The organism is Nocardia sp. NPDC051321, from assembly GCF_044455225.1.
In the GTDB taxonomy this organism is placed as follows: Bacteria; Actinomycetota; Actinomycetes; order Mycobacteriales; family Mycobacteriaceae; genus Nocardia.
Genome location: NZ_JBITEM010000013.1, coordinates 258,538 through 301,874, shown reverse-complemented (window position 1 = coordinate 301,874; position 43,337 = coordinate 258,538). Strand labels below are relative to the sequence as shown.

Genomic DNA, 43,337 nt, shown 5'->3' with positions numbered 1-43,337 from the left:
ACATCCCAGCCCGCCTTGCCGATCCACCCGAGGTGGGTCTCCAAGATCTGGCCGATGTTCATCCGACGCGGCACACCGTGGGTGTTCAGGATGATGTCGACCGGGGTGCCGTCCGGCATGAACGGCATGTCCTCGGTCGGCAGGATCTTGCCGATAACACCCTTGTTGCCGTGGCGACCGGCGAGCTTGTCGCCGTCCTGGATCTTGCGCTTCTGCGCCACGTACACGCGCACCAGCTCATTGACACCGGGCGGCAGATCGTCGTCGTCCTCACGCGAGAACACGCGGATGCCGATGACCTTGCCGGACTCACCGTGCGGCACCTTCAGCGAGGTGTCGCGCACTTCGCGCGCCTTCTCACCGAAGATGGCGCGGAGCAACCGCTCCTCCGGGGTCAGCTCGGTCTCACCCTTCGGGGTGACCTTGCCGACCAGGATGTCGCCGTCGCGGACCTCGGCACCGATGCGAACGATGCCGCGCTCGTCGAGGTCGGCGAGGACCTCGTCGGAGACGTTCGGGATGTCCCGAGTGATCTCTTCGGCACCGAGCTTGGTGTCGCGAGCGTCGATCTCGTGCTCTTCGATGTGGATCGAGGTGAGTACGTCCTCTTCCACGAGGCGCTGCGACAGGATGATCGCGTCCTCGTAGTTGTGGCCTTCCCACGGCATGATCGCGACGAGCAGGTTCTTGCCGAGCGCCATCTCACCGTTCTCGGTGCACGGGCCATCGGCAAGCACCTGGCCGACCTCGACCCGCTGGCTCTCGTCAACGATCGGCCGCTGGTTCGCGCAGGTGCCCTGGTTGGAGCGGGCGAACTTGCGCATCCGGTAGCTCTTGCGAGTCCCGTCGTCGGCCATCACGGTGACGTAGTCGGCGGAGACCTCCTCGACCACACCCGCCTTCTCGTTCACCACGACATCGCCGGCGTCGACGGCAGCACGCAGCTCCATGCCGGTGCCGACAACGGGCGCCTCGGAACGGATCAGCGGGACGGCCTGACGCTGCATGTTCGCACCCATCAGGGCGCGGTTGGCGTCGTCGTGCTCGAGGAACGGGATCATGGCCGTCGCGACCGACACCATCTGGCGCGGCGAGACATCCATGTAGTCGACCTCGTCGGCGGCGACGAGCTCGTTCTCCTCGTTGCCGCGGCGGCAGAGCACCCGGTCTTCGAGGAAGCGACCGTCGGCGTCGACCGGCGAGTTGGCCTGGGCACGAACGTGCCTGTCCTCCTCGTCGGCGGTGAGGTACTTGACCTCGTCGGTCACTCGACCGTCGACCACCTTGCGGTACGGCGTCTCGATGAAGCCGAACGGGTTGACCCGCGCGTACACCGACAGCGAACCGATCAGGCCGATGTTCGGGCCTTCCGGGGTCTCGATCGGGCACATGCGGCCGTAGTGCGAGGTGTGCACGTCGCGGACTTCCAGGCCGGCGCGCTCACGGGACAGACCACCCGGGCCAAGAGCCGAAAGGCGGCGCTTGTGGGTGAGACCCGACAGCGGGTTGTTCTGGTCCATGAACTGCGACAGCTGCGAAGTTCCGAAGAACTCCTTGATCGCCGCGACGACCGGGCGGATGTTGATCAGGGTCTGCGGCGTGATCGCCTCGACGTCCTGAGTCGTCATCCGCTCGCGGACCACGCGCTCCATGCGCGAAAGGCCGACCCGGATCTGGTTCTGGATCAGCTCGCCGACGGTGCGCAGGCGACGGTTACCGAAGTGGTCGATGTCGTCGACGTCGACCGGTACCTCTTCGCCGCCGGGGGCGGTCATCACGCGATCACCCGCGTGCAAACGCACCAGGTACTCGATCGTGCTGACGATGTCTTCCTTGGTGAGCACCGATCCGGTGACCTGCTCGCCGAGGTGGATACCGAGCTTCTTGTTGATCTTGTAGCGACCGACGCGCGCCAGGTCGTAGCGCTTCTCCTTGAAGAACAAGTTCTCCAGCAGGGTCTGCGCGGACTCCTTGGTCGGCGGCTCGCCCGGACGCAGCTTGCGGTAGATGTCCAGCAGCGCCTCGTCCTGACCGGCGGTGTTGTCCTTCTCCAGCGTCGACATCATGATCTCGGAGAAGCCGAAACGCTCGACGATCTCCTCGTTCGTCCAACCGAGCGCCTTCAGCAGCACGGTGACCGGCTGGCGACGCTTGCGGTCGATGCGGACACCAACGGTGTCGCGCTTATCGATGTCGAACTCCAGCCACGCGCCACGCGACGGAATGACGCGCACGCTGTGCAGGTCCTTCTCGGTGGTCTTGTCGACGGAGTGGTCGAAGTAGACACCCGGCGAGCGAACCAGCTGCGAGACGACGACGCGCTCGGTGCCGTTGATGATGAACGTGCCCTTGTCGGTCATCATCGGGAAATCTCCCATGAAGACCGTCTGGCTCTTGATCTCACCGGTGTTGTTGTTGATGAACTCCGCGGTGACGAACAACGGCGCCGCGTAGGTCATGTCCTTGTCTTTGCACTCGTCGATGGAGGCCTTGACCTCTTCGAACCGAGGGTCAGAGAAAGACAGGGACATCGAGCCGGAGAAGTCCTCGATCGGCGAAAGCTCCTCGAGCACCTCCTCGAGTCCCCCGACTAGCCCGACATCGCCGCGAAGGGCGACCTTTTCACGCCATGACGGCGAACCGATCAACCATGCAAATGAGTCCGTCTGTAGATCGAGAAGTCCGGGCACCTCCAAGGGTTCACGGATCTTCGCGAAAGACACCCGCAATGGGGCTCCGGGGATTCCGGCAACTGCCTTGGTCTGGGTGGAGACTGCCAAGATGCGTCCTTCCAGCACCTCACGCGCGCCGCGTGGTGGTCCGCGACCGTCGCTTGTCTGCTACGAATTCCGCTGATTACAACCCGAACGAAACCCGAACAGGCAACAACAGAAGTAACACCGGAAGGTGGAACTTACGTGTGCAAATCGAGGTATGGACAGGAGGCAGCCAGCGCAACGTCCAACCGTACACCAACCGTCACGGGGGTGTCAACCTACCACCCGTGCGCACATTCACGTGGCTGGCGCGCCGTGTCCGAATCGCTGGCTGCGTCGAGGACGACGGGGCGTAATGGAGCCACTGTGACAGCTGCCGCTGTTGTGAATAGCGTGACGGCTCCGGCGAAACTCGTCAAGTAGGCGGCCTCGCGCATTCGCGCTCGCAAGCGCTCCCTGCGGCCTCGCGCATTCGCGGCTCGCAAGCGCTCCCTGCGGCACCGACCAGGGCGGACTGAGATCCCCTGGGCCGCTGGAAGATCACTGGTCGACGATGTCGCTGGCCAGCCAGCGATCGCCCACCTTCTGCATGTGCAGCACGATCGGACCCGCGACACTCTGCTGCGCGGCACCGTTCTTGGTGGCACTGACGACCAGGTTGACGAGCAGCTCGGCCCGATCATCGGTGAGCAAAGTCACAGCGATCGGATCCGCCTTGGCATCGGCGCTGGTCTGAGCCTGTTTTACCGCGGAGATGGTGGTGTCGGCGTACTTGTCCAGATCGGCCAGCATCTTGCCGGTGAGCACCTGTTTGGCGGTGTCGCGATAGCCGTCGATGTTCTTCACGTCGTAGGCGTAGACGGTCTTCAGCGCGTGATCGGCGGCCGCCCGCACCTCCTCGGTGGCCTTGTTGTCGACGAACGCCTTGTTCGACTCGTCGACGCCGGGGCGCGACGCGGCGACGGCCGCGAATCCGCCGAGCAGCAACGCGGCGATCAGCAGGGCGGCGACGAGGGACCAGAACGAGCGACCCGACTTCGAGCTACCGGAACCGCGCAAGAGCTTCTTCCGGCCGCCAACCGGCTTCTGCTGTTCGGGACGCTTGTCGTCCGGTTTCGGACGCGACGCGGCGGGCCGGGTGGTGCCCGTCACCCGCGGCTTGCGAGCCGGCGTGGTGCGCGTCGCGGCGGCACGGGACTGCTGTTCACCGGCCGGGCGGCGCTTGGAGGTGACCCGGTTGATCGGCTTACGAGAGGTCATGGCTGGTTCTCCTACGATCCCGGCTTGGGCGCGGCGGGCGGCTGGTCGGCGGGCGGCGCCTGCGGGTTTTGCGCCTGGCCACCACTCAGCAGCACCGGCTGGCTGAGCGAGGAGATCTGCTCGGCCTTCCAGACGTCGCCGGTCTTGGTCACGTCGACGTTCCAGGTGTAGCGGTAGTCGGCGGGCGGCTTGTCCTTGGGCAGCTCGGTCACCTGCAGCACGACCAGGGCGGAGGCCTTGTCGTTCTCGCTGTTCAGCGTGGTGAGCGCGGAGCCGAGCACCTTGGACTTCATGCCGACGCCGGACTGCTTGGCCAGCGTCTCGGCCTGGTCCTTGTTCTTGTCGGCCGACTCGAGCAGCGAACCGGTCATCGAGGAACGGGCCAGCGCCAGCGAGCCCGGCACGTCGTCGAGGTTCATCGAGGTCATGTTGAGCGCGGCCTGGCGGGCGGCGTCGAGCGCGGTGTCGCGGGCGTCGCCGCGCGGGGCGTCGCTGACGGCCGAGCGCACCCAGCCCGCGCCGAACCACACGGCGGCGACGAGGGCGACGACCAGCGCGACCGAGGACGCGACCAGGGCGACCGTGCGGATGACCCCGGCGCCACCGGGTGCCTCAGCCGCACGATCGGACTGAGCGTCAGCAACCACCTCGGTGGGCACCACGCCGTCAGCGGGGTCCGGTGATTCCCGCGGCTCGGTCGAGTCGAGCTGCTTCGTTAAATCTGCGGTCACGCCAGTCACCCTAACGTCGTCGTTCCTGGTCACCGCTTCGGCGTAACCCCCATCAGGGTTGCCATCTGCACGGCGATCGGATTCAGGTTCAGCCGGTCCGGGTCGGTCTTGGGGGTCGAATCCCAAGGCTGCACCACGTTCGGATCGGCGAGGCCGGCCCGCTCGCCGCCGCGCACCGCGGTCGGATTACCTTGCGGCGCAAGGCACTTCGCGTCCTTGTTGAACGGGAACTCGTCGCGGGTGTCGTCGAAGTCGGGGTTCTGCGCCTTCATCTGCTCGAGCGTCCGCTGCGTTCCCTCGTAGCCGACGGTACAGGCAGGCGGGTTGTTGGCCTCGAGCACGAGACCGAAGTGCGTGGTGCCGTCGCCAGGGGCGGTGGACGAGCCACCGATCGACAGTTGCGGCAGGAACTGCAGCAGCGGGCGGATCGCGTAGAACTTGGGCGAGATGGCCAGCAGCAGTTGGCGCAGGTTGCCGAAGTCCTGAGTGAGCGCGCCGCCGCTCTCCCGCAGCAGCGCGTCGATCTGCTGGCCCGCGTCGGTGCCGGTGCCGATCAGCCGGCGAATGTCCGGGTCGCTGGAGCGCAGCTGGGCGGTGAGCTTATCCAGGCCGTCGCTGAACTCGCGGATGGCGCCGGACTGCTCGGCCTGGGTGCCGAGCACCACCTTGCTGTCGCGGATCAGTTGAATGGTCTGCGGCAGCGTCTCGTTGAACGTGGTGGTGAACTTGTTCAGCGAATCGACGAAGACCTGCAGGTCGTCACCCTTGCCGTCGAACGCCTTGCCGAGCTCGCGCACGGTGGTGTTCAACGCGGCCAGGTCGACCGAGCGGGTGAAGGTGTCCACGCTGGCGACCAGCTGCTCCACCGGCACCGGCGTGGTCGCCGAGGTAATCAGCGAACCGTCGTGCAGATAGGGCCCGGTATCGGTGTCCGGCTGCAGGTCGACGAATTGCTCGCCGATCGCGGAACGGTTGGCCACCAGGGCTTTCGCGGTCGCGGGGATCTTCGGCGAGCCCGAATCGATGACGAGGTGCAGCAGCACGCCGTCGCCGGTGAGTTCCAGCTCGCCGACCCGGCCGACCGGCACGCCGCGGTAGGTCACCTCGGCGCCCTTGTAGATGCCGCCGGTCTGCGCCGCCTGCACCTTCACCTCGTATTGGTCGAGGCCGAGCATGTGGTCGAGCCGAATGTACTTGGCACCGACGAAGACAACGCCCACCACCGCGATGATGACGAACATGATCAGCTGCCAGCGGACCAGCTTGCTCATCGGGTACCACCCACTCCGAGTTGCTCCAGAATCGCCCCCACCGGGTTCGGTGGCACGCCTGGCGCGGGCGGCTGCGCCATGTTCGGCGGCAGCGGCAGGATCGACACCGTCGGCCACCCGGGCCGCGGACCGTTGCCGTTGTAGTACGGGTTGGTCGGATTCACCGGCACCCCGGGACCGAGCGGCGGGGTGTACACCGGATCCGGTTTGCCGACACCGAGATTGCTCAGCGTGACACCGATCTGCTGGTCCACCGAAAGCCAGGTGTTCACCGACCCACCGAAGGTCGACTCCAGCGTGGAGTCGGGGAACGGATAGGTCGGGATCAGCGGCAACGCGGTGATCAGATCCGGCGCGGACTTGCCGAGCTCCTGCAGCGTCGGGCGCAGCGAGGTCAGATCGCGGATGAGGTCGTCCTTCGAGTGATCGAGCACATCGAAACCGGCCTGCCCGACCCGATCCAGCTGGCTGAGCAGCCCGATCAGCTGCGGGCGCTGCTCTTCCAGGATCTTCACGCCCTGCGGCAGTTCGTCGAGGATCTTGCCGATCTGCTCGGTCTGCTGGCTCACCCGGCTGCTCAGCACGTCGAGACCGTCGAGGGCCCTTGTGATGTCGTCGACCTGATCGTCGAGGCCCTTGATCAGGATGTTGGCCTGATCGAGCAGCGAACGCACCCGGTCCTCGCGACCGCCGATGGTCTTGTTGAGCTCGGTGACGATGGGCTGCAGCTGCGCGACGCCACCGCCGTTGAGCAGCAACGACATCGCGCCGAGCACCTGCTCGATCTCGGTGGCGTGCCTGGTGTGGTCGACCGGGATGACCGCACCATCGGTCAGTTTCTTCGGGTCCGGATCGGTGGCGGGCTTGGACAGCTCGATGAACTTCTCGCCGAGCAGATTCGACTGGCGCACCTCGGCGCGCGCGTTCGTCGGCAGGTCGACCGAGGAGTTGACCACGGCCCGCACGGTCGCGGTCCACTGGTCCTTGCCGATCTTGATCTCCTCGACCCGGCCCACCGGCAGACCCTCGACCTTCACCGCGGACTGCGGCACCAGGTCGAGCACGTCGTCGAACTGGATGTCGATGTGTATCGGGTGGTCGCCGACATCGGCGCCGCCGGGCAGCGGCACGCTGTAGATGCCGTCGGACGCGCACGAGGTGACCAGGGCCGCGGCCAGGCCGACGGCCATGGCGGCGCCGAGACCGCGTGTGACGGAACGGATTCGGCTACTCACCGCGCACCTCCCTGGGACGGCGGAGTCCGGTCCGACGGCACCCCTGGCACCGTGCCCGGCACCGGAGCCCGCTGCTCGTTCTCCCCGCTGAGCACGCCGAACGGCAGGATCAGCGTCGGCGTCTTCACCCCGGCGGTGATCTGGTCGGAGATCTCCTTGCAGTGATCGAGAATCGGGCGCATCTGCCTGCCGAGCGCGTCGAACTGCGGATCACCCGGCCGCAGCTTGGACACGTCGATCAGCTTGCACATCACCCCGAACGGGTCCTGCAGGTCGGTGAAGTTGGCGCGCATGTCCAGGGTGCCGGATTCGGCGTTGTGGATATTGATCAGGTTGCTCAGTGCCAGCGGCAGCACCGGAAGCGCGGCGGCCAGATCGTCACGCTGATCGGACAGCGTCTTGGTGAGCGTGACCAGGCCCTCGGCATTGCTGGCGATCAGGTCGCGGTTGTTGTCGATGAACCGGGCGACGTCGCCGAGCGCGACCGACAGCAGATTCAGCGCCGCACCGAGGTCGCTGCGTTCGCTGGCCAGGAAGCCGGAGAGGTCGGCGAGCTGGGTGTTGAACTGGCGCACCTGCGCGTCGTTCTTGGCCAGCATGGCGACGAAGCTCTGCAGGTTCTTGACGGTGTCGAAGATGTCGCCGCGCGCGTCGGACAGGTACTTGGCGGCCTTGGACAGCTGGGTGAGGCTGTTGGCCAGCGCCTCGCCGTTGCCGTCCAGGTTGGCCGCGCCGGTGCGCACGAGCTCGTTGACCGCGCCCTCTTTGTTGGCGCCGTTGGGGCCCAACGCATCCGAGAGCTCGGTGATGCTCTTGTACAGCTGGTCCACCTCGACCGGGGTCACCGTGTGGTCGCGTGGAATGGTCGCGGTGCGCGGCATTTTCGGGCCGCCGGTGTAGACCGGGGTGAGCTGGATGTAGCGGTCGGACACGATCGAGGGCGTGATCTGCGCGGCCCGTGCGTCCGCGGGCACGTCGAACGAGCGATCGACGCTCATCACGATCTTGACCTGATCGCCTTGCGGCTCCACCGAATCCACCCTGCCGACCGGAACACCGAGCACCCGCACGTCCGAGCCCTCGTAGATGCCGACCGAACGATCGAAGTAGGCGGTGATCTTGGTGGTGGTCAGTCGATCGAAGGTCCACCACAGCACCCCGGCGGCGACCAGCGCCACCACCGCGACGAGCGCGATGGTGATCTTGGTGCCGCGCCCGGAATTCCGTAGCCCCTGCAGCCGGCCCGCCATGTCAGTTACCTCCCATGTTGCGGATCGGCGGACGAGCACCGGGGATATCCGGCAGCGCGGGCGGGATCAGGTTGACGATCACCGCGTCGAACCAGCGACCGGTGCCGAGCACGCTGGCGTAGATCCCGTAGAACGGGGCCGCCAGCTCCAAGGTCTTGGAGATGTTCTGCTGGTTGGCATTCAGCAGATCGATCGAGCCGCGCAGGTTCTTCAACGCGGGCCCGATCTGCGCCTCGTTGTCGTGCACCAGCGCGGTGAGCTCCGCGGCCACCGTCTTGGCGCCGGAAAGCAGCTGCGCGATCGACTGCTGGCGGATGTTGAGCTCGGCGAGCAGCTGGCCGCCGTTGGCGAGCAACCGCTCGAACTCGGCGTTGCGGTCGGCGAGCACCTTAGTGGTCTGCCTGGTCGCGGCGAACAGCTTCTTCAGCTCCTCGTCGCGCTTGGCCAGCGTCTCCGACAGGCGGGCGACGCCGTCGATCGAGCCGCGCAGCTCCGGCGGCGTGGTCGAGAACGCGTCGGAGAGCACCCGCATGCTGGTGGCCAGCTGCGCGGTGTCGATCTGGTCGATGTTCTTGGCCGCGTCGGTGAACGCGTCCACCACGTCATACGGAGCGACGGTGCGCGACAACGGAATCCGGGTCGACGGGTCGGCCGCGCGGGAGCCCTTCGGGTCCAGCGCGAGGTACTTCTGGCCGAGCACGGTCTTGATCTGGATCGAGGCGGTGGTCTCGCTGCCGATCCAGGCGTCCTGGGTGCGGAAGTCGACGAGCACCTTGGGGCCGTCGAGACGCACGTCGGAGACCGAACCGACCTTCACGCCCGCGATGCGGACCTCGTTGCCCTTCTTCAGGCCCGCGGCCTCGGAGAATTCGGCGGTGTACTTGGTGCCCGCGCCGATGATCGGCAGCCGGTCCAGGAAGAACGCCGACACCGTCACCAGCAGCACCATCACCAGGCCGAGCACACCCATGAAGACGGGGCTGCGGCGTCCGAGCAGAATCCGGTCGTCCATCAGCGGGCCTTCCCGGAGCAGCGCGGCGCGGCATTGGTGTATATCGGCTGGTTGATCGTCGGTAGCCCGGCGGGCAGGTTCAGGTTCGGCGCATCGGCCGTGCCCGGCCCGACGACGATGTCGATACCGCACAGATAGAACTGGAACCAGGAGCCGTAACTGCCCACCCGGCCGAGCTTTTCCATCTTGAGCGGCAGGTTGCGCAGGACGTCGTTCACATCGTCCTTGCGGTCGTTGATGGTGCCTGCGAGCTGGCTCAGCCCGGCGATCGAACCCTGCAGCGTCGGGCGCACCGGAACGAGCAGGTCGGCGGTGGCCGAGGCCAGGTTGCCGAGCGAGGTCACCGAGCGGCCGATCGTGTCGCGTTCCGCGGAAAGCCCGCTGACCAGCGCCTCGGTATTGACGATGAGCTGGTTGAACTGGTCGTCACGCTGGTTGACCGTGTCGAGCACGGCGGTCAGGTTGCGGACCAGCTCACCGATCACCGCGTCCTTGTCCGCGATCTTGTTGGTCAGGCTCGCGGTGGTGGCCACCAGATCGTGGATGGTGCCCTGCTCGCCCTGGAACACCTGGATGATCTCGAAGGAAAGCTTGTTCACGTCGTCGGCGGTCAGCGTGCGGAACAGCGGACGGAAGCCGTTGAACAGGGTGGTCAGGTTGAGCGCGGGGTTGGTGCGCTCCAGCGGGATGGTGCCGCCCTCGTTGAGCTTGCGGCCCTGCTCACCGGTGCCCTGCTCGAGCGCGATGTAGCGCTGGCCGACCAGGTTGCGGTAGCGGATGCTCGCGGTGGTCGAGGCGGGCAGCCAATTCCGGTCGGTGAGTTCGAAACTCACCTCGGCGAGGCGCTTGTCCACGATCGCGATATTGGTGACCTTGCCGATCCGGACACCCGCGACGCGCACCTCGTCGCCCTTGTTCAGCGAGGTGACGTCGGCGAAGCGAGCCTTGAACTTGGTGCCGTCGCCGCTGTAGTTGGCGATCGACAGCGCAAGCACCGTTGTCGCGAAAATCGTCACGACGACGAAGATGACGAGCTTGGTGAGCGGGCCGCCGAGGCCACGGAGCTTCTGCTTCATCGGACGCTCACCTCGCTACCACGGAACGCGGGCGCACCGGCCCTGGTCACCCAGCCCGGCACCTGATCGGGCGAAACACCCTGGGCGGCACCGTAGATCGCGCCGAGCGACTGCTGCTCCATCGGCGAGCCCGCGATCGTCGCGACATTGCTCGCCGGATATACGCCGAACTGCGGCGGCGACAGCTTGCCCGTCTCCAGATCACCGGGATTGCGGCTCGGTACGGCGTAGGAGCCGTCGTTGTTCGCGCCGCCGGTGTACTGACCGGGGTCGACGCCGAGCGGCTTCTCCGGAATACACCACGGCCCACGATCGTCGAGCCAGCGCGGCTCGTCCTGATTCGGCAGGTACTTGCCGCGCGGGTTGGTCAGCTCGATAGTCACCCTGGTGCCCGGATTCTTGGTGCCCTTGCCGAGGATCTGGTCGATGCGCGGCTTGAGCTGAGCGAAGTTGGCCATCACGCACGGGAAGGTGGGCGAGTAGGTGGCCAGCTGCTCGAGCAGCGGGCGCGAGTCGGCGGACAGGTCGATGATGTTGTCCCGGTTGGCAACCAGGAAATCGGCGGTATTCGACGACGCCGGTGTCAGCACGGCGTACAGCGAATCGATGTCGAAGCGTCGTTGCACGATGGTCGCGTTGGTGGTTCGCAGGTTGTCCAGCGCGTTCACCAGCTGCGGCGCGGCGTCGGCGTAGGTGGCGGCCACCTCGGCGAAGCTGCGCAGGTCCTGCTGCAGGTCCGGCAGCACGCCGTTGACCTGACGGAAGATGTTGTCCAGCTTGTCCACGCTCTCGCCGAGCGCGAGGCCCTGACCGGACAGCGCCTGGGACAGCGCGCCGAGGGTGGACGCGAGGTCCTGCGGCGGAATCGCCTGCAGCAGCGGCATCAGGTCGTCGAGCAGCTTGCTCAGCTCGATCGCGTTGCCGCTCTGATCCTGCCGCAGCGTCACGCCGTTGGTCAGGTGCGTCGCGCTGCGGTCGGCGGGGATCACCAGGTCCACGTACCGCTCGCCGAACAGTGTCTTGGGCAGCAGCCGCGCCGTCGCGTTGGACGGAATCTGATCGGCCTTGTCCGGATGGATGGCGAGATGCAGGGTCACCTTGCCGTTCTCGGAGTTGCTGGACCGCACATCGCCGACGGTGATGCCGCGCACCTTCACGTCCGCGTTCTTGGTGAGCGCGTTGCCGACGCTGTCGGTGACCAGGTCGACATCGACCGTCTTCACGAACTGCTTGTTGTAGATCGCGATGGTCGTCGCGAGAAACAGCGCGACCACCACGAAGAACGCGATGCCGAGAACGCGGATGCGCAGCTTCTCGGTAGAGCGCCAGGCCTGCACGCCCCGAGTCATCCTGCCACCCGCACCGTCGTGGTGGTTCCCCAAATAGCCAGGCTGAGGAAGAAATCGAGCACGTTCACCAGCACGATCGCGGCACGCACCGCGCGCCCGACGGCGACGCCGACACCGGCCGGTCCGCCGGTGGCGTGGAAGCCGTAGTAGCAGTGCACCATGATGATCACGAACGCGAACACCAGCACCTTGACAAACGAATACAGCACGTCTTCAGGTGGTAGGAACAGGCTGAAGTAGTGGTCGTAGGACCCGCTGGATTGCCCGTTGAACCAGATGCTGATCATCCGCGACGCCAGGAACGTGCCGAGCAGGCCGACGATGTAGAGCGGGATCACCGCGAGGAAGCCGGCGATCACCCGGGTGGTTACCAGGAACGGCACGCCGGGCACCGCCATCACCTCGAGCGCGTCGATCTCCTCGGAGATCCGCATGGCGCCGAGCTGCGCGGTGAAACCACAGCCCACCGTCGCCGACAGCGCCAAAGCGGCCACCAGCGGCGCGATTTCGCGGGTGTTGATGTAGGCGGTGAGGAAGCCGGTGAGCACGGAGCTGCCCAGCGCGTCCAGCGCCTTGAAGCCCTGCAGGCCGACGACAACGCCGACCGAGCCGGACATGAACACGATGACACCGATGGTGCCGCCGATCACCGCGAGCGCACCGCTGCCGAAGGTCACCTCGGCGAGCAGCCGCATGACCTCCTTGCGGTAATGCACGGCGGTACGCGGGATCCAGGCGATCGCGCGCGAGTAGAACGACATCTGCTCGCCGGCCCGATCGATCACCTTCAGCGGTGAGCGCACGATATTTCCCGCCCGGCGAAGCGATTTGGCGAGAGCGGGGTTGCGGTACTGAGTGGCCACCGGTCAGGCGCCCTTGGCCGGGACGACCTGCAGGTACACCAGGGTGAGGATGAGGTTCACGAAGAACAGCACCAAGAACGTGATCACCACGGACTGGTTCACCGCTTCACCAACTCCCTTCGGGCCACCCTTGGGGTGCAAACCCTTGTATGCGGCGATCACACCGGCTATCAGACCGAACACCAGCGCCTTGAACTCACCGATCCACAGGTCCGGCAGCTGCGCCAGGGCGGAGAACGACGCGAGATACGCGCCGGGCGTGCCGCCCTGCAGCAGCACGTTGAAAAAGTAGCCGCCCGCGATACCGACCACCGAGACCAGGCCGTTCAGCAGCAGCGCGACCACCGTCATGCCGAGCACGCGCGGCACAACCAGCTTGTGCACCGGATCGACGCCGAGCACCTCCAGCGCGTCGATCTCCTCACGGATGGTGCGCGAGCCGAGGTCGGCGGCGACCGCCGAACCGGCCGCACCCGCGATGATCAGCGCCGTGACGATCGGCGCCGCCTGCTGCACGGTGGCGAGCACACTTGTTGCGCCGGTGAAGGATTCGGCACCGAGCTGTTTGATCAACGAACCGGTCTGCAGCGCGACGACCGCGCCGAAGGGAATAGCGACGAGTGCGCTGGGCAGGATCGAGACACTCGCGATGAACCACGACTGCTCGATGAACTCCCGCCACTCGAACGGCCGGCGAAACGTCTTGCGCAGCACGTCTACGAACAGCGCAAAGATGTTGCCGGCCTGGCCAAACCCCGACTCCAGTGGAGTACGCAATCGCGCCAGGGAGGAATTCACGATCGCAGATGTTACCCGTTAGTTGTGTTGTGTCGAGTGGTGGTCTCGTACGTGGCGCCCTGGTAACCACCCTGGTCGCTGTTGTTGTACGCGAGCACCTGCGTCTCGTCGTTCTGATCAAGTGATTCGCGAATCGCGGTCTGAGCCGCGTGCGGCAGGGTGTGCATGATCTCGCGGACCCGTTCCTTGCGACGGTTCACGGCCTGACGCACCGGCATGCCGGGGGTCGCCTGCATCTGCGGAATGATGCCCTCGACCTCTTCGGCACCGCCGTGGTGGTGGCCACCGTCGAACATCGCCTGCTCGCGCGCCATCTGGGCCTCGTCCTTCTCCTCGGACATGCCGATCGGGCCCTGCATGCGTCCGTTGAGGAACTGCTTGACCACGGGCTCGTCAGAGGTCAGCAGCACCTCGCGCGGGCCGAACATGACCAACTGGCGGCGGAACATCATGCCGATGTTGTCGGGCACGGTGCGGGCCAGGTTGATGTTGTGCGTGACGATCAGGATGGTGGCGTCGATCTGCGCGTTGATGTCGATCAGCAGCTGGCTGATGTAGGCGGTGCGCACCGGGTCGAGGCCGGAGTCCGGCTCGTCGACGAGGATGATCTGCGGGTCGAGCACGAGAGCGCGGGCCAGCCCGGCGCGCTTGCGCATACCGCCGGAGATCTCGCCTGGCAGCTTGCCTTCGGCCCCGAGCAGACCGGTCAGCTCCAGCTTCTCCATGACGATCTTGCGAATGTCGGACTCCGACTTCTTCGTGTGCTCACGAAGAGGGAAGGCGACATTGTCGAAGAGGTTCATCGAGCCGAACAGCGCGCCGTCCTGGAACAGCACGCCGAAGAGCTTGCGGATCTCGTAGAGGTCCTTGTTGGAGCAGGTGGTGATATCGGTGTCGCCGACGTAGATCGAGCCGCGCTCCGGGCGCAGCAGGCCGATCAGCGACTTCAGGAAGACGGACTTGCCGGTACCCGACGGGCCGAGCAATGCGCTGACCTCACCGGTCGGCAAGGTCAAGGAGACATCCTGCCAAATTCGCTGGGATCCGAAGGACTTGGTAATACCTTCGGTTCTGACCTCGACGCCCACGCCAACCTCCACAATTTCTCAGCGAGCTGCCCACCAGCTAACCGCGTGTTTGGTCGCGCGGTGTGTCACGTCACAGTGGGTCGGGCCACTGTATCCCAAGAGCGAGACGGGGCACACCCCAACCTGACTGAAGAGTAACCCCGTTTCATCCGCTATTTCCGGATTGTTGGCGCAGGTCGCCACAAATAGCAAACGGGCGGCCCCCAAAGAGGGGACCGCCCGTCGGCGATTCGGTCGAGAATTACTTGACCGAGACCTTGGCGCCGGCTTCTTCCAGCTTCGCCTTGGCAGCCTCGGCGGCATCCTTGGCAACCTTCTCCAGGATGGCCTTCGGGGCACCCTCGACGAGGTCCTTGGCTTCCTTCAGGCCCAGGCCGGAGACGATCTCGCGGACCACCTTGATGACCTGGATCTTCTTGTCGCCCGCACCCTCGAGGATGACGTCGAACTCGTCCTGCTCCTCGACGGCCTCGGCGGCCGCACCCGGGCCGGCCGGACCGGCGACGGCGACCGGAGCAGCGGCGGTGACCTCGAACTTCTCTTCGAACTTCTTGACGAAGTCCGACAGCTCGAGCAGGGTCATGCTGCCGAAGGTCTCCAGCAGTTCTTCAACGTTGGCCATGATGTTGTTCCTTTCGGTAGTTGTTGTCCACAAGGGCGACGCGCACGCGAATCACCCGCAGGGGGTTATTCAGCGGCAGCGGTTTCGCCACCGGCTTCGGCCTGCTTCTTCTCCAGCAGTGCGGCGGCAAGGCGAGCCACCTGCGACGCGGGAGCGTTGAACAGACCGGCGGCCTTCGCCATGTTGCCCTTCATCGCACCGGCCAGCTTGGCCAGCAGGACCTCGCGGGACTCCAGGTCGGCGATCTTCTCGACCTCGGACACGGACAGCGGTGCGCCGTCCATGTAGCCGCCCTTGATGATGAGCGCCTTGTTGTCCTTCGCGAAGGTCTTCAGGGTCTTCGCCGCGGTAACCGGCTCGCCACTGATGAAGGTGATCGCGGTCGGTCCGACGAACAACTCGTCGAGGCCTTCCACACCAGCTTCCGCGGCAGCGCGCTTGACCAGGGTGTTCTTGGCGACGGAGTACGTGGCTTCGGCGCCGAGCGCACGTCGCAGCTCGGTGAGCTTGCCCACCGACAGGCCACGGTATTCCGTGACAACGGTGGCAGTGGAGCTCTTGAACTGCTCCGCGATCTCCGCGACCGCAGTGACCTTCTCGGGTTTTGCCATACTTCGCCTCCTCTCTGATGGTCGGTTCGAAACGGACTACCGATGAGGGGGCAGCCGCTTGCGACTGCTTGCAGGTCGCTCGAAGGGTCAGGACAAAACAAACGCCCCGGACGCAAGGCGTTCCGGGGCGCACACATAACTGACGGCCTCGGTTCTCCCTGCGTGGGCCGCCGGCATGTCGCCGGACCTTCGACCGAGCCCATGCGGGCTCGACGACCAACGGTCTTCGGTAGAACGGATTGGTAGGAATCGAACTAGTCGATAACTGTTGTCCAATGTACCTGGACCACCCCCATCTGCCAAAACGGGGTGGGGCCGAAGCGAATTGGCACCATTCAGCGTCCGAATTGACGTGTCGCACGTCACAGTCGGGCTCGTGATGTGGCCGAGATCGCCGCGTGAAGGTGTTACCAACGGTGACAGTTACTGTTTGACTGCTGAACTATGGCAACCTCCATAGTCGATCCACCGGTGCTGCTGGAACGACGTAACCAGCGCTTTCTCGCCTTGGCCGTGATCTGCCTCGCCGAGCTGCTAGTCGTCCTGGACAACACCATCGTGAACGTCGCACTGCCCTCGATCGGGGTGCAGCTGCGTACCGGCGTCAGCGGCCTGCAATGGGTCGTCGACGCGTACACCCTCACCTTCGCGGGTTTGTTGCTCGCGTTCGGCAATCTGGGCGACCGCCTCGGCCGCCGCCGGGTCATGATGGTCGGCCTGGTCGGCGTCGGCGCCATGTCGGTGGCCGGCGCGCTGTCCGGTTCGATGGGTGGGGTGATCACCGCACGCGCCGCGATGGGCGTGTTCGCCGCCGCAGTCTTCCCCGCGACGCTCGCCCTGATCATCAACATCTTCCACGACAAACGTGAACGCGCCCTTGCCATCGCGGCATGGACGGCGATGGCGGGCTTCGCCATCGCGATCGGCCCGATCTCCGGTGGCTGGCTGCTGGCGCACTTCACCTGGCACTCGGTCTTCTGGATCAATGTGCCGCTGGCACTTGTCGCGCTCGTCGCCACCCTGCTCTGGGTGCCCGAATCACGCTCCACCAAGGTCGGCCGGCTCGATCTGCCCGGCATCGGCCTGTCCATCGCGGGCATCACGCTGGTGGTCTGGTCCATCATCGAGGCACCGCGGTTCGGCTGGCTGTCCACCACTACGCTTGGCACCGGCGCGCTCGGCATTTTCCTGCTTGCCGCGTTCATTGTCTGGGAATTGCGTACTGCCGCACCAATTCTCGATATGACGCTGTTCCGCAATCGGCGATTCTCGATGCCCGCCTTGTCGATTGCGATCTGCTACTTCTCGATGTTCGGTTTCCTTTTCCTCATCACCCAGTATTTCCAGGGCGTGCGGGAATACACGCCGCTCGAATTCGGTATCGCCTCACTGCCTTTCGCGTTCTCGGTGGCGATCGGCGCACCGATTGCCACGCTGCTCGCGCAGCGATTCGGGCCGACACCGGTCATCGTCGTCGGCCTGTTGAGCACCGGACTCGGGCTGTATCTCGGCGGCCAGGTGACGGTGGACAGCCCCTACGTCACCGACGTACTGCCCGCCATGGTGTTCATGGCACTCGGCGTCGGCATCGTCCAGGGACCGGCTACCGAATCGATCATGGGAGCGGTACCGCTCAACGAGGCGGGCGCCGGATCCGCGGTCAACGACACCACCCGGGAGATCGGCGGCACCCTCGGCGTCGCGGTGCTCGGCTCGATCGTGGCGTCGTACTACACGACCAGGATCGGTCCGCGCATCGACGCACTGCCTGCCAACTTGATGAGTGAGAACGAGAAGGGACTGGTGAAGTCCAGCCCGCTCAGCGTGCTGGAAATCCGCAAGCGCCCGCTCCCCCCGTTCTTCGAGAGCCAGCGGGAAAACCTCATCGTCGCCATGAAAACGGCCGCGCTGCAGGGCTCGCACACCGCATCGCTGGTCGCGGCGGCCGCAGTGGTGGTGTGCGCGGTCGTGGTGGCGATGTTCCTGCCCTGGGGCGTGCCGGAAGGCGAGTCGGTGTTGCTCGGCTGGCGCAAAGATGCTGAACCGCAAGAGGATTCGGTCAGCTGACGGATCTCGATGGCTGAGGCCGGGACCCGGGTGGTCTCGGCCTTTGCCCGAGTCAGGCCGAGGCTCTGGCCACCAGCTTGTTCAACGCTTCGGTTGCGCCGCTGCGGAATTCAGCGGAGGTAACCAGTCCGTCCGGCCCGACGTCGTCGCGGCCGACCGGCAGCCGGGCGCAATCGTCGGGAGCTACGTCCGCACCCACGTACCCGAGGACGAGTGCCAACGTGGCGGCGGCCCCTTCCCCACGGCCGAGTGCGGCCACGTTGATCCAGGCGGTCGGCTTCTCATAGAGATCGGCATTGCCGACAGTCCAGTCGAGCAGGTTCTTCAGGCTGCCTGGCAGCGTGCCCGCGTACTCCGGGGTGCAGAACAGCACCGCGTCGGCCTGCGAAAGCTGTTCGCGCAGTGCGAGAACCGACGCATGCCCGGTGCCGTCGTCGTCCGGGTTGAAGGCGGGCAGCGCGGCGAGACCGTCGAACCACCGCGCGTCCACGCCGTCGGCGGCGAGCGTCTGGACCGTGCGCAAGGCGGCGGAATTGGTCGACGCACCGCGGGTGCTTCCGGAGATGAGCAGGACAACCGTCACGTCATGGCCAACGATGCCGAGCCCGGAATTAGTCCGATCCCGTAAACGCGCAAGGGCGGGAACGCGATTCGCGTTCCCGCCCTTGCGGACGTGCTCAGGTGCTACTTAAGACGCTGGCCATTTCGAGCGACCTGCAAGCAGTCGCTACGCGTCCTCGTCGAGGAGGTTGCGGGTGCGGTTCGGGTCCACCGGGATGCCCGGTCCGGTGTTCGTCGAGACCGTCACCTTCTTGACGTAGCGGCCCTTGGCGGTCGACGGCTTCACACGCAGGATCTCCTCCAGCGCGGCGCCGTAGTTCTCCACCAGCGCGGCATCGGCGAAGGAGGCCTTGCCGATGACGAAGTGCAGGTTGGCCTGCTTGTCGACGCGGAAGTTGATCTTTCCGCCCTTGATCTCGTTGACGGCCTTGGTCACGTCGTTGGTGACCGTGCCCGTCTTCGGGTTCGGCATCAGGCCACGCGGTCCGAGGACACGCGCGATCCGGCCGACCTTGGCCATCTGGTCCGGGGTGGCGATCGCGGCGTCGAATTCGAGCCAGCCGCCCTGGATCCGCTCGATCAGGTCCTCGGCGCCGACGGCGTCCGCACCGGCGGCCTCGGCCTCAGCGGCCTTCTCGCCTGCCGCGAACACGATGACGCGGGCGGTCTTACCGGTGCCGTGCGGCAGGTTGACCGTGCCACGAACCATCTGGTCCGCCTTGCGGGGATCGACGCCGAGACGAACGGCGACCTCGACGGTCGCGTCGGTCTTGGTGGTCGCGGTCTCCTTGGCCAGCCGCGCGGCGGCGAGCGGGGAGTACAGCGCGTCGCGATCGACCTTCTCGGCCGCGGCGAGATACGCCTTGCTTCGTTTTGCCATGATTCTCTGTCCTTAGTTTCTGGTTTCAGCCGTGGTTATCGGGCCTGGCCGGCCCTCCCACCTGGAGCACGTAGCTCAGCCTCAGTGCTTAATGGAGGGCTTCGCTGCGCCTACGTGGTGACGCTGCGCTGCCTCCTCCGGCGCTGACGCTCAGCCCTCGACGGTGATACCCATCGAACGCGCGGTACCGGCGATGATCTTCGCGGCCTGATCGATGTCAGTGGCGTTCAGATCTTCGGCCTTGGTCTTGGCGATCTCCCGGACCTGGTCCATGGTGATCTTCGCGACCTTGGTCTTGTGCGGCTCAGCCGAACCCTTCTGCACACCGGCGGCCTTGAGCAGCAGCCGAGCGGCGGGCGGGGTCTTCAGCTTGAAGTCGAACGAGCGATCCTCGTAGACCGAGATCTCGACCGGGATGACGTTGCCACGCTGCGACTCGGTCGCGGCGTTGTACGCCTTGCAGAACTCCATGATGTTCACGCCGTGCTGACCGAGCGCGGGACCCACCGGAGGGGCGGGGTTCGCCTGGCCGGCCTGGATCTGAAGCTTGATGATCCCGGCGAGCTTCTTCTTCTTGGGGGGCATCTTTCTTTCCTAGGTGTCTGTTTTCCTTGCTCTTTGCAAGTCCTGGTGAATCAACCCGTGGTCCGGGCCGATTCATTCCGTCGAGGACGGAACGTCTTAGATCTTCGCGACCTGGGTGAAGCCGAGCTCCACCGGGGTCTCGCGACCGAAGATCGACACGAGCACCTTGAGCTTCTGCTGCTCGGCGTTGACCTCGGAGATGCTGGCGGGCAGCGTCGCGAACGGGCCGTCCATCACGGTCACCGACTCGCCGACCTCGAAGTCGACCTCGATGGTCGGCTTGGACACCGACTCGGTGGCGGAATCGCCCGAACCCGCGGCGCCACCGGCGGCAGGCGCCTTCTTCTGCTGGGCAGCGGGCACGAGGAACTTCACCACGTCATCGATGGACAGCGGCGACGGACGCGAGGTGGCACCGACGAAGCCGGTGACACCGGGGGTGTTGCGCACCGCGCCCCACGACTCGTCGTTGAGTTCCATCCGGACCAGGATGTAGCCGGGCAGCACCTTGCGGTTGACGTTCTTGCGCTGGCCGTTCTTGATCTCGGTGACCTCTTCGGTCGGCACCTCGACCTGGAAGATGTACTCCTCCAGGTCCAGGTTCTGCACGCGGGTCTCGAGGTTGGCCTTCACCTTGTTCTCGTAACCGGCGTACGAGTGGATGACGTACCAGTCACCGGGGGCACGACGCAGCGCGGACTTCATCTCGGCGACCGGGTCGGCGGGCTCTTCGTCGATCGGAGCGGCTTCGGCAGCGGCGTCCTCGTCGGTCTCCGCCTCGGCGGCCTCGGAGTCGGCAGCGCCCTCGGAGTCCACGTCCTCGGAGTCTTCGACGGTCGCGGCGTCTTCGGTCGTGGGATCCACCACCGCGTCCTCGACCGGGAACTCTTCGTTTGTGTCGTTCTCCGGGGTGCTCACTGGGGCACTCGCTTCCTGTGTCGTCACGTACATCCTCTGCGTGCCGGGGTCTGGCGCGCGGCAGAACTACTCCGCCCTGGTCGGCCCCGGGGATCGGCCGGCGGCTGACCCTTTCGAGCGACCTGCGAGCAGTCGCAAGCTGGCCCTTTCGAGCGACCTGCGAGCAGTCGCAAGCGGTGGCGTCCTGTTAGCCGAACAGCCAGCTGACGCCCTTGATGAACGCCACATCCAACCCGCTGATGAACGCGACCATGAAGATCACGAACACCAGAACAACGCTCGTATAGGTGACCATCTGCTTCCGGTTGGGCCAGATCACCTTGCGCAGTTCCGCGATTACTTCACGCAGGAACTTGATCAAACGCTTGAACGGATTACGCGTTCCGCGTTCGGCCCGATCGGTCTTGGCTGCCTTGCGCGACGTGGGTCGATCCAGAGTGGCGATCGAACCCGTGTCGGACGACGCACCGCGAGTCCGCCGAGCGGTCCGCTTGCCACTAGGACGAGCTGATCCGGCGGTGTCATCGCCATCGTCGGTCGCATGTGCGCCCAGGCGATCTTCCCGCTCGCTCACGCCTGCTCCTCGCTGCGCTCGGCACCGGCGTGCGCGATGCGCGCTGTGCCACTGGCTCGCTCGCTACGCTCGCTCACGTCGATCCTTTCGTCGCTGGCATGCTGATCCTTTCGAGCGACCTGCAAGCAGTCGCTACGGAAGGCAGGGGCGACAGGACTTGAACCTGCAACCTGCGGTTTTGGAGACCGCTGCTCTGCCAGTTGAGCTACGCCCCTTCGGTTGGATCCGTGTTGGCCATCCAACCACTGTTCGGTATTCAGTTGTTCAGTTCTGGTGTCACACAACACGCGCGCCACTCCGGCAGTTGCCGGCCCCTCGGCGAATCCTCGCGGATTCGCTTGGAACCAGCCCTACAGAGCAGCGCGCAGCGGCTGGTGACCCCAGAAACCTGAGTGTACGTTACCGCCCGCGTCGTTAGCCAATCAGGGTCAGTCGACCAGGTCAGGCCGACCGCGACCGCCTCAGGCCAATTGGACGGTTGCCGTCGCGCGCCCGAAGATCTTGCGCCCCGCCGACTTCGCCACGATGGCGATGACCGCGGTGCGCGTCTCCGGATCCACGGACTTCACCTTACCGGTGTACTCGATCTCGGCGGCCTCATCCGTCCCCACATAGACCGGGCTGGTGAAGCGGACGTTGTATTCCTTGACCGCACCGGGATCGCCGACCCAGGAGGTGACGAAACCGCCGCCGAGGCCCATGGTGAGCATGCCGTGCGCGACCACGTCTTCCAGGTCGACGAGCTTGACGACCTCGTCGCTCCAGTGGATCGGGTTGGCATCGCCGGAGACGCCCGCGTAGTTCACCAGGTCGCCGCGGGTCAGCCGGACGATGCGGGCAGGCAGCTCGTCGCCGGCCGCGATGTCGTCGAAGCTGATGGCGCGCTTGCTCGGCGCGATCTCGGGCACCTTGGCGGCGACCACGGGGGCGGCCGCGTTGGCGCGCGGGCGATGATCCGGTGCGTCTTCGCCGATGCCGTGCATCAGCACGTTGCGGACCACGTCGTTGAGGTTCGGGTCGATGTCGCCGCCGCTGCGGCCGATCAGCGTGGTGTAGGTGGTGAGCACCAGCTCGTCGTTCTGCGCGGTGACGATGTTCTTGGTGACGATGATGTCGCCGCCGAAGGCCTGCCGGAACGAGTGCAGGTAGACATCGCAGACCAGCTGGTCGCCGACCTTGATCGGCCGGTGGAATTCCAGGATCTGGTCGGTCTGCAGGATCTGGCTCAGGTCGTAGCCGGTGACAATCTGCTCGAAGAGCTTACGCTGGGCCAGAATGCCGACCAGGGAGATGAAGGTCAGCGGCGCGAGCAGGCCGTCGTAGCCGTACTCCTGCGCCAGGTCTTCGTCCCAGTGCACCGGGTGGTAGTCCTGCACGGCGCGCGCGTATTCGCGCACCTTCTCGCGGCCGACCTCGTAGTAGTCGTCGACGCGGTAGTGGTGACCAACCATCGAGGCCGCGTGTGCCGCGGGGTCGAAGGCCTCGACCGCCTGAACCGCTTCGTCTGTACCGGTGTTGATTGTCACGGGTGGACTGTACCTATCTGACCCCGTATCCGGAGCCGGCGGAGCGTCTACTACCGCGCTACTCGACCGAGAAATGCGTCAGGGCCGGACAAACGTCCGGCCCTCGCACTGTCACGATCCAGATTGCCGAGAGCGTTCAGGCTCTCGACGCCGATCCACGCGGCAGCATCACGCGTGGCGGACTAGCGGGATTCTTTATGTCCCCGGTGCGTGCCGCAGTTCGGGCAGAACTTCTTGAGTTCCAGCCGATCCGGGTCGTTGCGCCGGTTCTTCTTGGTGATGTAGTTGCGGTGCTTGCACTGCTCGCAGGCCAAGGTGATCTTTGGCCGGACATCGGTGGACTTCGCGGCCACGATATTCCTTCTTTCGGGTCAACCAGTTGGTCTGATCGGTTTGGTAGCGATGGCCGGACTTGAACCGGCGACACAACGATTATGAGTCGTTTGCTCTACCGACTGAGCTACACCGCCACGGGGTCGCATTGCTGTAGTGCCGCGCCCGGCCCCACCGAGGTGGGAACTATGTGCGATGCCGAGTCGGTCACCACCGGCAATCCGGCGAGCCCCCTAACGGAATCGAACCGTTGACCTTTTCCTTACCATGGAAACGCTCTACCGACTGAGCTAAGGGGGCATGACTACTTTCGCACCAGGCTCCAAACACCCGACCCCGGCGCGGCGAAGTCTTGAACGAGGTTACACACCCAAGGGTCAGAGCTCCAAACCGGGTGGTCAGAAGCCTTTTTCGCGGGGCCCGTCCGGTACATCGGATGGCGAGGGCCGACACCGGGCCCACCAACAGAAAAGCCCCTGTGGATCGAAGGGGTCTCGATCCACAGGGGCTTCGGGTGGCAGATGTAGGATTCGAACCTACGTAGGCTTTCGCCGACGGATTTACAGTCCGCTCCCATTGGCCGCTCGGGCAATCTGCCGTCGCGCTCTCGGCGCGAAAAGCAGAATACATCCAACCCCGGCCCGTAATGCAAACCGGCTGGCCATCGGCCGTGCAACGGGACTACGGTCGCGCTCCGGGGTACAACTAACGTGACCGATCAACCGGTCGAGCGAGCCGTTGGACCGTCAGGACAGGAGCGAAGTGTGGCCGATTCGTCATTCGATGTCGTCAGCAAGGTCGAACGTCAGGAGGTCGACAACGCCCTGCATCAGGCGGAGAAGGAGCTGACCACCCGCTACGACTTCCGAAACACCGGCGCGACCATCGAGTGGTCCGGTGAGGACAAGGTCGTGCTGACGGCCGAGGCCGAGGAACGGGTCAAGGCGGCGCTGGATGTGTTCAAGGAAAAGCTGATTCGCCGCGACATTTCGCTCAAGGCGTTCGACGCGGGCGAGCCGGTGGCCTCCGGCAAGACCTACAAGATCACCGGAACGCTGGTGCAGGGCATCGACACCGAGCACGCGAAGAAGATCACCAAGAAGATCCGCGACGAGGGCCCCAAGGGCGTGAAGGCGCAGATCCAGGGTGAGGAACTGCGGGTGAGCAGCAAGAAGCGCGACGACCTTCAGGCCGTCATCTCGCTGCTGAAGGGCGAGGATTTCGGCATCGCCCTGCAGTTCGTCAACTACCGATAGCGAGCTCGCGAGTACCGGCGATGTCGACCGAACAGCACCGGGCGGGCCTGGGCGTCGACGAGGGGATTCGCACCCTGCTGCTGCTCATGCCACGGGTTGTCGGGCGCGCCAAGCGATTACGGGTCCCGGACGCACTCCGGGAATTCGCGCTCGCGCCTCGGCACCTGTCGCTGCTTGCGATCCTGGTCTTCGAGGGGCCACAGACGGTGAACGAGCTCGCCGCGCGGCTGGAAATCGCGCCGACAACGGTGAGCCTGATGGTGAGCGAACTGAGTCGTGACGGGCTGCTCGACCGCACCTCCGACGACCGGGACCGCCGCCGCACCATCGTGGGAATCGCTGCGGCACATACGGATTCGATCAACGAATGGCTCGGCGGCAGTGCGCGCGCGTGGCGCGAAGTGCTGTCGCCGTTGACGCCGGAACAGCGCGCGCTGTTCGTCGACACCTTCCGCGCGTTCGAAGAGCGGCTGGCCCGAGACGCCGGACCCGGCAGCGGAGCGGCGGGCTAGCGCCGCGGCCCCCCTGCCATTTCCTCCAGGCGAGCGATGCGCTCGGCCATCGGCGGATGGGTGGAGAACCAGCGGGCGGCACGCTCGCCCGTGCGGAACGGGTTGGCGATCATGAGATGCGACTGGGCGGTCAATTGCGGCTCAGGCGGCAAGGGGGCGGCCTGCACGCCGCGCTCCAGCTTGCGCAGCGCCGAGGCGAGGGCGAGCGGGTCGCCGGTGAGTTCGGCGCCGGACTGGTCCGCCTGGAATTCGCGGGAACGGGAGACTGCCAGCTTGATCAGGCTCGCGGCGATCGGGCCGAGCAGCGAGACGAGCAGCACGCCGATGATGTTCGGGCCGCCACCATTGCGGTTGCCGCCGAACGCCGAGGCGAAATAGGCAAGGTTGGCCAGGCCGGAGATGACCGCGGCGAGCGCGCCGGCGACCGAGGAGATCAGGATGTCGCGGTTGTAGACGTGCGATAGCTCGTGGCCGAGCACCGCGCGTAGCTCTCGCTCGTCCAGAATCTGCAGGATGCCGCTGGTACAGCAGACCGCGGCGTGCCGCGGACTGCGGCCGGTGGCGAAGGCGTTGGGCGCGTTGGTCGGGCTGATGTAGAGCCGAGGCATCGGTTGGCGTGCGGCGGTGGCCAGCTCGCGCACGATCCGGTAGATCACCGGCGCTTCCAGCTCGCTGACCGGCTGCGCGTGCATGGCCTTCAACGCGAGCTTGTCGCTGTTGAAGTACGCGTACGCGTTCATGCCGACGGCGAACACGATGGCGATGATCAGGATCATCGGGCTACGGAACAGCGCACCGGCGAACACGATCAACGCCGACAGACCGATCATCAGACCGAACGTCTTGAATCCGTTCGCATACCCGTGCATGTCCGCCTCTCCGAGTCTTTTGGCCAGACTTGGGTGCCGTGAGACCACCGTTGGCGCCCGGCGGCCAGTAGCGCGGCGAGTTAGCCCGTACCCGGCGAGTTACCCATGTGCTTCAGAAATCAGTTGTCGCACTACCGCCGTCGTCCAACCGACTGCATTACACCAGGTCAACGATAAGAGGCGAGCAAAGGTTCCGGATCGAGACGCGGGCTTGTCAGGCGGGTCTCTTACCCGACACGCTCGATTGTGTAGCGAACCAGGTGTTCGAGGGCGTCGTTGGCCGGTCCGGTGGGCAGCGCGGAGAGTTCGGCGTGCGCGATGTCGGCGTAGCCATGCAGCTTCTCCTTGGCCAGCACCATGCCGCGCGAGCGGGACAGCAGGTCGAGCGCCTCCGCCACCTCCGCGTCGGTGTGCAGCGGGTTGGCGAGCAGCTTGCGCAGTCGGTCGCCCTCGGCGCCCTCCTCGCGCAGCGCGTACAACACCGGCAGCGTGTGCACGCCCTCGCGCAGGTCGGTGCCCGGGGTCTTGCCGGACTGCTCGGCGGCCGAGGAGATGTCGATGATGTCGTCGGAGATCTGGAAGGCGGTGCCGACCGCGTCGCCGAGCCGGGCCAGCCGCTCCACATGCTCGGTGTTCGCGCCGGAGAAGGTGCCGCCGAATCGGCCGGCGGCCGCGATGAGCGAGCCGGTCTTCTCCCAGACGACGCGCAGGTAGTGCTCGACCGGGTCCTGGGATTCGCGGGCGCCCATGGTCTCGCGCATCTGGCCGGTGACCAGTTCGGCGAAGGTTTCGGCGATGATCCGCACGGCGTCGGGACCGAGGGTCGAGGTGAGCCGTGAGGCGTGCGCGAACAGATAGTCGCCCGCCAGGATCGCGATGTTGTTGCCCCAGCGGGAATTCACGCTCGGGGCGCCGCGGCGCATGGTGGCCTCGTCCATCACGTCGTCGTGGTAGAGCGTCGCCAGGTGCACGAGCTCGACGACGGTGCCCGCGGTGATCAGCGCGGGATCGGTCGGGCGCGGGCCGAGCTGGCCGGTGAGGATGGTGAACAGCGGACGGAACCGCTTGCCGCCCGCCTTGGCCAGGTGCAGCGCCGCCTCCTGCAGGAATTCCTCGCCGTCGGACAGCTCGGTGACCAGGAGCTTCTCGACCTCTTCCAGGCCGTTGCGCACGGTCGCCGCGAGCTCGACGTCGACGAGGTCGACCCCGGCAACCACCGTGCTCTCGTCCTTCACAGCCGATGTGCTCATTTCTTCTCCCACCGATCCGTCCGACCCCACGATAGAGAACCTAGCGTGTCCCCAGCCGATGGCCCATGAACACCATCACTATGCGGTGTATCAGACACTTTTGCACGCCGTTGGCCGCGCGCCTCGCCGCGCCGCGTCGCCGCTGGCGCGCCCGCCGTCGACACGAACAAGATTGCCCTGCAAGTATTGAGCTCATGGGTTCACCGGAAGTCACCCCCGCGGGCGGGGACGCGCTGCCCACCAGGGCCGAGGTGCTCGTCGTCGGCGCGGGCCCGGCCGGTTCGGCGGCCGCGGCATGGGCCGCGCGGGCGGGTCGCGACGTGCTGCTGCTCGACTCCGCCGTCTTTCCCAGGGACAAGACCTGCGGCGATGGGCTGACCCCGCGCGCGACGGCCGAGCTGGAACACCTCGGCCTCGGCGAGTGGCTGCGCGCGCACACCGTCAACCACGGCCTCCGGATGACCGGCTTCGGCAGGGAGGCGCTGCTGCCCTGGCCCGCCGGTTCCTTCCCGACCTACGGAAGTGCCGTTCCCCGAACCGAACTCGACGACAAGCTGCGCGAGACCGCGATGAAGTCCGGCGCGCGGATGATCGACGGCACCAAGGTGGTCGATCTCACCCGCGACAATGATCGGGTCACGGGTGTGATCGTGCGGACAGCCGAGGGTACGCACGCCATCGAGTGCGCGACGCTGGTCGTCGCCGACGGCGTGCGCTCGCCGATCGGACGGCTGCTCGGACGCACCTGGCACCGGCAGTACGCGTACGGCACCGCGGCCCGCGCCTACATCAAGTCCGGCCGCAGCGACGATCAGTGGATCACCTCGCATCTCGAACTGCGCGACGCCGACAATGTGCTGGTGCCCGGCTACGGCTGGGTGTTCCCGCTCGGCAATGGCGAGGTCAATATCGGGGTAGGTTCGCTGGCCACCGAGAAACGCCCGTCGCACATCGCGTTGAAGCCGCTGCTGGAGCACTACACGAAGCTGCGCTTCGACGAGTGGGAGTTCGAGGGCTCGTTGCGCGCGGTGGCTTCGGCGCTGTTGCCGATGGGCGGCGCGGTGTCGAACGTGGCGGGACGCAACTGGGTGCTGGTCGGCGACGCCGCGGGTTGTGTGAATCCGTTGAACGGCGAGGGCATCGACTACGGCCTGGAGGGCGGGCACATGCTGGCCGGGCTGCTCGACGAGCCGGACCTCACCAGGGTGTGGCCCGAGCTGCTGCGCGCGAAGTACGGCCGCACCTTCTCGGTGGCGCGCCGGATTGCCGGGCTGGCCACCCATCCGCGGCTGGTGCCTGCCGGCGGGCCGCCGGTGATGCGGTCGAAGTATTTGCAGCGCACGGCGGTTCGGGTGATGGGCAACCTGGTCACCGACGAGGACGTTGACCTGACCGCGCGGGCGTGGCGGGCCGCGGGGCGGATGTCGATGCGCACCGACGAGCTTCCCCCCTTCTCCTGACACCTGAACCTGCGGTTTCGCGAGCTCGGCCAGCGGTACGCTGAGCCTTGCTTGCCCACGCGACGACGGGTTCTTCAACTATGGGCGGACAACAGGGTGGCCTGCCCGCGCTGTACTTGCTACCGCATCTGCGGCGGGCCCGGGATCTCGCGGATCGACGGTATGCCGACCCGCTCCGTCTCGATGAATTAGCCGCTGCCGCAGGGGTTTCCAAGTATCACTTCCTGCGCGCGTTCGCCGCGGTCTACGGGCTGACGCCGGCCGCGTACCTGGCCGAACGGCGGATCGAGCGCGCCCAGGATCTGCTGCGCTCGTCCAACGTCACGGTCACCGAGGTGTGCATGCTGGTCGGCTACAGCAGCCTCGGTTCATTCAGCCGCCCGCCGAGCGGCCCTACGGCACCGAGGCGATCATCCGGGACAACTCCGGGAACTGGCTGGTGCTGGTGGAGCAGAAGGAGTACTCCCCCGCGGATTTCGAATAGCCGAGGCCCCCGTCGTTCCGGCGGACACCGGAACGACGGGGCGGGACGTGGATCAGGCAGTCGCCTGTGCGGCGACCCACTCCTCGACGAACGTGCGCTCGCTGTTGAGCACCCGATGATGCAGCTGCTCGGCGAGCGGCTCGATGGCGCCGCCGACCATCGGCACCTTGACCTGCACGGTGCCGACCACCTCGATCTCGGATCCCTCCGCGGTCGAACGCATTTCGTAGGAACCCGACATCTCGGTGTTGATGCCGGTGGTCGCGCCCTCGAAGGTGCCCTTGGCGATCTCGCCGATCAGGCCCTGCCAGTTGTCGGTGCGGGCGAGCGTGAGCTGGCTCTTGAGCACCTTGCTCACGACGCTGGGAATCTTGTCCTCTGAAGCCTTTTCGGTCATGTGGATGCGAATCGTGCCTTCGCCCTCGGGATGCGAAAGGTCCACGGTCGCGGTCTCGGCGTCGGCGAAACGCGCCTGCCAGACCTTGTCGTCGGTGACTGCCCGGTGAAGATCTTCGACCGGGATGCGGTAAGGCACGGTGAAGCTGAATTTTCGGGACATGCGCGACACCGTAGCCGAGGTGGTCGGTAGCCTTGTTGCGGTGTTGGAAACCACCCAGTCTGATCGGCGGTCGCTCCGCCTGCGGCGGGCCAGGATCGGCGTGCTCACGGCTGCGACAGTGGTCAGTGTGCTCGTCGTGCTGTTGGTGTTCGCCGCCTGGCGCAACGACTACCTGATCAGCTCGGACAAGGGTGTGGCCAGCGCCGAGGTGCTCTCCGCAGGCAGGCTGCGCTCGGCGGTCATGTACGTGACGCCGGACGGGGAGACACACAATCCGAAGGTCGGCGTGCTGTATCCGACCAATCTCACCGCGGGCGAGCGGATCCGGGTCGAGTACAACCGCGCCGACCCCGATCTGGTGCGGGTGGAGGGACGCGATGTCCGCGTCGCCATTCCCCCCGCCCTTTCGGTGCTCGTGGTGGTGTGGCTGGTCGCCCTGCCGACACTGTGGCTGCTGGCCCGGCTCAGCAGACGTCGCCCGAAATCGAGCTGAACTACTGCGCCCAGGGCGGCGACATCCGGCTGCCGTCCGGCATGACGGCCTCGAAACCCGCGGCGATCGCGATGAACGCCTCGGCCGGTTCGTCGCCGGGATTACCCACCGCGATGGGGCTGCCCGCCGGGACAACGACGACGTCGCCCGCCTCCAGGAGTTGCCCGCTGACGTCGAGTTTTCCGGCGACAACCATGAAGATTTCGTCGCGATCGAGCACGTGTGCGCCGTCCGGCTGGTGCCGCGGCGTGACGGTGAGCCGCCAGGTACAGACCTCGGCCGAGCCGCGGCTCGGCGAAGCCATGGCGGTGAACTGAGCGCCGGGCACCTCGAAACGGGGTGCGTCGGCGGCTTTGATGACGAGCATGTCACTCCTAAGTAGACAAGTAAGCTTGTTCAAGTTGACTTGTCTATCATGGCGATATGACGGCAGCATCGCAAGACCTGGATTTCGGCATCCTGCTCGGCCTCGGGTACCAGCAGTTCGTGCGCGAGCTCCGAGAAACCGTGGCGGCGCAGGGCTTCGAGGACACCGGGCGTTCCGACGGGTACGTGCTGCGCTCGCTGGCTGGCAGGCCGATGAACATCAGCGAGCTGGCCGAGCGCCTGGAGATCACCAAGCAGGGCGCGGCCCAGATCGTCGACGACATGCAGCAACGCGGCTATCTCGAACGGCGCGACGACCCGAACGATCGACGGGCCAAGCTGCTGTACCCGACGGCGCGGGGCACCGAACTGCTCAGTACCGCGAAGAAGTTCCATCGCCGCTACGAGCAACGCCTGATCCGGGCACACGGCGCCGAGGCCGTCGCCGCGCTGCGCGCCCTGCTCGGCGCGATCGCCACCGAGGAAGGCATGGCCGATCCGCGGTTCCACGCTTTCGGCATGTGAACCGGCGATCAGCCCGAGGTGTTCGCTCGATCTTTAGGTGTCCTTCACGCATGCGTGACGACACGGCGCGCTGCGGCGGCCACCCTGAGAGGGTGCGTGTAGCGATCGTTGCGGAGTCGTTTCTGCCGAATATGAACGGTGTCGTCAACTCGGTGCTGCGGGTGGTCGACCACCTGGACCGGCACGGCCACGACGCGCTGATCATCGCGCCGGACACCCCGCGCGGGCTACCGCCCGCCGCGCGCTGGCACGAACGGTTCCGGGTGCACCGGGTGCCCGCGGTGATGGTGCCGAAGATCAGTTCGCTGCCGGTCGGGCTGCCGCAGCCCGGCATCGTCTCGGCCATCGAGGATTTCGACGCGGACGTGGTGCATCTGGCCTCGCCGTTCCTGCTCGGCGCCGGCGGCCTCGCGGCGGCGATGCGGCTGGACCTGCCGACGGTGGCGGTGTACCAGACCGACGTCGCCGGATTCGCCAAGAGTTACGGGCTGGCGCTGGCCAGCCGGGCGGCCTGGGCCTGGACGCGACGCATCCACGAGGGCGCGACCAGGACGCTTGCGCCGTCCAGGGCGGCCGCGGAAGACCTGGCCCAGCACGGCATTCCGCGGGTGCATCGCTGGGGACGTGGCGTGGACATCGCCAGGTTCAACCCGGCCGCGCGCCGCACCGAACTGCGGGATTCCTGGCTCGACGGCGACAAGCTGGTGGTCGGCTTCGTCGGACGACTCGCGCCGGAGAAGCACGTCGAGCGGCTCGCGGTGCTCGGCAACGACCCGGACATCCAGTTGGTGATCGTCGGGGACGGGCCGGAGCGGGACCGGCTCGCGCGGATGATGCCGACCGCCGTGTTCACCGGCGAGCTGGGCGGCGAGGTGCTGGCCCAGGCGTACGCGAGCCTGGACGTGATGGTGCACGCCGGCGAGCACGAAACCTTCTGCCAGGGCGTGCAGGAGGCCCTGGCCTGCGGCATCCCGGTGATCGGCCCGGACGCGGGCGGACCGCGCGACCTGATCGCGCACTGCCGCAACGGCTATCTGCTCCCGGTCGACCGTTTCACCGAACTACTGCCGAGTGCCGTTGCGGCGCTGCACGATCCGGTGCTGCGGGCCCGATTCGCCGGCGCCGCACGCAAATCGGTGCTGCACCGCACCTGGCCCGCGATCTGCACCGAGCTGATGGGGCACTACGCGGACGTGACCGGTACCAGAATGCGCCTTCCGCATACGGCCTGACCGCGATCGGAAGGCCACGACCGGTCTCGTGTAAACATGGGTAAATCGTCGGGTACGCCGAGAAAACGCGGGCACCCGATGCAAGACCTGTACGCGGACCAGGAGGCTCCCAACGTGTATGGCCTGAATACGCGGAGAGGCGGATGAGCGTGGCTAAAACAGAGGCAACCCGTGCCTCGCTGGATAAGCAGCCGCATGAGGTCGCGTCGATGTTCGACGGTGTCGCGAAACGGTACGACCTGACCAACACGGTGATCTCCGGTGGTCAGGATCGCTACTGGCGCTGGTCGGTGCGCAAGGCATTGGCGCCACGGCCGGGCGAGCGGGTGCTCGACCTCGCGGCGGGCACCGGGGTGTCCACCCTCGATCTGGCGAAGTCCGGCGCCTGGTGCCTGGCCGCCGACTTCTCCAAGGGCATGCTCGCGGCGGGTAAGCACCGCAAGGTGCCGATGGTCGCGGCCGACGCGATGGCGCTGCCGTTCGCCGACGAGTCGTTCGACGCGGTGACCATCTCCTACGGGCTGCGTAATGTCGCCGATCCGGACGCCGCGCTGCGCGAGATGCTGCGGGTCACCAAGCCGGGCGGCCGGCTGGTCATCGCCGAGTTCTCCACGCCGGTCGTGCCCGGCTTCCGCACGGTGTACATGGAATACCTGATGAAGGCGCTGCCGAAGGTGGCCCGCGCGGTCAGCAGCAACCCGGACGCGTATGTCTATCTCGCAGAATCGATTCGGGCCTGGCCGAACCAACGACAGCTGGCATTGCGGATCGCGGGCGCCGGGTGGTCCTCGGTGAAATGGCGTAATCTGACCGGCGGGATCGTCGCGTTGCATCGCGCGTACAAGCTCGGCTGACCAGCGATCTCCATCACACCTCACCGACGGCTTTTCCGCTGGTGAGGATCATTGTCACACGTCGATAACGCGGGGTAAACCCGCCGCAATCGGCGATGGCCATGATCGGGGGCATGGTGGACGCAGGCACGAAACCGGCGGACCGCACCGCGCGGACGGCATGCTCGTACTGTGGCGTCGGTTGCGGCATCACGGTGCAGACCCGTGCGGGCGCCGACGGGGTACCGGTCATCGCCAAGGTCAGCGGCGACAAGCTGCATCCCGCGAACGCGGGCAGGCTGTGCACCAAGGGCGCCACCCACCTGGAACTGATGCGGACACCGGGTCGGATGGCCACGGCGTACCGGCGGCCCGAGCGCGGTCAGGAGCCGATCCCGGTGCCGGTCGACGACGCCGTGCGCGAGGCAGCCGACCGGCTGCGCGCGATCCTGGACGAGCACGGACCCGACGCGATCGCGATGTACGTCTCCGGGCAGATGTCGCTCGAGGCGCAATACCTGGCGACCAAGCTGGCCAAGGGCTACCTGCGGACCGTGCACATCGAGGCCAACTCGCGGCTGTGCATGGCGAGCGCGGGCACCGGATACAAGCAATCGCTCGGCGCCGATGGTCCGCCCGGCTCCTACGACGACTTCGAGCATGCCGACCTGTTCTTCGTGATCGGCGCGAACATGGCCGACTGCCACCCGATTCTGTACCTGCGCATGGCCGATCGGCTCAAGGCGGGCGCGCGGCTGATCGTGGTCGACCCGCGGCGCACCGACACCGCGGCGCGCGCCGACCTGTTCCTGCAGATCGCGCCGGGCACCGACCTGGCGCTGCTGAACGGCCTGCTGCTCCTGCTCGTCGAAAACGGTGACATCGACCGGGATTTCATCGCCGAGCACACCGAGGGCTGGGACGGGATGGCCGAGTTCCTCGGCGACTACCCGCCCGCGAAGGTCGCCGAGATCACCGGCCTCGCCGAGGCCGATATCCGTACTGCCGCACAGTGGATCGGCGAGGCGGGCGAGTGGATGTCGCTGTGGACGATGGGGCTCAATCAGTCCACCCACGGCACCTGGAATACCAACGCGCTCTGCAATCTGCACCTGGCCACCGGTGCGATCGGCCGCGTCGGCAGCGGGCCGTTCTCGCTGACCGGGCAGCCGAATGCGATGGGCGGGCGGGAAATGGGCTACATGGGCCCTGGCCTGCCCGGTCAGCGCAGCGTGCTCGTCCCCGCCGACCGCACCTTCGTCGAGACCGTGTGGGGTCTCGAGCCCGGCACGGTGCGTAGCGAAGTGGGACCGGGCACCATCGAAATGTTTCGGGAATTGGCCGCCGGAAAGATCAAGGCCGCCTGGATCATCTGCACGAATCCCGTTGCCACCGTGGCCAATCGCAAGACGGTGCTCGATGGGCTGGAAACCGCCGAGTTGGTGATCGCCCAGGACGCTTATACCGAGACCGCCACCAACGCCTATGCAGACCTGCTGCTGCCCGCCACCCTGTGGGCCGAAGCCGACGCGGTGATGGTGAACTCGGAGCGCAATGTCACGTTACTGCAGCGTTCCGTCGACCCGATCGGTGACGCCCGCCCGGATTGGCTGCTGATCGCTCAGGTCGCCACGGCGATGGGTTTCGCCGGCTTCGAGTTCGGCTCCAGCGCCGAGGTTTTCGCCGAGATCAAGCAGTTCGCCAACCCGGCCACCGGATATGACCTGCGCGGCATGGATTTCGAGCGACTCAGGCAGGGCCCGATGCAGTGGCCGTGTCCCGACGGCGGGCGCTCGCGTAATCCGATTCGCTACGTCAATGATGGTGTCAGCCAGCACCTGCACGTCGACGCGGACGGTCGGCAGCCGCGGCTGGCGTTCGCCACGCCGAGCCGGCGGGCGGTGTTCTGGCCGCGTCCGCATCTTCCGCCAGCGGAAATGCCCGACGACGACTTTCCCTTCCTGCTCAATACCGGTCGGCTGCAACATCAATGGCACACCATGACCAAGACCGGGAAGATCGACAAGCTGAACAAGATCACCGGGCAGCCGTTCGTCGAGGTGCACCCGGCCGACGCCGAACGGCTCGGGCTGCGGGCGGGTGACCAGCTCGAAATCGCTTCGCGGCGTGGGCGGGCCGTGCTGCCTGCGCAGATCAGCGACCGGGTGCGGCCGGGCGACTGTTTCGCGCCGTTCCACTGGAACGACGAGCACGGCGAGTACCTGACGATCAACGCGGTGACCAACGACGCCGTCGATCCGGCCTCGCTGCAACCGGAGTTCAAGGCGTGCGCGGTCTCGCTGCGACGGGTAGCCGTGCCGGAGGCCGATCCACCGGAAGCGCCGTCGGTGCCGACGCCCGCACAGGCCACGGCGCACCCGCTGGCCGCCGCGTTCGGGCTGGACGCGGCCGCGACCCCGATGCTCACCGAGACCGAGCGGATCTATCTCAGCGGGTATCTGGCGGCGCTACAAGCGATTCCGGTGACCGGGCTGCCCGTGTTACCGGCCGCCGCGCCCATGTCAGCGCAGAGCAGGCTGTGGATCGATGGCGTGCTCGCCGGGATGTACTCCCGCGCGGCCAACGCCGCCGACGACGACGCGACGCCCGCGCACCCGGTGACGGTGCTGTGGGCATCACAGACCGGGTCCGCGGAGGAACTAGCCGCGACCGTGGCCGCGCGACTGGCCGAATGTGGTTTCGCGCCAAGGCTGATCGATATGGACTCGTGCGCGGTCGACGGGCTGACCGGCGATGTGCTGGTGATCAGCAGCACGTTCGGCGACGGCGGCCCGCCGGACAACGGTGCCGACTTCTGGAACCGTCTCGCCGACACCGCGATTCAGCTCACCGGCGTGCGCTACGCGGTGTTCGCGCTCGGCGACTCGTCCTATGACGACTTCTGCGGGCACGGCCGCAAATTGGACGAGAAGTTCGCCGAATTCGGTGCGACGCGGCTGCTTCCGCGTGTCGACAGCGAGCCCGATTTCCAGGATCCCGCCGAACGCTGGCTCGACTCGATCGTGGCGATACTCGGCGAGACGATGGAAAGTGCCGTGCCGGACGATGATCCGCGCCCACCGCCGAACGGCTCGGCGCCAGGCCGGGCAGCCCGCAGCAGCACCATGACGGCCGTGCTCACCCGGGCCGCCGCCCCCGCCCCTGGACGGACCCGCCGGGAGATCGCCCCGTTCACTCGGCAGACGCCGGTGCCAGCGCCGCTGATACGCAACGAATCGCTCACCCTCGGCGGCTCGGCAAAAGAGGTGCGGCAGTTCGGCTTCGATCTACGCGGCCTCGAAGCCGACTACGAGGTGGGTGATTCGCTCGGCGTCTGGCCGACCAACGACACGGTGCTTGTGCACGAATGGCTCGCCACCACCGGGCTCGACGGGCGCCGCGTCATCGAGGTCGACGATCGGGAACTGCCGCTGTCCGAGGCGTTGCGCACGCACTACGACATCAGCAAGGTGAGCAACGACCTGCTCACCTTTATCGCGGACCGCAATCCGAACATCCGGCTGGCCAAGTTGCTGCGCCGGGACAATCGCAACGAGCTCGACAACTACCTGTGGGATCGCCAGGCGGTGGACGTGCTGCGCGATTTCCCGGTGCGGGCCGATCTGGTCGACTGGCTCGGCACGCTGAAAAAGCTGCAGCCGCGCCAATATTCGATCTCGTCGAGTCCGCTGGTCAGCCCCGACGAGGTGCAGCTGACCGTCGGCATCGTGCGCTACGGCGATCCCGCCGCCACCGGATCGGCGGCCCGTCGCGGCGGCGTCTGCTCGACCTTCCTGGCCGACCGGGCGGGCACCGATCCCACCGTGGTGCCGATCTTCCTGCAGCGCGCACCGCATTTCCGGCCGCCGGCCGACCCGACGGCACCGATGATCATGGTGGGTCCGGGCACCGGTATCGCGCCGTTCCGCGGCTTCCTGCACGAGCGCCGAGAACTCGGCTGCACGGGGCGCAACTGGCTGTTCTTCGGCGAGCAGCACGCGGCCCGAAACTTCTACTACCGCACCGAACTCGAAGACATGTTCCGCTCCGGCTTCCTCACCCGACTGGACCTGGCCTTCTCCCGCGACCAACGCGAGCGAATCTACGTGCAGCACCGGATGATCGAACACGGCGCCGAACTCTGGTCCTGGCTCGCCGACGGCGCCCACCTCTACATCTGCGGCGACGCGACCCGGATGGCCAAGGACGTGGACGATGCCCTGCTGCGCATCGCCCGCGTCCACGGCAACCTGGACGAAGCAGGCGCACTGGCCTTCCGCAAACAACTCATCACCCAAAAACGCTACGTTCGCGACGTCTACTGAACCGTGATCGATCGGTATGAGCCTGCGGCACACAGGGTTCCGGCAAACCGAATCGGTCTACACCGCAGGCGGGTTCAGGCGGGCGAAGTCCGGCAGGCGATAGTACGGGTAGTAGGGATAGGGCGGGGTGGTGGCGCTGGCCTTGTCGAGGCGGGCGACCTGATCGGCGGTGAGTTCCCAGCCGATGGCGCCGAGATTCTGGCGCAGCTGGTTCTCGTTGCGGGCGCCGACGATCACGGTGGAAACGGTGGGGCGGCGCAGCAGCCAGTTGAGGGCGATCTGCGGCACGGTTTTGCCGGTTTCCGCGGCGAGTTCGTCCAGCACGTCGACCACGTCGTAGAGCTTCTCGTCGTCGACCGGCGGGCCTGCCTCGGCGGTCTGGTGCAGGCGGCTACCTGCCGGAAGTGGTTGGCCGCGGCGGATTTTGCCGGTCAGCCTGCCCCAGCCGAGCGGGCTCCAGACCACGGCGCCGACGCCCTGATCCTGGCCGAGCGGCATGAGTTCCCACTCGTAGTCGCGCCCGATCAGGGAGTAGTACACCTGGTGCGCGACGTAGCGGGTCAGGCCGTGCTTGTCCGCGGCGGCAAGGGATTTCATCAGCTGCCAACCGGCGAAGTTGGAGGCGCCGAGGTAGCGGATCTTGCCCGCGCTGACCAGATCATCCAGTGCGGCAACAACTTCCTCGACCGGGGTGCCCGCGTCGAAGGCGTGCAGCTGGAACAGGTCGAGGTAGTCGGTGCCGAGCCTGCGCAGCGAGGCCTCCACCGCACCGATGAGCCGAGCCCGCCCGGAACCGGCCTGTGCCGGGCTCGGCCCGGTAGGCAGCGACGCCTTGCTGGAGATGAGCAGCTGATCGCGCCTGCCCTTGATGGCCGCGCCGAGCACCTCCTCCGAGGCGCCGTCGGAGTAGACGTCCGCAGTGTCGAACATGGTCACGCCCGCCTCCAGGCTGATGTCGACCAGCCGCCGTGCCTGCTCGGCATCGGTGTCACCCCAGGCGCTGAAAAGCTCTCCGCGTCCGCCGAACGTGCCCGCGCCAAAGCTCAGGGCCGGAACGAGCAGACCTGATGCGCCGAGCCGCCGATACTCCATGTTGACTCCTAAAGGGTCTATAGTTCCGTTAACAACTCGAACGGTACACGCGTTCGGCACTAAATGAAACTGGAGACCCATTATGACTGGAGACGACGCCGTCCCAGGCTCGGTTCGCCCTGGCGGACGCACCGCGCGGGTCCGCGAGGCCGTGCTGCAGGTCGCCGGTGACCTGCTGGCCGAGCGCGGCTTCGCCCACCTCGACCTCGCCGAGGTCGCCGCCGCGGCCGAGGTCGGCAAGACCACGGTCTATCGGCGCTGGCGCAATCCCACCGGCCTGGTCACCGACCTCCTGGTCGACATGGCCGAACAGTCCGTGCCGCACGCCGACACCGGCTCACTGCTCGGCGACCTCACCGCCAACGCCCGCCTGGTCGCCGAGACGCTGACGGATCCGCGCCAGGGCAAGCTCTTTCAAGCCGTCATCGCCGCGGCAACCTGCGACGAGTCCGCCGCCGCCGCGCTGCGTCGCTTCTACGATGTCCGCCTCACCGAGTGGGCACCCTGCGTCGAACGCGCCATCGACCGCGGCGAGGCGCCAGCGGGCACCGACGCGCGCGCCGTGCTGTCGGCGGTATCCGCCCCGCTCTACTACCGGCTGCTGGCCAGCGGCGATCCGATCGATGAGCACGCAGCGACCACCGCCGCCCGCGCCGCCGTAAACGCCGTCACCGCAGGCACATTCACCACGCCGAGTTAAGCCGTCCAGTCGGCGCTGCGGCCGGTGAGCGCGAGCACGCGATCGAGGACGGAGGCCTCGGTGGGGACCTCGAGCACGGGACCGAAGAGGCCGGGGGTGCCCTCGGGCGGGGTGTCGCGGAGCAGGTCGAGCAGGATGGCGAGGTCGGCCGCGGTGGCGGTGAACGGCTGGCCGGTGGCCTTGGCCAGATCCCAGCCGTGGATGACGATTTCGTCCAGCGCGATCCTGGCCATCACCGGCGCCTGCTCGCTGACGCCGCCCGCCTCGGTCACGCCGTCCCAGGCGTCCGGCGCACGCCAGGCACCGACGAGCGCCTTCAGCTGCGCGGGGATGCGAGTGCGCCAATCGCCGGGCAGCGCGCGTTCGGCCCCGATGGACGGCGCGACCGACCCGCCGACGGCCTCCTTGGTCGCGGCCTGCCGGAACGCCTCGGCCAGGTCGACGACGTGCGCGAGCAGGTCGCGCACGGTGGTGTCGACGCACGGCGAATCGGCGCCGAGCTGATCGTCGGTGATGCGGCAGACCACGGTCTCGAGTGCGGTGGCCGCCGGTTCGAAATCGAATTCCTGGTTCATCAGTTCTCCTGGGCACGCTGGACGTCTCTTGATGTGCAGACGACGCGGCACGGCGGGATTCATCGGTGCGCCGCCCGCGCGCTTCGCCGGGCGAATTCGCCTACCTGCCAGCGCCGTCCAACGGCCGGCGCGGCGTGCCGCCGCGACCAAGTCGTGACAGCGAAAAGCGCTGGAAAAGAGGACAATTGGTAGATGAAGGGTGATCGAGTGGAGATCGTCGTCGACTTCGGTGACGGGTCTTGCAATTATGAAGTGGTAGCCACCCGCGCGGGGCGCCGAGTCGACGTGCGCATCGCGCGCGGCGTGGTGGAAGTCACCGAGGTAACCCGGACCGGCACGCCGGTGCGGACCGCGCGGTTCATGGCCGCCCGCACGCTGGCGTTGGTCGAATACCCCGCCAATGGAACCGGGGCGCTCGACGGCGAATAACCGGACGCCACGGGGTTGCTCGCGCACCGCGCCTGGCGCATGCTCGACAGTGCGTGAACTGTTGTCCGCCTCGATTACGGCGCGCCATGACGGGTACGCCCGCTATCGAAGCCACTGCGGAGAGGAGCAACCATGACCAATCGCAGCACGTCCGCCGACATCTACGCGGTTCCGGAAGCCGACCTCGCCGAGCAGTCGATCCCCGCGTATCCGAACGACGCCGGTTACCTGGACGAAGGCCCCGATCAAGACGGCGGCGTCGATCGGGAGATTGCCGAGACCCTCGACGCGGGGCGCGCCGATCCGGCCGACGTGATCGAACAGTCGATCGCGGTCCCCTTCGACGACGAACCAGATCCCGCCTGACCGCTGTGCCGCCCCGAAAGCGGGTGCGGCACACGGAATCCGCTACGGCGAGATCTTGGCGCGCACCGCCGCGTGCAACTCGCGCAAGCTGGAGCGCTCGGTAGCCACCTCCAGCACCCGGGTGCCATGCGCGTTTCCGGTCAGTTCGACCGCCAACTGCCCGGGATCGACCTGCTTGTGCGGGATCCGGTAGGCCGCACACAGCGCGGCCAGGTCCATCCCGTGCGGCGTGCCGAAGACGCGCTCGAAAACGCCCGCGTACTGCGGATCGCCCTGCTCGAGCAGCTCGAAGATGCCGCCACCGTCGTCGTTGGCCACCACGATGGTCAGATCGGCGGGCCGCGGCTCGCCGGGGCCGATCAGCAGGCCGGACGCGTCGTGCAGGAATGTCAGGTCACCGATCAACGCGACCGTGCGGCCCTCGTGCCGCAGCGCGGCTCCGACGGCGGTGGATACGGTGCCGTCGATGCCTGCGACACCGCGGTTCGACAACACCCTGATGCCGGGGCGCGGATGCGACACCAACGCCGCGTCCCGCACCGGATTGGACGCGCCGAGCACGAGCTGATCGCCGTCACGCAGCGCGTCCATCACGACCGCGGCCACGTGCAGCCCGGTCGGCTTCGGGTGGTGGTCGAGTTCCTCGCGCACCACCTGATTCGCCTTCGCGTCGAGTTCGCGGCAGTAGGCCAGCCACTCCGGCCGGGGGGCGCCGGTGGTGACCGCCCTGGTTCCGGTGCCGAGCACATTGCCGGAGACATCTGGCCAGCGCGGCCCCGTGGTGAGCGCGTAGACCCGGACAGCCGGATCGGCAAGGACTTTGGACACCTGGCGATGCAGGGTCGGGCGCCCGGTAATGATGGCCTGGCGCGGTTTCAGCAGCGGCAGCGCCAGCGGATGCAGTGCGGGGCCGTGCAGCTGCGCGGTGGGTTCCGCGACGGTGGGCAGGTCGGCCAGCTCCGGCCGCAGCCCGGCGCCGTGCCCGGAGATGACCACCGTGTCGGGGGTGAGATCGAGATCGAGCGGCACGTCCAGCGTGGCGTATTGGGTCTTGGTCCACGCCTGATCGCCCGCGCGCCCGCCCGGCGCCAGCTCGCCAGGCGCGAGGTCGGGCACCAGCGGCTCGCGCAGCGGGATGTCGAAGTGCACCGGGCCCGCGTTGCCGGAGCGGGTGCCGCGGGCCGCCGCGAGCACCCGGCACACGGCCGAGCGCCACTGGCTGTTCTGATGCCCGTACTCCGCGCAGTCGGCGGTCAACGCCTCCGCCTCGGCCAGGCCGAGGCTGATGGTGGCGCGGACCTGGCTACCGAACAGCCCGAGCTGCTCCACCGTCTGATTCGCGCCGGAACCGAGCATCTCGTACGGCCGGTTGGCACTGAGCACGACCAGCGGAATGCGCGCGTAATTGGCCTCCAGCACGGCCGGGCCGAGATTGGCCACCGCGGTACCCGACGTCATCACCACGGGCACCGGGAGGCGGCTGGCCACCGACAATCCGATCGCCAGAAAGCCCGCGGTCCGCTCGTCGATGCGCATGTGCAGCCGTAGTCGACCGGCCGCGTCGGCGGCCTGCAGCGCGAAGGCCAGCGGGGCGTTGCGCGAGCCAGGGCACAATACGACGTCGCGCACCCCACCCCGCGCGAGTTCGTCCACCACGACCTGCGCTTGTGCTGTAGACGGGTTCACGTCTCCAGCCTCTCAGACAGTGGGCTCGACGTCTGCGTCACCCTGCTCACAGCGTCTGATTTGCAGCGCCTGCGGCGCTGCGTGTTCACGGCCCCCGGGTGTCTCGTGGCCGAGTGGCCGCGACTGGCGACTGCGTCGCATGCGCTGCGGCCACTCGGCCACGAGACGGGCCGCGAACGGGCAATGCTCGGTCTCGCTTCGCTCGAAACCGGCGGTTTTACCAATGGGTTTGGTGTTGCACATCGAACACCAGAGCCTATGCGCCCTTCGATGTGCAACATCATTGCCCGCTATTTCAGTTGGCGTGCTTCTGAATCAGGTCGCCGACGCGCGGCAGCGCCTCGATGACATTCTTCTTCGCCGACGAACGCATCGACGAGTAGACCTTCTTCAGCGCCGGCCGGGTGGACGCGTCGGCCCGGGCGTCGGTGACCGACAGGAGTGCCTCGGCGACCTGATCGGACTTGGCGACCAGCAGATCGCCGAACTTGCCCGACGCTCCCGATGCGGTGAATTCCTGCCAGAACGGGTCCAGCTGCGCAACGAGTTTGGGCGCCAACGACTCCAGCCCATCAGGCACGATCGAGGGGCTGATCTTCTTGACCGCCGCGTAGCCACCCTTCACAGCCAGGCCGGACGCACCACCCTTGTCCGAGACCTCGGCATCAAGAACCTCGACGGCATCGGCAAGAAAAGCCGGGCGCTTGGCGTCGTCGAGCAGGGATTCAGACAGTGCTGCAACCACTTTCAGGTCCTCCGGAATAGGTTTCGATGAACGAGCAGGCGCAACTATACGCATCCTCGCGCGACTGGTCGCGGCACTCACCGGCTCAAGGCTGCCACGGCAGCAATTGCACCATCAATCCTTCACAATCGGCGAGCACATTGCCCTGCTCATCGAGCAATTCGGCGGTGATGAAGGTCTTGCGCCCCTCGGTGCGATCGACACGACCCCGCACCGTCAGTGGCGTCTCGAGCGGAGTGATCTTGCGATAGTT

The 43,337-nt window shown here is 66.7% G+C and carries 42 protein-coding genes, 4 tRNA genes and 2 pseudogenes (1 of these 48 running past the window's edge); 14 read left to right on the top strand and 34 right to left on the bottom strand.

Annotation, left to right across the window (positions count from 1 at the left end; translation table 11 throughout):
* The 14 genes from ACIA8C_RS31155 to rplJ all read right to left on the bottom strand — a co-directional run.
* On the bottom strand, positions 1–2,798 hold a 2,798-nt coding region (locus ACIA8C_RS31155), incomplete at its 3' end, for a DNA-directed RNA polymerase subunit beta (RefSeq protein ID WP_397140844.1).
* A gap of 459 nt (positions 2,799–3,257) precedes the next feature.
* A complete protein-coding gene (locus tag ACIA8C_RS31150) occupies positions 3,258–3,977 on the bottom strand; it encodes a hypothetical protein (RefSeq protein WP_397140842.1) in 720 nt (239 codons plus the stop codon).
* Between the two features lie 11 nt (positions 3,978–3,988).
* Positions 3,989–4,708, bottom strand: coding sequence for a hypothetical protein (locus tag ACIA8C_RS31145; RefSeq protein ID WP_397140840.1), 720 nt, complete (start codon positions 4,706–4,708; stop codon positions 3,989–3,991).
* A gap of 29 nt (positions 4,709–4,737) precedes the next feature.
* On the bottom strand, positions 4,738–5,979 hold the full coding sequence (locus ACIA8C_RS31140) for an MCE family protein (RefSeq protein ID WP_397140838.1): 1,242 nt from the start codon (positions 5,977–5,979) through the stop codon (positions 4,738–4,740).
* Positions 5,976–7,169, bottom strand: a complete 1,194-nt coding sequence (locus ACIA8C_RS31135) for an MCE family protein (RefSeq protein WP_397140891.1) — start codon at positions 7,167–7,169, stop codon at positions 5,976–5,978. Before ACIA8C_RS31135 ends, ACIA8C_RS31140 begins: the two co-directional genes overlap by 4 nt.
* Before the next feature lie 41 nt (positions 7,170–7,210).
* Positions 7,211–8,464, bottom strand: coding sequence for an MCE family protein (locus ACIA8C_RS31130; protein ID WP_397140836.1), 1,254 nt, complete (start codon positions 8,462–8,464; stop codon positions 7,211–7,213).
* A gap of 1 nt (position 8,465) precedes the next feature.
* Positions 8,466–9,476 carry an MCE family protein gene (locus tag ACIA8C_RS31125; RefSeq protein WP_397140834.1) on the bottom strand — a complete coding sequence of 337 codons (1,011 nt, stop codon included), beginning with the start codon at positions 9,474–9,476 and terminating at the stop codon, positions 8,466–8,468.
* The gene (locus ACIA8C_RS31120; RefSeq protein ID WP_397140832.1) at positions 9,476–10,552 is read right to left on the bottom strand and encodes an MCE family protein; all 1,077 of its coding nucleotides are present in this window, start codon (positions 10,550–10,552) and stop codon (positions 9,476–9,478) included. Before ACIA8C_RS31120 ends, ACIA8C_RS31125 begins: the two co-directional genes overlap by 1 nt.
* Complete coding sequence (locus tag ACIA8C_RS31115; RefSeq protein ID WP_397140830.1) at positions 10,549–11,901, bottom strand: MCE family protein; 1,353 nt, start codon at positions 11,899–11,901, stop codon at positions 10,549–10,551. Before ACIA8C_RS31115 ends, ACIA8C_RS31120 begins: the two co-directional genes overlap by 4 nt.
* A complete protein-coding gene (locus ACIA8C_RS31110; protein WP_397140889.1) occupies positions 11,898–12,662 on the bottom strand; it encodes an ABC transporter permease in 765 nt (254 codons plus the stop codon). Before ACIA8C_RS31110 ends, ACIA8C_RS31115 begins: the two co-directional genes overlap by 4 nt.
* A gap of 105 nt (positions 12,663–12,767) precedes the next feature.
* A complete protein-coding gene (locus ACIA8C_RS31105) occupies positions 12,768–13,562 on the bottom strand; it encodes an ABC transporter permease (RefSeq protein WP_150399750.1) in 795 nt (264 codons plus the stop codon).
* An 11-nt stretch (positions 13,563–13,573) separates the two neighbouring features.
* A complete protein-coding gene (locus ACIA8C_RS31100; protein ID WP_397140828.1) occupies positions 13,574–14,650 on the bottom strand; it encodes an ABC transporter ATP-binding protein in 1,077 nt (358 codons plus the stop codon).
* A 241-nt stretch (positions 14,651–14,891) separates the two neighbouring features.
* The gene (gene rplL / locus ACIA8C_RS31095; RefSeq protein WP_397140826.1) at positions 14,892–15,272 is read right to left on the bottom strand and encodes a 50S ribosomal protein L7/L12; all 381 of its coding nucleotides are present in this window, start codon (positions 15,270–15,272) and stop codon (positions 14,892–14,894) included.
* A 65-nt stretch (positions 15,273–15,337) separates the two neighbouring features.
* Positions 15,338–15,883 (bottom strand): 50S ribosomal protein L10, encoded by a 546-nt coding sequence (rplJ, locus tag ACIA8C_RS31090; protein ID WP_397140824.1) that lies wholly within the window; start codon positions 15,881–15,883, stop codon positions 15,338–15,340.
* Between the two features lie 444 nt (positions 15,884–16,327).
* On the opposite strand from rplJ, the gene ACIA8C_RS31085 reads away from it, so the two are divergent.
* The gene (locus ACIA8C_RS31085; protein ID WP_397140822.1) at positions 16,328–17,950 is read left to right on the top strand and encodes an MFS transporter; all 1,623 of its coding nucleotides are present in this window, start codon (positions 16,328–16,330) and stop codon (positions 17,948–17,950) included.
* A 52-nt stretch (positions 17,951–18,002) separates the two neighbouring features.
* Here the strand turns inward: ACIA8C_RS31085 and ACIA8C_RS31080 are convergent, their stop codons facing one another.
* The 11 genes from ACIA8C_RS31080 to ACIA8C_RS31030 form a co-directional block, all read right to left on the bottom strand.
* Positions 18,003–18,533 (bottom strand): NADPH-dependent FMN reductase, encoded by a 531-nt coding sequence (locus tag ACIA8C_RS31080; RefSeq protein WP_397140820.1) that lies wholly within the window; start codon positions 18,531–18,533, stop codon positions 18,003–18,005.
* A 144-nt stretch (positions 18,534–18,677) separates the two neighbouring features.
* Positions 18,678–19,391 carry a 50S ribosomal protein L1 gene (rplA, locus tag ACIA8C_RS31075; protein ID WP_357385565.1) on the bottom strand — a complete coding sequence of 238 codons (714 nt, stop codon included), beginning with the start codon at positions 19,389–19,391 and terminating at the stop codon, positions 18,678–18,680.
* 150 nt (positions 19,392–19,541) lie between these two features.
* On the bottom strand, positions 19,542–19,976 hold the full coding sequence (gene rplK / locus ACIA8C_RS31070) for a 50S ribosomal protein L11 (protein ID WP_396991275.1): 435 nt from the start codon (positions 19,974–19,976) through the stop codon (positions 19,542–19,544).
* 96 nt (positions 19,977–20,072) lie between these two features.
* Positions 20,073–20,894, bottom strand: coding sequence for a transcription termination/antitermination protein NusG (nusG, locus tag ACIA8C_RS31065; RefSeq protein ID WP_397140887.1), 822 nt, complete (start codon positions 20,892–20,894; stop codon positions 20,073–20,075).
* Positions 20,895–21,081: 187 nt separating this feature from the next.
* Complete coding sequence (gene secE, locus ACIA8C_RS31060; protein WP_397140818.1) at positions 21,082–21,468, bottom strand: preprotein translocase subunit SecE; 387 nt, start codon at positions 21,466–21,468, stop codon at positions 21,082–21,084.
* Between the two features lie 142 nt (positions 21,469–21,610).
* Positions 21,611–21,683, bottom strand: a tRNA-Trp gene (locus ACIA8C_RS31055).
* A 246-nt stretch (positions 21,684–21,929) separates the two neighbouring features.
* Positions 21,930–22,988 (bottom strand): fused (3R)-hydroxyacyl-ACP dehydratase subunits HadA/HadB, encoded by a 1,059-nt coding sequence (locus tag ACIA8C_RS31050; protein WP_397140885.1) that lies wholly within the window; start codon positions 22,986–22,988, stop codon positions 21,930–21,932.
* A gap of 188 nt (positions 22,989–23,176) precedes the next feature.
* Entirely contained in the window at positions 23,177–23,347 is a 171-nt protein-coding gene (gene rpmG, locus ACIA8C_RS31045; protein WP_014988500.1) for a 50S ribosomal protein L33, read from the bottom strand.
* A 41-nt stretch (positions 23,348–23,388) separates the two neighbouring features.
* Positions 23,389–23,464: transfer RNA gene (locus tag ACIA8C_RS31040), tRNA-Met, on the bottom strand.
* 90 nt (positions 23,465–23,554) lie between these two features.
* Positions 23,555–23,627: transfer RNA gene (locus ACIA8C_RS31035), tRNA-Thr, on the bottom strand.
* A 215-nt stretch (positions 23,628–23,842) separates the two neighbouring features.
* A tRNA-Tyr gene (locus ACIA8C_RS31030) sits at positions 23,843–23,925 on the bottom strand.
* A gap of 166 nt (positions 23,926–24,091) precedes the next feature.
* Here ACIA8C_RS31030 and ACIA8C_RS31025 point away from each other — a divergent pair.
* Together ACIA8C_RS31025 and ACIA8C_RS31020 are read left to right on the top strand one after the other, a co-directional pair.
* Positions 24,092–24,583, top strand: a complete 492-nt coding sequence (locus ACIA8C_RS31025; RefSeq protein ID WP_397140816.1) for a YajQ family cyclic di-GMP-binding protein — start codon at positions 24,092–24,094, stop codon at positions 24,581–24,583.
* 20 nt (positions 24,584–24,603) lie between these two features.
* Positions 24,604–25,095 carry a MarR family transcriptional regulator gene (locus ACIA8C_RS31020; RefSeq protein WP_397140814.1) on the top strand — a complete coding sequence of 164 codons (492 nt, stop codon included), beginning with the start codon at positions 24,604–24,606 and terminating at the stop codon, positions 25,093–25,095.
* On the opposite strand, the gene htpX is transcribed toward ACIA8C_RS31020, so the two are convergent.
* Entirely contained in the window at positions 25,092–25,964 is an 873-nt protein-coding gene (gene htpX, locus ACIA8C_RS31015) for a zinc metalloprotease HtpX (protein WP_397140812.1), read from the bottom strand. The two genes, ACIA8C_RS31020 and htpX, sit on opposite strands and share 4 nt — an antisense overlap.
* 227 nt (positions 25,965–26,191) lie before the next feature.
* Positions 26,192–27,214 (bottom strand): polyprenyl synthetase family protein, encoded by a 1,023-nt coding sequence (locus ACIA8C_RS31010; RefSeq protein WP_397140810.1) that lies wholly within the window; start codon positions 27,212–27,214, stop codon positions 26,192–26,194.
* Between the two features lie 194 nt (positions 27,215–27,408).
* Between ACIA8C_RS31010 and ACIA8C_RS31005 the strand changes: the two genes are divergently transcribed.
* The 3 genes and pseudogenes from ACIA8C_RS31005 to ACIA8C_RS30995 form a co-directional block, all read left to right on the top strand.
* Positions 27,409–28,674, top strand: coding sequence for a geranylgeranyl reductase family protein (locus ACIA8C_RS31005; RefSeq protein ID WP_397140809.1), 1,266 nt, complete (start codon positions 27,409–27,411; stop codon positions 28,672–28,674).
* A gap of 80 nt (positions 28,675–28,754) precedes the next feature.
* Positions 28,755–29,051: pseudogene (locus tag ACIA8C_RS31000) on the top strand (helix-turn-helix transcriptional regulator); the annotation flags it as partial.
* Positions 29,042–29,158 (top strand): annotated as a pseudogene (locus tag ACIA8C_RS30995) (VOC family protein); the annotation flags it as partial. The pseudogenes ACIA8C_RS31000 and ACIA8C_RS30995, both read left to right, overlap by 10 nt.
* Before the next feature lie 52 nt (positions 29,159–29,210).
* On the opposite strand, the gene ACIA8C_RS30990 reads toward ACIA8C_RS30995, so the two are convergent.
* Positions 29,211–29,717 (bottom strand): DUF2505 domain-containing protein, encoded by a 507-nt coding sequence (locus ACIA8C_RS30990; RefSeq protein ID WP_397140807.1) that lies wholly within the window; start codon positions 29,715–29,717, stop codon positions 29,211–29,213.
* Here ACIA8C_RS30990 and ACIA8C_RS30985 point away from each other — a divergent pair.
* Positions 29,716–30,210 carry a DUF3592 domain-containing protein gene (locus ACIA8C_RS30985; RefSeq protein ID WP_397140805.1) on the top strand — a complete coding sequence of 165 codons (495 nt, stop codon included), beginning with the start codon at positions 29,716–29,718 and terminating at the stop codon, positions 30,208–30,210. The genes ACIA8C_RS30990 and ACIA8C_RS30985 overlap by 2 nt on opposite strands.
* Before the next feature lies 1 nt (position 30,211).
* Here ACIA8C_RS30985 and ACIA8C_RS30980 read toward each other — a convergent pair whose 3' ends face one another.
* Positions 30,212–30,577, bottom strand: a complete 366-nt coding sequence (locus tag ACIA8C_RS30980; protein ID WP_397140803.1) for a cupin domain-containing protein — start codon at positions 30,575–30,577, stop codon at positions 30,212–30,214.
* Between the two features lie 56 nt (positions 30,578–30,633).
* Between ACIA8C_RS30980 and ACIA8C_RS30975 the strand changes: the two genes are divergently transcribed.
* The 4 genes from ACIA8C_RS30975 to ACIA8C_RS30960 all read left to right on the top strand — a co-directional run bounded on the left by ACIA8C_RS30975 (position 30,634) and on the right by ACIA8C_RS30960 (position 37,491).
* Positions 30,634–31,101 carry a MarR family winged helix-turn-helix transcriptional regulator gene (locus ACIA8C_RS30975; RefSeq protein ID WP_397140801.1) on the top strand — a complete coding sequence of 156 codons (468 nt, stop codon included), beginning with the start codon at positions 30,634–30,636 and terminating at the stop codon, positions 31,099–31,101.
* A gap of 92 nt (positions 31,102–31,193) precedes the next feature.
* On the top strand, positions 31,194–32,333 hold the full coding sequence (locus tag ACIA8C_RS30970) for a glycosyltransferase family 4 protein (RefSeq protein ID WP_397140799.1): 1,140 nt from the start codon (positions 31,194–31,196) through the stop codon (positions 32,331–32,333).
* A gap of 143 nt (positions 32,334–32,476) precedes the next feature.
* Positions 32,477–33,187, top strand: a complete 711-nt coding sequence (locus tag ACIA8C_RS30965) for a demethylmenaquinone methyltransferase (RefSeq protein ID WP_397140796.1) — start codon at positions 32,477–32,479, stop codon at positions 33,185–33,187.
* A gap of 113 nt (positions 33,188–33,300) precedes the next feature.
* On the top strand, positions 33,301–37,491 hold the full coding sequence (locus tag ACIA8C_RS30960) for a molybdopterin-dependent oxidoreductase (protein WP_397140794.1): 4,191 nt from the start codon (positions 33,301–33,303) through the stop codon (positions 37,489–37,491).
* Between the two features lie 57 nt (positions 37,492–37,548).
* Here the strand turns inward: ACIA8C_RS30960 and ACIA8C_RS30955 are convergent, their stop codons facing one another.
* Complete coding sequence (locus ACIA8C_RS30955) at positions 37,549–38,583, bottom strand: aldo/keto reductase (RefSeq protein WP_397140792.1); 1,035 nt, start codon at positions 38,581–38,583, stop codon at positions 37,549–37,551.
* 82 nt (positions 38,584–38,665) lie between these two features.
* Here ACIA8C_RS30955 and ACIA8C_RS30950 point away from each other — a divergent pair, with 82 nt between their 5' ends.
* Complete coding sequence (locus ACIA8C_RS30950; RefSeq protein ID WP_397140789.1) at positions 38,666–39,283, top strand: TetR-like C-terminal domain-containing protein; 618 nt, start codon at positions 38,666–38,668, stop codon at positions 39,281–39,283.
* Here the strand turns inward: ACIA8C_RS30950 and ACIA8C_RS30945 are convergent.
* A complete protein-coding gene (locus ACIA8C_RS30945) occupies positions 39,280–39,858 on the bottom strand; it encodes a TIGR03086 family metal-binding protein (protein WP_397140787.1) in 579 nt (192 codons plus the stop codon). The two genes, ACIA8C_RS30950 and ACIA8C_RS30945, sit on opposite strands and share 4 nt — an antisense overlap.
* A gap of 192 nt (positions 39,859–40,050) precedes the next feature.
* On the opposite strand from ACIA8C_RS30945, the gene ACIA8C_RS30940 reads away from it, so the two are divergent.
* Positions 40,051–40,287: a hypothetical protein gene (locus ACIA8C_RS30940; protein WP_397140785.1), complete on the top strand. Its 237-nt coding sequence runs from the start codon at positions 40,051–40,053 to the stop codon at positions 40,285–40,287.
* Positions 40,288–40,419: 132 nt separating this feature from the next.
* Positions 40,420–40,653 carry a hypothetical protein gene (locus ACIA8C_RS30935; RefSeq protein ID WP_397140783.1) on the top strand — a complete coding sequence of 78 codons (234 nt, stop codon included), beginning with the start codon at positions 40,420–40,422 and terminating at the stop codon, positions 40,651–40,653.
* A 42-nt stretch (positions 40,654–40,695) separates the two neighbouring features.
* Here the strand turns inward: ACIA8C_RS30935 and menD are convergent, their stop codons facing one another.
* The 3 genes from menD to ACIA8C_RS30920 all read right to left on the bottom strand — a co-directional run.
* Positions 40,696–42,339, bottom strand: coding sequence for a 2-succinyl-5-enolpyruvyl-6-hydroxy-3-cyclohexene-1-carboxylic-acid synthase (gene menD, locus ACIA8C_RS30930; protein ID WP_397140781.1), 1,644 nt, complete (start codon positions 42,337–42,339; stop codon positions 40,696–40,698).
* A gap of 295 nt (positions 42,340–42,634) precedes the next feature.
* Positions 42,635–43,084, bottom strand: a complete 450-nt coding sequence (locus ACIA8C_RS30925) for a DUF6918 family protein (protein WP_397140884.1) — start codon at positions 43,082–43,084, stop codon at positions 42,635–42,637.
* A gap of 85 nt (positions 43,085–43,169) precedes the next feature.
* Positions 43,170–43,337, bottom strand: partial view of a PaaI family thioesterase gene (locus ACIA8C_RS30920; protein ID WP_396991296.1) — the 3' end only. Its footprint extends 489 nt past the window's final position; 168 of the gene's 657 nt are visible here — the last part of the coding sequence; its start codon lies beyond the right edge, outside the window; it ends in the stop codon at positions 43,170–43,172.

Bases quoted from the DNA above. Each gene is read 5' to 3' on its own strand.
- ACIA8C_RS31115 (WP_397140830.1), bottom strand. From the start codon at position 11,901: ATGACTCGGGGCGTGCAGGCCTGGCGCTCTACCGAGAAGCTGCGCATC.
- rplL (WP_397140826.1), bottom strand. From the start codon at position 15,272: ATGGCCAACGTTGAAGAACTGCTGGAGACCTTCGGCAGCATGACCCTG.
- ACIA8C_RS30990 (WP_397140807.1), bottom strand. From the start codon at position 29,717: ATGTCCCGAAAATTCAGCTTCACCGTGCCTTACCGCATCCCGGTCGAA.
- ACIA8C_RS30955 (WP_397140792.1), bottom strand. From the start codon at position 38,583: ATGGAGTATCGGCGGCTCGGCGCATCAGGTCTGCTCGTTCCGGCCCTG.
- ACIA8C_RS31110 (WP_397140889.1), bottom strand. From the start codon at position 12,662: ATGTCGTTCTACTCGCGCGCGATCGCCTGGATCCCGCGTACCGCCGTG.
- ACIA8C_RS31020 (WP_397140814.1), top strand. From the start codon at position 24,604: ATGTCGACCGAACAGCACCGGGCGGGCCTGGGCGTCGACGAGGGGATT.
- ACIA8C_RS30985 (WP_397140805.1), top strand. From the start codon at position 29,716: ATGCGCGACACCGTAGCCGAGGTGGTCGGTAGCCTTGTTGCGGTGTTG.
- rplJ (WP_397140824.1), bottom strand. From the start codon at position 15,883: ATGGCAAAACCCGAGAAGGTCACTGCGGTCGCGGAGATCGCGGAGCAG.
- ACIA8C_RS31010 (WP_397140810.1), bottom strand. From the start codon at position 27,214: ATGAGCACATCGGCTGTGAAGGACGAGAGCACGGTGGTTGCCGGGGTC.
- ACIA8C_RS30940 (WP_397140785.1), top strand. From the start codon at position 40,051: ATGAAGGGTGATCGAGTGGAGATCGTCGTCGACTTCGGTGACGGGTCT.
- ACIA8C_RS30975 (WP_397140801.1), top strand. From the start codon at position 30,634: ATGACGGCAGCATCGCAAGACCTGGATTTCGGCATCCTGCTCGGCCTC.
- ACIA8C_RS31140 (WP_397140838.1), bottom strand. From the start codon at position 5,979: ATGAGCAAGCTGGTCCGCTGGCAGCTGATCATGTTCGTCATCATCGCG.
- ACIA8C_RS31135 (WP_397140891.1), bottom strand. From the start codon at position 7,169: ATGGCCGTCGGCCTGGCCGCGGCCCTGGTCACCTCGTGCGCGTCCGAC.
- ACIA8C_RS31130 (WP_397140836.1), bottom strand. From the start codon at position 8,464: ATGGCGGGCCGGCTGCAGGGGCTACGGAATTCCGGGCGCGGCACCAAG.
- ACIA8C_RS30980 (WP_397140803.1), bottom strand. From the start codon at position 30,577: ATGCTCGTCATCAAAGCCGCCGACGCACCCCGTTTCGAGGTGCCCGGC.
- ACIA8C_RS31125 (WP_397140834.1), bottom strand. From the start codon at position 9,476: ATGGACGACCGGATTCTGCTCGGACGCCGCAGCCCCGTCTTCATGGGT.
- rplA (WP_357385565.1), bottom strand. From the start codon at position 19,391: ATGGCAAAACGAAGCAAGGCGTATCTCGCCGCGGCCGAGAAGGTCGAT.
- ACIA8C_RS31005 (WP_397140809.1), top strand. From the start codon at position 27,409: ATGGGTTCACCGGAAGTCACCCCCGCGGGCGGGGACGCGCTGCCCACC.
- rplK (WP_396991275.1), bottom strand. From the start codon at position 19,976: ATGCCCCCCAAGAAGAAGAAGCTCGCCGGGATCATCAAGCTTCAGATC.
- htpX (WP_397140812.1), bottom strand. From the start codon at position 25,964: ATGCACGGGTATGCGAACGGATTCAAGACGTTCGGTCTGATGATCGGT.
- ACIA8C_RS30950 (WP_397140789.1), top strand. From the start codon at position 38,666: ATGACTGGAGACGACGCCGTCCCAGGCTCGGTTCGCCCTGGCGGACGC.
- ACIA8C_RS30960 (WP_397140794.1), top strand. From the start codon at position 33,301: ATGGTGGACGCAGGCACGAAACCGGCGGACCGCACCGCGCGGACGGCA.
- ACIA8C_RS31120 (WP_397140832.1), bottom strand. From the start codon at position 10,552: ATGAAGCAGAAGCTCCGTGGCCTCGGCGGCCCGCTCACCAAGCTCGTC.
- ACIA8C_RS30935 (WP_397140783.1), top strand. From the start codon at position 40,420: ATGACCAATCGCAGCACGTCCGCCGACATCTACGCGGTTCCGGAAGCC.
- ACIA8C_RS30945 (WP_397140787.1), bottom strand. From the start codon at position 39,858: ATGAACCAGGAATTCGATTTCGAACCGGCGGCCACCGCACTCGAGACC.
- ACIA8C_RS31085 (WP_397140822.1), top strand. From the start codon at position 16,328: ATGGCAACCTCCATAGTCGATCCACCGGTGCTGCTGGAACGACGTAAC.
- ACIA8C_RS30965 (WP_397140796.1), top strand. From the start codon at position 32,477: ATGAGCGTGGCTAAAACAGAGGCAACCCGTGCCTCGCTGGATAAGCAG.
- ACIA8C_RS31150 (WP_397140842.1), bottom strand. From the start codon at position 3,977: ATGACCTCTCGTAAGCCGATCAACCGGGTCACCTCCAAGCGCCGCCCG.